Origin of the sequence: Halorubrum ezzemoulense DSM 17463 (assembly GCF_002114285.1) — an archaeon.
GTDB lineage: Archaea > Halobacteriota > Halobacteria > Halobacteriales > Haloferacaceae > Halorubrum > Halorubrum ezzemoulense.
This window is the reverse complement of the sequence record NZ_NEDJ01000005.1, coordinates 1-55,241: the sequence shown is the minus strand read 5'-3', so window position 1 is coordinate 55,241 and position 55,241 is coordinate 1. Positions and strand designations below refer to the sequence as shown.

Annotated in this window: 50 protein-coding genes, 1 tRNA gene, 1 rRNA gene and 1 pseudogene; 28 read left to right on the top strand and 25 right to left on the bottom strand. The window is 70.4% G+C overall.

Going from position 1 to position 55,241, the window contains the following annotated elements; all coding sequences use genetic code 11:
* Nucleotides 1-66 precede the first annotated feature (66 nt).
* Both B9H04_RS02860 and B9H04_RS02855 read left to right on the top strand, forming a co-directional pair.
* A complete protein-coding gene (locus B9H04_RS02860; protein WP_049929359.1) occupies nucleotides 67-450 on the top strand; it encodes a 2Fe-2S iron-sulfur cluster-binding protein in 384 nt (127 codons plus the stop codon).
* Between the two features lie 138 nt (nucleotides 451-588).
* On the top strand, nucleotides 589-1,152 hold the full coding sequence (locus tag B9H04_RS02855) for a hypothetical protein (protein ID WP_085682431.1): 564 nt from the start codon (nucleotides 589-591) through the stop codon (nucleotides 1,150-1,152).
* 60 nt (nucleotides 1,153-1,212) lie between these two features.
* Here the strand turns inward: B9H04_RS02855 and B9H04_RS02850 are convergent, their stop codons facing one another.
* Nucleotides 1,213-2,148 (bottom strand): DMT family transporter, encoded by a 936-nt coding sequence (locus B9H04_RS02850; protein ID WP_049929356.1) that lies wholly within the window; start codon nucleotides 2,146-2,148, stop codon nucleotides 1,213-1,215.
* A 183-nt stretch (nucleotides 2,149-2,331) separates the two neighbouring features.
* On the opposite strand from B9H04_RS02850, the gene B9H04_RS02845 reads away from it, so the two are divergent.
* Complete coding sequence (locus B9H04_RS02845) at nucleotides 2,332-2,814, top strand: Lrp/AsnC family transcriptional regulator (protein WP_049929354.1); 483 nt, start codon at nucleotides 2,332-2,334, stop codon at nucleotides 2,812-2,814.
* Nucleotides 2,815-2,821: 7 nt separating this feature from the next.
* Here the strand turns inward: B9H04_RS02845 and B9H04_RS02840 are convergent, their stop codons facing one another.
* The 3 genes from B9H04_RS02840 to B9H04_RS02830 form a co-directional block, all read right to left on the bottom strand.
* The gene (locus B9H04_RS02840; protein WP_049929353.1) at nucleotides 2,822-3,346 is read right to left on the bottom strand and encodes a phosphate-starvation-inducible PsiE family protein; all 525 of its coding nucleotides are present in this window, start codon (nucleotides 3,344-3,346) and stop codon (nucleotides 2,822-2,824) included.
* Between the two features lie 78 nt (nucleotides 3,347-3,424).
* The gene (gatE, locus tag B9H04_RS02835) at nucleotides 3,425-5,308 is read right to left on the bottom strand and encodes a Glu-tRNA(Gln) amidotransferase subunit GatE (protein WP_049929352.1); all 1,884 of its coding nucleotides are present in this window, start codon (nucleotides 5,306-5,308) and stop codon (nucleotides 3,425-3,427) included.
* 560 nt (nucleotides 5,309-5,868) lie between these two features.
* Nucleotides 5,869-5,953 (bottom strand) — tRNA-Leu (locus B9H04_RS02830).
* A gap of 184 nt (nucleotides 5,954-6,137) precedes the next feature.
* On the opposite strand from B9H04_RS02830, the gene B9H04_RS02825 reads away from it, so the two are divergent.
* Nucleotides 6,138-6,698 (top strand): DUF420 domain-containing protein, encoded by a 561-nt coding sequence (locus B9H04_RS02825; protein WP_049929351.1) that lies wholly within the window; start codon nucleotides 6,138-6,140, stop codon nucleotides 6,696-6,698.
* 20 nt (nucleotides 6,699-6,718) lie between these two features.
* On the opposite strand, the gene B9H04_RS02820 is transcribed toward B9H04_RS02825, so the two are convergent.
* From B9H04_RS02820 to B9H04_RS02795, 6 genes and pseudogenes are all read right to left on the bottom strand, one after another.
* On the bottom strand, nucleotides 6,719-7,414 hold the full coding sequence (locus B9H04_RS02820; RefSeq protein ID WP_049929349.1) for a halocyanin domain-containing protein: 696 nt from the start codon (nucleotides 7,412-7,414) through the stop codon (nucleotides 6,719-6,721).
* 99 nt (nucleotides 7,415-7,513) lie between these two features.
* Nucleotides 7,514-9,013 (bottom strand): amidophosphoribosyltransferase, encoded by a 1,500-nt coding sequence (gene purF, locus B9H04_RS02815; protein WP_049929348.1) that lies wholly within the window; start codon nucleotides 9,011-9,013, stop codon nucleotides 7,514-7,516.
* A 115-nt stretch (nucleotides 9,014-9,128) separates the two neighbouring features.
* On the bottom strand, nucleotides 9,129-9,521 hold the full coding sequence (locus tag B9H04_RS02810) for a DUF5820 family protein (protein ID WP_085682430.1): 393 nt from the start codon (nucleotides 9,519-9,521) through the stop codon (nucleotides 9,129-9,131).
* 75 nt (nucleotides 9,522-9,596) lie between these two features.
* Complete coding sequence (gene rqcH / locus B9H04_RS02805; protein ID WP_049929346.1) at nucleotides 9,597-11,783, bottom strand: ribosome rescue protein RqcH; 2,187 nt, start codon at nucleotides 11,781-11,783, stop codon at nucleotides 9,597-9,599.
* Between the two features lie 74 nt (nucleotides 11,784-11,857).
* Nucleotides 11,858-12,049, bottom strand: a pseudogene (locus B9H04_RS02800) (S8 family peptidase); the annotation flags it as partial.
* Nucleotides 12,050-12,278: 229 nt separating this feature from the next.
* Nucleotides 12,279-14,009, bottom strand: a complete 1,731-nt coding sequence (locus B9H04_RS02795) for a tRNA uridine(34) 5-carboxymethylaminomethyl modification radical SAM/GNAT enzyme Elp3 (protein WP_049929344.1) — start codon at nucleotides 14,007-14,009, stop codon at nucleotides 12,279-12,281.
* 126 nt (nucleotides 14,010-14,135) lie between these two features.
* On the opposite strand from B9H04_RS02795, the gene thiC reads away from it, so the two are divergent.
* The 4 genes from thiC (at nucleotide 14,136) to B9H04_RS02775 (ending at nucleotide 18,082) form a co-directional block, all read left to right on the top strand.
* Nucleotides 14,136-15,572: a phosphomethylpyrimidine synthase ThiC gene (thiC, locus tag B9H04_RS02790; protein WP_080508526.1), complete on the top strand. Its 1,437-nt coding sequence runs from the start codon at nucleotides 14,136-14,138 to the stop codon at nucleotides 15,570-15,572.
* Between the two features lie 105 nt (nucleotides 15,573-15,677).
* Entirely contained in the window at nucleotides 15,678-17,141 is a 1,464-nt protein-coding gene (locus tag B9H04_RS02785; protein WP_085682429.1) for a DUF790 family protein, read from the top strand.
* Between the two features lie 135 nt (nucleotides 17,142-17,276).
* Nucleotides 17,277-17,810, top strand: coding sequence for a DoxX family protein (locus tag B9H04_RS02780; RefSeq protein ID WP_049929340.1), 534 nt, complete (start codon nucleotides 17,277-17,279; stop codon nucleotides 17,808-17,810).
* 14 nt (nucleotides 17,811-17,824) lie between these two features.
* A complete protein-coding gene (locus B9H04_RS02775; RefSeq protein ID WP_233125157.1) occupies nucleotides 17,825-18,082 on the top strand; it encodes a hypothetical protein in 258 nt (85 codons plus the stop codon).
* A gap of 77 nt (nucleotides 18,083-18,159) precedes the next feature.
* Here the strand turns inward: B9H04_RS02775 and B9H04_RS02770 are convergent, their stop codons facing one another.
* Both B9H04_RS02770 and B9H04_RS02765 read right to left on the bottom strand, forming a co-directional pair.
* Nucleotides 18,160-18,711, bottom strand: coding sequence for a DUF7122 family protein (locus tag B9H04_RS02770; protein ID WP_049929338.1), 552 nt, complete (start codon nucleotides 18,709-18,711; stop codon nucleotides 18,160-18,162).
* Complete coding sequence (locus B9H04_RS02765) at nucleotides 18,708-19,670, bottom strand: RsmB/NOP family class I SAM-dependent RNA methyltransferase (RefSeq protein ID WP_049929337.1); 963 nt, start codon at nucleotides 19,668-19,670, stop codon at nucleotides 18,708-18,710. The genes B9H04_RS02770 and B9H04_RS02765 overlap by 4 nt, the downstream gene beginning before the upstream one ends.
* A gap of 97 nt (nucleotides 19,671-19,767) precedes the next feature.
* On the opposite strand from B9H04_RS02765, the gene B9H04_RS02760 reads away from it, so the two are divergent.
* Complete coding sequence (locus B9H04_RS02760; protein WP_049929336.1) at nucleotides 19,768-20,508, top strand: proteasome assembly chaperone family protein; 741 nt, start codon at nucleotides 19,768-19,770, stop codon at nucleotides 20,506-20,508.
* A 6-nt stretch (nucleotides 20,509-20,514) separates the two neighbouring features.
* Here the strand turns inward: B9H04_RS02760 and B9H04_RS02755 are convergent, their stop codons facing one another.
* Nucleotides 20,515-21,885: an isochorismate synthase gene (locus B9H04_RS02755; protein ID WP_049929335.1), complete on the bottom strand. Its 1,371-nt coding sequence runs from the start codon at nucleotides 21,883-21,885 to the stop codon at nucleotides 20,515-20,517.
* 106 nt (nucleotides 21,886-21,991) lie between these two features.
* Nucleotides 21,992-22,606: a sulfite oxidase-like oxidoreductase gene (locus B9H04_RS02750; protein WP_049929334.1), complete on the bottom strand. Its 615-nt coding sequence runs from the start codon at nucleotides 22,604-22,606 to the stop codon at nucleotides 21,992-21,994.
* 254 nt (nucleotides 22,607-22,860) lie between these two features.
* Here B9H04_RS02750 and B9H04_RS02745 point away from each other — a divergent pair, with 254 nt between their 5' ends.
* From B9H04_RS02745 to B9H04_RS02735, 3 genes are all read left to right on the top strand, one after another.
* The gene (locus B9H04_RS02745) at nucleotides 22,861-23,076 is read left to right on the top strand and encodes a DUF7120 family protein (RefSeq protein WP_049929331.1); all 216 of its coding nucleotides are present in this window, start codon (nucleotides 22,861-22,863) and stop codon (nucleotides 23,074-23,076) included.
* 94 nt (nucleotides 23,077-23,170) lie between these two features.
* The gene (locus B9H04_RS02740; protein ID WP_008442749.1) at nucleotides 23,171-23,449 is read left to right on the top strand and encodes a UPF0058 family protein; all 279 of its coding nucleotides are present in this window, start codon (nucleotides 23,171-23,173) and stop codon (nucleotides 23,447-23,449) included.
* A gap of 104 nt (nucleotides 23,450-23,553) precedes the next feature.
* A complete protein-coding gene (locus B9H04_RS02735) occupies nucleotides 23,554-25,473 on the top strand; it encodes a rhomboid family intramembrane serine protease (RefSeq protein WP_049929330.1) in 1,920 nt (639 codons plus the stop codon).
* A 37-nt stretch (nucleotides 25,474-25,510) separates the two neighbouring features.
* On the opposite strand, the gene B9H04_RS02730 is transcribed toward B9H04_RS02735, so the two are convergent.
* Both B9H04_RS02730 and B9H04_RS02725 read right to left on the bottom strand, forming a co-directional pair.
* Nucleotides 25,511-26,134: an METTL5 family protein gene (locus tag B9H04_RS02730; protein WP_049929329.1), complete on the bottom strand. Its 624-nt coding sequence runs from the start codon at nucleotides 26,132-26,134 to the stop codon at nucleotides 25,511-25,513.
* A gap of 3 nt (nucleotides 26,135-26,137) precedes the next feature.
* Entirely contained in the window at nucleotides 26,138-26,536 is a 399-nt protein-coding gene (locus B9H04_RS02725; protein ID WP_049929328.1) for an apurinic/apyrimidinic endonuclease family protein, read from the bottom strand.
* Nucleotides 26,537-26,871: 335 nt separating this feature from the next.
* Between B9H04_RS02725 and B9H04_RS02720 the strand changes: the two genes are divergently transcribed.
* From B9H04_RS02720 to B9H04_RS02705, 4 genes are all read left to right on the top strand, one after another.
* A complete protein-coding gene (locus B9H04_RS02720) occupies nucleotides 26,872-27,825 on the top strand; it encodes a transcription initiation factor IIB (protein ID WP_006113981.1) in 954 nt (317 codons plus the stop codon).
* Nucleotides 27,826-27,921: 96 nt separating this feature from the next.
* Nucleotides 27,922-28,356: a universal stress protein gene (locus B9H04_RS02715; RefSeq protein ID WP_049930070.1), complete on the top strand. Its 435-nt coding sequence runs from the start codon at nucleotides 27,922-27,924 to the stop codon at nucleotides 28,354-28,356.
* Nucleotides 28,357-28,389: 33 nt separating this feature from the next.
* The gene (locus B9H04_RS02710; protein WP_049929327.1) at nucleotides 28,390-30,540 is read left to right on the top strand and encodes an AMP-binding protein; all 2,151 of its coding nucleotides are present in this window, start codon (nucleotides 28,390-28,392) and stop codon (nucleotides 30,538-30,540) included.
* A gap of 61 nt (nucleotides 30,541-30,601) precedes the next feature.
* Nucleotides 30,602-31,750, top strand: a complete 1,149-nt coding sequence (locus tag B9H04_RS02705; protein ID WP_085682428.1) for an acyl-CoA dehydrogenase family protein — start codon at nucleotides 30,602-30,604, stop codon at nucleotides 31,748-31,750.
* 7 nt (nucleotides 31,751-31,757) lie between these two features.
* Here the strand turns inward: B9H04_RS02705 and B9H04_RS02700 are convergent, their stop codons facing one another.
* On the bottom strand, nucleotides 31,758-32,432 hold the full coding sequence (locus tag B9H04_RS02700; RefSeq protein ID WP_085682427.1) for an MBL fold metallo-hydrolase: 675 nt from the start codon (nucleotides 32,430-32,432) through the stop codon (nucleotides 31,758-31,760).
* Between the two features lie 147 nt (nucleotides 32,433-32,579).
* Between B9H04_RS02700 and B9H04_RS02695 the strand changes: the two genes are divergently transcribed.
* A complete protein-coding gene (locus B9H04_RS02695) occupies nucleotides 32,580-34,436 on the top strand; it encodes a MutS-related protein (protein WP_085682426.1) in 1,857 nt (618 codons plus the stop codon).
* Entirely contained in the window at nucleotides 34,429-34,884 is a 456-nt protein-coding gene (locus B9H04_RS02690; RefSeq protein ID WP_049929323.1) for a hypothetical protein, read from the top strand. Before B9H04_RS02695 ends, B9H04_RS02690 begins: the two co-directional genes overlap by 8 nt.
* Nucleotides 34,885-34,912: 28 nt before the next feature.
* Here the strand turns inward: B9H04_RS02690 and B9H04_RS02685 are convergent, their stop codons facing one another.
* On the bottom strand, nucleotides 34,913-39,625 hold the full coding sequence (locus tag B9H04_RS02685; protein WP_211216848.1) for a glycoside hydrolase family 15 protein: 4,713 nt from the start codon (nucleotides 39,623-39,625) through the stop codon (nucleotides 34,913-34,915).
* Nucleotides 39,626-39,752: 127 nt separating this feature from the next.
* Between B9H04_RS02685 and malA the strand changes: the two genes are divergently transcribed.
* The 3 genes from malA to B9H04_RS02670 all read left to right on the top strand — a co-directional run bounded on the left by malA (nucleotide 39,753) and on the right by B9H04_RS02670 (nucleotide 44,530).
* Entirely contained in the window at nucleotides 39,753-41,882 is a 2,130-nt protein-coding gene (gene malA, locus B9H04_RS02680; RefSeq protein ID WP_085682425.1) for an alpha-amylase MalA, read from the top strand.
* Nucleotides 41,883-42,006: 124 nt separating this feature from the next.
* Complete coding sequence (gene malQ / locus B9H04_RS02675) at nucleotides 42,007-43,497, top strand: 4-alpha-glucanotransferase (protein WP_085682424.1); 1,491 nt, start codon at nucleotides 42,007-42,009, stop codon at nucleotides 43,495-43,497.
* A 4-nt stretch (nucleotides 43,498-43,501) separates the two neighbouring features.
* Nucleotides 43,502-44,530, top strand: a complete 1,029-nt coding sequence (locus tag B9H04_RS02670; protein WP_049929319.1) for a sodium:calcium antiporter — start codon at nucleotides 43,502-43,504, stop codon at nucleotides 44,528-44,530.
* A 60-nt stretch (nucleotides 44,531-44,590) separates the two neighbouring features.
* On the opposite strand, the gene B9H04_RS02665 is transcribed toward B9H04_RS02670, so the two are convergent.
* Entirely contained in the window at nucleotides 44,591-44,803 is a 213-nt protein-coding gene (locus B9H04_RS02665; RefSeq protein WP_085682423.1) for a PLDc N-terminal domain-containing protein, read from the bottom strand.
* A gap of 95 nt (nucleotides 44,804-44,898) precedes the next feature.
* On the opposite strand from B9H04_RS02665, the gene B9H04_RS02660 reads away from it, so the two are divergent.
* From B9H04_RS02660 to B9H04_RS02640, 5 genes are all read left to right on the top strand, one after another.
* A complete protein-coding gene (locus B9H04_RS02660) occupies nucleotides 44,899-45,231 on the top strand; it encodes a hypothetical protein (RefSeq protein ID WP_085682422.1) in 333 nt (110 codons plus the stop codon).
* Between the two features lie 90 nt (nucleotides 45,232-45,321).
* Complete coding sequence (locus B9H04_RS02655; protein ID WP_049929316.1) at nucleotides 45,322-46,635, top strand: Zn-dependent hydrolase; 1,314 nt, start codon at nucleotides 45,322-45,324, stop codon at nucleotides 46,633-46,635.
* Between the two features lie 357 nt (nucleotides 46,636-46,992).
* Nucleotides 46,993-48,039, top strand: coding sequence for a transcription initiation factor IIB (locus B9H04_RS02650; RefSeq protein ID WP_049929315.1), 1,047 nt, complete (start codon nucleotides 46,993-46,995; stop codon nucleotides 48,037-48,039).
* 101 nt (nucleotides 48,040-48,140) lie between these two features.
* On the top strand, nucleotides 48,141-48,320 hold the full coding sequence (locus B9H04_RS02645; RefSeq protein WP_049929314.1) for a DUF7836 family putative zinc-binding protein: 180 nt from the start codon (nucleotides 48,141-48,143) through the stop codon (nucleotides 48,318-48,320).
* A 243-nt stretch (nucleotides 48,321-48,563) separates the two neighbouring features.
* A complete protein-coding gene (locus tag B9H04_RS02640) occupies nucleotides 48,564-48,797 on the top strand; it encodes a UPF0058 family protein (RefSeq protein WP_004598519.1) in 234 nt (77 codons plus the stop codon).
* Between the two features lie 96 nt (nucleotides 48,798-48,893).
* On the opposite strand, the gene B9H04_RS02635 is transcribed toward B9H04_RS02640, so the two are convergent.
* Both B9H04_RS02635 and B9H04_RS02630 read right to left on the bottom strand, forming a co-directional pair.
* On the bottom strand, nucleotides 48,894-49,352 hold the full coding sequence (locus B9H04_RS02635) for a DUF555 domain-containing protein (protein ID WP_049929313.1): 459 nt from the start codon (nucleotides 49,350-49,352) through the stop codon (nucleotides 48,894-48,896).
* A gap of 68 nt (nucleotides 49,353-49,420) precedes the next feature.
* Nucleotides 49,421-50,347: a DNA-3-methyladenine glycosylase family protein gene (locus tag B9H04_RS02630; RefSeq protein WP_049929312.1), complete on the bottom strand. Its 927-nt coding sequence runs from the start codon at nucleotides 50,345-50,347 to the stop codon at nucleotides 49,421-49,423.
* Nucleotides 50,348-50,436: 89 nt separating this feature from the next.
* Between B9H04_RS02630 and B9H04_RS02625 the strand changes: the two genes are divergently transcribed.
* The gene (locus B9H04_RS02625; RefSeq protein WP_049929311.1) at nucleotides 50,437-50,937 is read left to right on the top strand and encodes an SRPBCC family protein; all 501 of its coding nucleotides are present in this window, start codon (nucleotides 50,437-50,439) and stop codon (nucleotides 50,935-50,937) included.
* A gap of 38 nt (nucleotides 50,938-50,975) precedes the next feature.
* Here the strand turns inward: B9H04_RS02625 and B9H04_RS02620 are convergent, their stop codons facing one another.
* Together B9H04_RS02620 and B9H04_RS02615 are read right to left on the bottom strand one after the other, a co-directional pair.
* Entirely contained in the window at nucleotides 50,976-52,553 is a 1,578-nt protein-coding gene (locus B9H04_RS02620) for a sensor histidine kinase (protein ID WP_049929310.1), read from the bottom strand.
* 63 nt (nucleotides 52,554-52,616) lie between these two features.
* Entirely contained in the window at nucleotides 52,617-53,501 is an 885-nt protein-coding gene (locus tag B9H04_RS02615) for a DMT family transporter (protein WP_049929309.1), read from the bottom strand.
* A 139-nt stretch (nucleotides 53,502-53,640) separates the two neighbouring features.
* Between B9H04_RS02615 and B9H04_RS02610 the strand changes: the two genes are divergently transcribed.
* Nucleotides 53,641-53,943 (top strand): hypothetical protein, encoded by a 303-nt coding sequence (locus B9H04_RS02610; protein ID WP_049929308.1) that lies wholly within the window; start codon nucleotides 53,641-53,643, stop codon nucleotides 53,941-53,943.
* 27 nt (nucleotides 53,944-53,970) lie between these two features.
* Here B9H04_RS02610 and B9H04_RS02605 read toward each other — a convergent pair whose 3' ends face one another.
* Both B9H04_RS02605 and rrf read right to left on the bottom strand, forming a co-directional pair.
* Nucleotides 53,971-54,816 (bottom strand): hypothetical protein, encoded by an 846-nt coding sequence (locus B9H04_RS02605; protein WP_249025088.1) that lies wholly within the window; start codon nucleotides 54,814-54,816, stop codon nucleotides 53,971-53,973.
* A gap of 323 nt (nucleotides 54,817-55,139) precedes the next feature.
* Nucleotides 55,140-55,241: ribosomal RNA gene (gene rrf, locus B9H04_RS02600) — 5S ribosomal RNA — on the bottom strand; the annotation flags it as partial.

The window sequence follows — 55,241 nt, the reverse complement described above, 5'->3', positions numbered from 1 at the left end:
CGACGCCCGGGCCGAAAGCCGTTCCGGGTCCGGGACGCTTTGTGTGCGGCGCGCGAAGGGACGCCGATGACCGAGGACGAACCCGACGAGGACGCCGGCGGACGGTCAGGGAGCGGGTCCGAGACGGTCCCGCTCGTCGTCGTCGACGGCGACGACCGCGTCGAACTCGCCGTGGAGCGCGGTCGCAACCTCCGGCGGGTCATGCTCGACGCCGGCCTGTCGCCGTACGCGTCCGCGACGCGCCGGCTCAACTGCGGGGGGCGGGGGATCTGCGCCACCTGCGGCGTCCGCGTCCGAGAGGGGCCGCCGGCCGACCAGTGGCACGACCGCCTCGCCGACCGGTTCGGCTACCCGCGGCTCTCCTGTCAGATCGCGGTCGACCGCCCGATGACGGTCGCGCTCGTCGACAAGCGCGTGTGGGGCGGGCGGCGGTCGGGCGGCGACGGGTAGCGGCCGCGACCGCGCCGGGCCACACCGCGTTTCCGGTGAAACGGCGAACGGTAGCGCGTGGCACGCGACCGCGCGCGGAAAGCGTGACGACACCGCTCGCGGCACAAAAGCCAAGTCCGCGGGCCCGAACGGTCCGGTATGCAACCCTCCAAGGAGCGCGAGTCGTCCGACGACCCGATGGACGACCTCGACGACCTCCTCGACGACGACCTCGCGGGCGGCGAGGGAGAGTCAGAGGCCGACGCCGGCGGGGCCGCGGGCGCCGGGCCGACGGCGGGGAGCGAGGCCGGCTCCGGGGACGCCGGCCGGGTCGGCGTCTCGGGGCGGTGGTTCTCGGCGAAGGCGTTCGGTCTCGCGCTCGTCGCGGTCGCGGTCGGCGTGTTCGTCGGCGGCCTGATCCCGCTCATCGGCGGGACGGTCGGGACCGCGGGCGGCGTGTTCGTCGCCGCGTTCCTGCTCGGCCTTGTGCTGTCGGCGCGCCGCTACGTCGAGACCGGGACCGCCGGCGCCGCCGCGGGCGCGGCGAGCGCGGTGACGAGCGTCCTCGGCGTTGGCTTCCTCCCGATCGGGATCGACTACCTCTCGCAGTGGGGGCTCCCGCTCGTCGCGGTCGGCGGGGGCGTCGGGCTGGTGCTCGCGCTGCTCGGCCACTACTTCGGCCGCGACCTCCGCGCGGGGCTGAGCCGAGACGTGGAGGGGTGAGTCGCCGAAATCCGCGAGGGGTGAACGACCGGAACCCGCGAGAGGCGTCTCCGTGAGCCGCTACTCTCGCAACCGGTCGACGCCGACGTAGTCGGCAATCTCGCGGCGCTCTAAGACGAGGAAGCCGGCGAGGATCGCGACGAACCCGATCAGCGCCTCGGCGTCGACGAGGTGACCGAGCAGGGCCCAGCTACCGACCGCGGCGACGACGGGCTCGGCGTAGCCGACGAGGTGGAGCTGCGACGGGCCGACCGCGTCGAGCAGCGCGAAGTACAGGAGGAACGCGACCACGCCGGAGAGCAGCGTCAGATACGCGAGCGAGGCGATCGCCGTCTGGTTCCAGGCGATCGCGGCGGGCGACTCGCCGATCGCGGCGGCCGCGACGAGCAGCTGCCCGGCTCCGATCACCATCGCCCAGCCCTGAAGCGCGGCGATCGGGAGGTCGGTGCGGAGCGGGCGCAGCAGGACGGCGCCCAGAGAGAAGGCGGCCGCGCCGGCGAACGCGAGCGCGACGCCGACGACCGCCGCGCTGCCCAGCCCGGCCGCGGCCGGGTCGGCGATCACGGCCACGCCGATGACGCCGAGCGCGAACCCGCCGATTTCGACGGGGCCGAGGCGTTCGTTCGGGAGGAGCGCGGCCGCGAAGACGGCAGTCAACACCGGCGAGAGGCTCACGACGACCGCGGCGACCGCGCCGGAGATCCGGATCTCGCCGAGGTAGAGGAACCCGTGATACGCCGCGATCACGAACGTGCCCGCGACGGCGACGCCGAGCCACTCGTCGCGGCCCCGCGGGATCCACCGGTCCGCGGCGACCGCGGCGTAGCCCAGCACGACCGCGCCGGCGACGACGTACCTGACGCCGGCGAACAACAGCGGCGGGAAGTAGTGGAGGCCGGCCTCGATCGCGACGAAGGACGTGCCCCAGAGCGTTGCGAGCAGCAGGAACGCGGCGACGACCGCTTCCGGAGTAGAGAGGAGGTTTCTGAGATTCACTGGTTATGAATTCGAAAGACGTAGACGTAGTTAAACTATTCTCTCGGATAGTGCGTTATTCGAAACGAAGAATCAGACATACGAATTAGATCCGATTCGAGCCCCGAACGGCGCCGACATCTTGGAGTATCCTCCAACCCTGTCGGTCGACATATACAACCGGTCGGGGGTCGATCCGGGGGTATGGACGAGCGCGACGTGCGGCTGTTGAAGGCGATATCCGATCTCGGTACCGGGAGCCCGGAGCGGCTCCACGAGGAGACCGGGATTCCGGTGTCGACGATCCACTACCGACTGAACAACCTCCGGGAGGACGGCGTCATCGAGAACGACCTGTACGACCTCGACCACGAGGCGCTCGGGCTCGGCGTCACCGTCATCGTCGAGGTGCTCGCGAGCTACGAGGGTCCGTACGAGGAGTTCGCGGACGAGCTGCTGGCGGTGGAGGGCGTCACGGAGGCGTTCTTCACGATGGGCGAGACGGACTTCGTCGTCCTCGCGCGACTCTCCTCGTCGGACACCGTCGAGCGGCTCATCAGCGACTTCGAGGCGATCCCCGAGGTCGAGCGCACGAACTCGACGTTCACCATCGCGGCGCTGCGCGACGAGCCGCGCGCGCCGGCGACGTACGACCTCGACACGTTGATCGAGGAGCTGACCGAGTGACGGCGGCTCACTCGGGCGTCAGCGAGGCGCCGACAGAGCGCTCGACGTACAACAGCAGCACGAGCCCGAGCATTACGGTCCCGTAGGAGACGGCGGCGAACAGCGCGTCCTGCGTCGAGGGGTACTCGGTGGTGCGGAAGATGATCACCTTCCGGACCATCGCGATGACGCCGGTGTAGATCACCAGCCTGACGATCCGCCTGGTGTCGCTCTGTTCGATGTACGCGACGACCGTCTGGTACACCTCGACGATGATGAGCAGCAGGAGGCCCGTCTCGATGAAGCCGATGACCACTTCCGGGTTCGTGATCTCTCCCGTCGGGACGGACTCAACGATCTGGATCGCGAGGTCGACGACGCCGATACCGAACAGGAGCGCGAACAGCGCCGCGGCGGCGAGTTCGACGGCGTGAACGAAGCGGTTCGTCACCTCCGAGACGCGGCCGCTGACCGTCTGCGTCTCGGCCGGGTCGGGCGCGCGGTCCGACGCGGACGAATCGTCCGACTGGTCGACCACAGGCGAGTCTGCCATCAAATGACCCTCAATTCCGATAACGGACTCGCGCCACGTAAAGAGGGGGCCTAACCGGTGTGGGACGCGCGGAACGCGTTACGAGCGCTTGCCGATCTCCTCGCGAAGCACGTCGGAGACGACCTCCCCGTCGGCCTTCCCGCGGAGCGCGCCCATCGCCTCGCCCATCAGCCCGGAGAACGCCCCCATCCCCTCGGCCTCGATCTGGTCCGCATTGCGCTCGACGACCTCAACGACCGCCTCGCGGACCTCCGCCTCGCTCACGCCCGAGAGGCCCGCCGCCTCGACGGCCTCGCTCGCCGTCAGATCGGGGTCCTCGGCGAGCGTCGTCAGCACCTCGGGGACGCCCTCCTTCGCGAGGTCGCCCGACTCGACGAGGTCGAACAGCGCGAGGAAGTGGTCGTCGGTGAGGTGCTCGACGGGCGCGCCGTCGCGCCGGATCTCCGTCGTCGTCGACTCCAGCGTCGTCGCAGCGAAGGTGGGGTCGACGCCGCGGTCGACCGCCGCCTCGAACAGCGGGAACCGCTGGCCGAACGCGACCTGCTCGGCGAGCCCGGCGTCGAGGCCGAACTCGTCGGCGTACCGTTCGGCCTTCTCGTCGAGGAGTTCCGGCGTCTCCACGTCCGAGGGGTCCGGTTCCACCGGCGGCACGTCCGTCTCGGGGTACATCCGCGCGGCGCCCGGGAGGGGGCGGAGGTAGCGGGTCGTGCCGTCGTCGTTCGCGCCGCGGGTCTCCTCGGGGACGCCCTCCATCGCGGCCTCGGCGCGCTCCGCAGCCGCCTCGATCGCGAGGTCGGCGGTCTCCGGGTCGGCCGCGACGATGGCGACCGCGTCCGCCTCGCCCGCGCCGACCGCATCGCGTAGCGCGTCGACCTCCGCCTCGGTGACGCCGTACGCCGGCAGTTCGTCGGTGTGGAAGATGCCGCCCGCGCCGTGGCGCTTCGCGTGGTCCGACAGCTCCGTGCCGAGCCGGCGGTCGGGCTGGAGTTCGCGGCCAACGAGGCCGTCGAACCCGAACAGCGGGACCGCGGTGACCTTCCCGCCAGAGTCGAGCGCGCCGCGGATGACGCCCGACTCGGTGTCGGCGAAGACGTCGGTCGCGTCCGTCACGTCGCCGACGCTCGCGTCGCGTTCGCGGAGTTCGTCGCGGATTTCGAGCAGCTCCGCCTGTCGGCCCACCTCGCCGCGGACGATGTCCTCGATCCCTTGGAGGTCCTGAACGCCCTTCACCTCGACGCGCGCGCCGTCGGCGATGGAGACGTTCACGTCCTGCCGGATGGTGCCGAGCCCGCGCTTGACCGCACCCGTCGAGCGAAGCAGCATCCCGATGCGCTCGGCGGCCTGCCGCGCGCCCTCCGGGCTGCGGATGTCCGGGCCCGTCCCGATCTCGACGAGGGGGACGCCGAGCCGGTCGAGCGAGTAGACGACGCCGTCGTCCGTCTCTTCGACGCGCTTCGCGGACTCCTCTTCGAGCATGAGGTCGACGACCGACACCGACCCGGACTCCGTCTCGATCTCGCCGTCCTGCCCGAGGAGGATCGAGCGCTGGAAGCCGGAGGTGTTCGAGCCGTCGATGACGAGCTTCCGCATGACGTGCGCCTGGTCGACGACCGAGAGGTCGAGCAGGTCGGCGATCTGGAGCGCCACGGAGAGCGCCTCGCCGTCGACGCGGCGGGGCGGTTCGTCGTCCTCCTCGACGAGGCAGGTCGTGTCGTACGCGAGATAGGTGAACTCGCGGTCGACGCGGCTCTCTTCCATCGCGGCGTCGTCCAGCTCGCCCAGTTCGCTCTTCGTCGGGTGGAGCTGTCGGGTGATCGACCGGTCGGACTCGTCGGGGTCGCGCTCGACGGTCGGGGAGTCGCAGAACAGCTTGGTCTCGGTGTCGAGCTGCTGGTGGATCTCCAGCCCGGCGACGAGCCCCAGTTCCTCGTAGTCGTACTCGGGGGTCGCGTCCGTACTCATTACGCCACACTCCGACGGCGCGCGACTAAAAGGGTGGCAGTTCGCGCGGGCGAGGCGACAATCAGCAACAAACAGCCGATGCGGTGGCGCGTGCCTGCGATCGACCGCCCCCGGCGGCCGCGAAGCCAGCACACGCGAGGGAGTCGGTGGTCCTCCGCTTCGCTCCGGACCACCGACAGGGCGAGAGCCCCGCTCTCGCTTACAACCGGGCGTCGTCCGGTGACGAGGCTGGGGAGGCGTGAGGCGCGGTGCTGTGCTGGGCGGGACTCAAACGGGCAGTCGCGAGGGCGGCGCACGCTCGCTGCGCTCCTCGTTCGTTCGCTTCGCTCACTCACAACGGTGCTTACGTCGCCTGCGCCGCCCTCGCGACTGGGGCTTTGGAGGTGGTCGCCGCCGGTCCACGAGTAACGATTTATAACCGAGCGGCCGGGGCTGTGGGGCAGTTCACCACCGTAGCATTCCGATCGTAGTCGTCACTTCTTACGTAGCATCGAAAGGAATTGTGCGTGGGTGCTGTCGTAGAGACAACACCGGCATCGGTGGGGGTGTGCCCCGAGCGATGCGTGGGACCGGATTTGAACCGGCGGACCTCTACAGGACAGCGCCCTCAACGCTGCGCCGTTGGCCTGGCTTGGCTACCCACGCTCGCGGTGTTCTGTCGCGTCTCCACGTACCCTGTCCCCAATTAAAAGCCCTTCCATTCGAGGGAGCCGTGCCGGGGTTTCGCAGACCGGCGGGCGGCGCGCCGCCGTCCCGATCCGGCGACCGCGACCGGAACGCGTCGACCGCAACCGGCACGCGTTTGGGGGTCGCGTCCCTCCGTCCTGGCATGTCCGACTGGGCCCGCGAGAACGTCTCCGTGTTGACCGCCGTCGCCTCCGGCGTCGCGCTCGCGCTCGTCTTCGGCGCGGTGGGCGGCGTGATCCCGAGTTCGCTGCTCCCGCGCGCGAGCGACGCCGTCCTCGCCGCGATCCCGCACTTCAACGCCGCCGTCTCCGCGACGGCGATCGCAACGATCCTGCTCGGCTGGCGGGCGATCTCCCGCGGGAACGTGACGCGTCATCGGAACTTCATGGTGACCTCGTTCGCGCTGTTCGCCGCGTTCCTCGGGGCGTACCTCTACCGACTGATCCACGTCGGCACCACCGAGTTCCCCGGGCCGGAGCTCGTCTACTCGTACGTGTACCTCCCCTTCCTCGCGATCCACATCCTGCTCGCGATCGTCTGCGTCCCCTTCGTCTTCCACGCGCTGTTCCTCTCGGCGACGCGCCCGTACGCGGACCTCTATCAGACGCGGCACTCGCAGGTCGGGTTCGTCGGCGCCGTCCTCTGGCTGATCTCCTTCACGATGGGGATCGGCGTGTACCTGCTGCTGTACCACATCTACTGAGGAAAGACGCGAGAAGAGGACTACGCGTTCCGCTCTGCCTTCTTGTGTGCCGCGTAGAACAGCGGGACGAGCAGCGCGCCGGCGAAGCCGAACCCGAGCGCCAGCGTTCCGATGTCGCTCGCGGAGAGACCGCCGTCGGACCCGCCCGAGTCGCCGCTCCTGGAGCCACCGTCGCCGCCAGAGCCACCGCCGCTGCCGGAGCCGCCCTCGGCCTGCGGGTCGACGAGGTCGTCGTCGACGGACCCGACAGCCACGACGCCCTTCATTCCGACCGCCCGGTGGGGTTCACAGAGGTAATTGAACGTGTCGCCGTCGCTCGCGTCCTCGAAGGTGTACTCGAAGGTCGTGCCCTCCTCCGAGACGGGCGAGCCGCTGTCGAACGTGCCATCGTCCGCGACGACGTTGTGACCGCCGCCCTGTCCGGTCCACTCCCAGACGACGGTCGCGCCCGGGTCGATGAGGATGGCGGCGGGGCCGAAGCGGAGCCCGTTCTCGCCCGCGCCGACCGAGACGGTGACCTCGTCCTGCCCGCGGTAGTCGTGAGTACCGTCGTAGTTGCTGACGCCCTCGAGCCACCCGTCGTACTGGGCGGCGGCGGTCCCGCTTCCGGCCGCGACCCCCGCCGCGACCGCCGCTCCGGCGGCCCCGGCGCGGAAGAATCCGCGGCGGCTCATCGACGCGGCGTCGTCCTCGGCGGCGTCGGTGTTCCCTGTCATGCTCGCACCTCTGACCGTGATCGTATTTAAGCCCCCGATACGTTCCGAGCGGGCGGCCCGGCGGCGAACGTGTGCGGGGCCGGCGCCGAGTCGGAAGGGTCAGTCGTCCGCCGGCGTCGGGTCCGACACCGGCGCGTCGACATCGCGGTCGGTCGCCTCGCCCTCGACGTCGAAGGGGTACTCGCCGGTGACGCAGCCGAGACAGAGGTCCGCGCGGCTCTCGCCGAGCGCCTCCGCGACCGCGTCGATGGAGAGGTACGAGAGCGAGTCGGCGCCCACCTCCTCGCGGATCTCCTCGGTCGAGGCGTCGGCGGCGATGAGTTCGTCGCGCGTGGCCATGTCGATGCCGAAGTAGCAGGGGGCGAGGATCGGCGGCGCGCCGATCCGGAGGTGGACCTCCTCGGCGCCGGCCTCGCGGACCAGCTCGACGAGCTGCGTCGATGTCGTCCCGCGGACGATGGAGTCGTCGATGATGGTGACCGACTTCCCCTCCACGGTCGACCGGATCGGGTTCAGCTTCAGCCGGACGGCGCGCTCGCGCTCGTCCTGCGTCGGCATGATGAACGTCCGGCCCACGTACCGGTTCTTCATCAGCCCCTCGGCGAACTCCACGCCGCCGTCGTCCGCCGGCCGCGGTTCGCCGGCGGCCGTGGTCTCGCCCGCCGCGTCCGCGTAGCCGGAGGCGAAGGCGCGCCCGGAGTCGGGGACGGGCATCACCACGTCGGACTCGACGCCGGACTCCTCCCAGAGCTTCCGGCCGAGCTTCCGGCGCACCTCGTACACGAGGCTCTCGTCGATGACGGAGTCGGGGCGCGCGAAGTAGACGTGTTCGAAGAAACAGTGGGCGGTCGCGTCGCGCTCGACCAACTGATACGTGTCGTAGCCGGTGCCGTCGGGGTCGAGGACGACGAGCTCGCCGGGCCGGACGTCGCGGATTAGCTCCCCGTCGAGCGTGTCGATGGCGGCCGACTCGCTGGCGAGGACGTAGCCGCCGTCGATCTTCCCGAGACACAGCGGGCGGTTGCCAAGCGGGTCGCGGACGCCCAGCACGGTGTCGTCGTGGGTGATCGCCAGCGAGTAGGAGCCGTGGATGCGGTTCATCGTGTGTTTGACCGCCCGCACGAGGTCCTCTTCGAGGAGGTTCCGCGCGAGGTCGTGGGCGATCACCTCGGTGTCGCCGTCGGAGGTGAACGCGTGGCCCGCGGCCGCGAGCTCCTCGCGCACTTCGTCGGCGTTGACGAGGTTCCCGTTGTGGGAGAGCCCGAGTGAGCCGGACTTGAACGACACCGAGAAGGGCTGCGCGCAGCTCTTGTCGAGGCTCCCGGCGGTCGGGTAGCGGACGTGGCCGATGCCCGTGCCGCCCGACAGCGACGCGAGGTCGCCCTCCTCGAAGGCGTCGCCGACGAGGCCGCGCTCGACGTGGCTGTGCTGCTGGAACCCGTCGTGCGTGACGATGCCGGCCGACTCCTGGCCGCGGTGTTGGAGCGCGTACAGCGCGTAGTACAGCGGTCGCGCGGCCTCCCGGTCCTCGAGCGAGACGCCGACGACGCCGCACTTCTCTCGCGGTTCGTCGCCGCCGTAGTCCCCACCGGCGTTCATGTACGCGAGGGTGAGGCGGGCGGCGATAAAAATCCTCGTGTTCGTGGCGTATCGCTCCGCTAATCGTGCGATGATATACGCGATCGTGGATAAAGCTCGGCTCGCCGGCGCGTCGTTACGCCCCCTCTTCAGCACCGACGAACTCGTCGAGGCGCGCGAAGTACGCCTCGCGGGGCACCTGATACGCGTCCCGGTAATCGATCTCGCCCGCGACGAACCGTTCCGCGACATCGACCGCGCTGGCCGCGCCCGCCTCGCGGCTCTCGTGCGTCTCCGCGACCGCCTCGATTTCGGGCTCCAAGAAGAGGACGACGTGCCACTCGTCAGTCGCGTACTGGCCCGAGCCGGGCCGCGCGTTGCGGGAGCCGTTCGTCAGGTAGATCGTCGGGAGACACTCGTCCGGGCGGTCGCCGCTCCCGAAGACGTCGGGGCGGTAGACGAGGATCGCCCGGCCGCTGGGCTCCTCGTTCCACACCCGCCACCCCTCCGGCAGCGATTCGAAGGTCATAGCCTCGCCTCGGTCGCGGAGGCTTGAAAACGTCGCGCTCGGGGAGAAGAATCGTTCCGCGGTCGACGGGGGGCCTCAGTCGACGATGTCCGATCCGCCCGGCGGGAGGAACTCCTGTAGCTGGTCCGCGCTCGCGACCTTCCGCACGAACGACTGGTCCGCGAACCGCTCTTTCAGATTCCGGTACGCCATCATCGCGGCGTCGTTCTGCGCGTACATCCCCGGTTCGAAGGTGAGGTGCGCGGCCGCGCGGTCGACGACGGCCGACGGCGGGCCGCCGATGGCGCGGGTGACCGGCTCGCACTGGACGCCGACGGCGATCCGGCAGGGGACGTCCTCGAAGTACGTCCGGTCGCCGCGGATCACGAAGCTCCCCTTCTCGATGTACTCGCCGCTCTCGGGGGTCTTCGACACCTGGTCGGGGTCGACCATGTACGCGTCGCCCGCGCCGCGGCCGTCCTTCCAGTCAGACGAGTAGGAGACGGCGAACTGCGCGGCCTCCCGCAGGGTCTCCTCCGAGAAGTCGACCGGATCGGCCGACTCCGACGGGCCCGAGGCCTTGAGGATCGTCACCGGCCCCCCGTGCGCCTGCGTGTGGAAGAACCGATCGTGTTTACCCATGTACTTCTTCACCAACTCCTCGTTCTGGTCGGCGTTGCGCCCGCCGATGACGAGGTAGCCGGTCGAGGTGCGGAACCAGCGGAACCGCTCGAACCAGTCGTCCGGGCTGCGGATCGGGATCGAAGAGCGGGAGAGCCAGTCGGTCTCGTACGCCTCGTCGTCGTCCTCGTCGTCGCCCTCTTCCTCGCCGCCGTCGTCGGCCGCCTGCTGTTCCTCCCACTCCGCCTTCCGTTCCTTGACCGCCTCCAGCTCCTCGCGGGTGGACTCGATCGCCGCCATCGCCCCCTCCTTCTTCTCCTCGACGCGTTTCGCCTCCCGGTAGAGGCGGTCGGCGTTGACCTCGACGCCCTCGCTCGCGTCGACCTCGACGCGGACGGGGTCGCCGTCATCGTCCTCGAGTTCCACCGTTACCGTCCCCTCGCCGCCGTCGACGTCGACGACGGCCTCCGCGGCCGGAATCCCCCGCTCCGCGCCGGCGTCGAGCGTCTCCGCGATCTCGTCCCACGGCACCTCGTTCTCGCGGGCCTCCCGCACCGTCGAGATCACCTCGTCGACGAGGTCGTAGTTCGCGTACAGCAGCTCCGCGCGCTCGCGCTCCGCCTGCGCCTGTTCCTCGAACCCCTCGATCGCGCCGCGCTGCTGTTCGATGATCCGCTCCTGTTTGGCGATCTCCTCCTCGAAGTCCGGGCGGGAGGCGCTCGCGTCGGCGGGGGCCTCGCCGTCGCCAGTCTCCTCGCTCCCCAGCCGGTGGAAGTACTCGTCGACGGCGGCGTTGAAGGAGTCGAACCCCACGCTCGGCAGGTCCTCGTGCTCCGCGAGCGGGAAGGGGGTCACGTCGACCACGCGGGGGTCGGCGTCATCGGCGCCGCCGTCGCTCCCGTCGCCGTCGATCGATTCCTCGTACACTCGGGGGTCGATGTCGCCCGAGCGAAGCCGTTCGTCGATCCGGGAGAGGGCGTCGTGGAGCGCCCCGAGTTGGTCGTCCGTCGCCTCCTCGATGGGCGTCTCCTTCGGCACGCCGGCGCGGGTACACACCTCCTCGGCGTAGAGGCCGCCGAGGTTCAACTGGGTGGCGAGGGTGCGCACCACGTCGCTGTCCGACTCGCGCATGTGCCGGTCGAACCCGCCGCGGCTCACGTCAAGGGGGTTGAGCCGCGAGGCAGGGTACTCGTACTGCGAGCCGGGCGCCACCGTCCGGGACTTCAGCCGGACCGTCGACAGCGCCCCGATCACCTCGCCCGTCTCGTCGAGCGCGGCGACGTTGCCCTGCCCGAACAGCTCGGCGACGAGCGTCGTGTTCTGGTCCTCGCGCTCAAACTCGAAGGTGAGGATGCGGTCGAACTCGTACTGCTCGACGCCCGCGAAGTCCGCGCCGGACAGCCGGTTCCGGAGCATCTTCGCGAAGTTCGGCGGGCGGCCCGGCGCGTCCGCGACGTGGTCTGGGTCGGCGGCGTGCGCGCGTTTGATCTCTCCGACCTCGATCATGAGCTCGACGCGACCGCGGTCGAAGTCGCGCAGCTTCAGCCGGAGCAGGTCGTCGTCGTAGAGGTACGCCTTGTCGACCTTCGCGCCCTCGTACCGATTCAGCTCGGTGACGAGGGCCGCGAGGTCGATGCTCGACAGCTCCCGCTTCTGGTCCATACGTGATAGAGACCGCCGGGGCGGAAAAAGGCGTGTCGTTGTGGGATTCAGCGCGACGGTCGGCTCCCCGCGCGTCAGTTACCGTTGCCTTTCCCCTTGCCGCTGCCGAGGCGCTCGACGGTGTTGAGCGCGTTGATGATCCCGGCACCGAACTCCGAGTCGCTCTTGCCGTTCGCCCCCTCGGCGCCCTTCTGGATCGCCTGCTCGATCCGGCTCGCATTCGCGTTCGGTTCGAGTTCGCGGACGAGTGCAGCGAGGCCGGCGACCCCCTTCACGAAAGTTCGTCGTTCGAAGTTCATGTGAGTAGTCCTCATGTGACGAGGTACCGATATTGTATCCTGATAGAGTATAAATTTTCATCAATGAATGACTCTGTACTAATCTAAATCCAAGTAAACAGAAAGGCGGTGGTCGCCAGAAACGTCAGTCGACGACGGTACGCGACGGGGGAGCGACTCCCGACGGAAGCGGGCGTGGGTTCGGTCGGCCGAGGGCCTACAGCCGCTTCGACACGTACGGCCCGTCCTGCCGGTAACCGAGCTTGTTGCGGTAGTACTCGCGGGCGCCGATGCCGGAGATGACCGCGACCTTGTCGTAGCCCGCGTCGCGAGAGAGCTCCTCGGCGCGTTCGAGCAGCTTCGTCCCGTACCCCTTATGCTGCCAGTCGCCGTCGCCGCCGATGCCGACCTCGGTGCCGTACACGTGGAGCTCGCGGATCAGCGCGGCGTCTTCGAGCTCCGGCCGGATCGGGTCGCTCTCGGTTCCCGGCGCGCCCGGCTGGTCGGGGGCGAACGAGGGGAACCGAAGCCGACAGAAGCCGACGAGCAGGTCGCGCACGGGGTCCTCGAAGGCGATGAAGTGTTCCGTGCCGCCGCCGGCCTCGTAGGTGGTGACCGAGAGTTCCACGTCGTCCGGGTCCGGGTCGGCGTCGTTGTGGCCGACTTCGCGGGCGCGGATGTCGCGCTGGACGATCCCCTTCTCCTCGGCGCGCTGGGCGGCGAGCTGTCGGAGGTTCGACTTCTGGACGCCCGCGTCGATGAAGTCGGCCGGGATGTCGCGCTGGACGCGCTGGAGCCGCGTGTACTTCGGGATCAGGTCCATCACGTCGGCGACGAGGTCGGCCGCCTCCTCGCTCGTGAGCGGGTCGAAGTCGTCGCGCCGCCACCGGTCGTACACCCGCGTCCCCTCGACGACGAGCGTGGGGTAGATCTTCAGGTAGTCGGGGCGCCAGTCGGGGTTCTCGAACAGCTGCCGGAAGTCCTCCAGACACATCTCGCGGGTCATCCCGGGCTGGCCCGGCATCATGTGGAAGCCGATTTTGAACGCGGCGTCGCGCAGGCGGCGGTTGGCGTTCCGGCTCGCCTCGTTGCCGTGGCCGCGGTGCATCTCGCGGTTGATCCGCTCGTAGGTGGTCTGGACGCCGACCTCGACCTTCGTGCCGCCGAGGTCGAGCATCCGGTCGATCTGCTCCGGGTCGCACCAGTCGGGCTTCGTCTCGAAGGTGGTGCCGATGTTGCGGATCGGATTCGTCTCGTTCTCGGCGATCACGTCTTCGAGGTACTCGAACTCGGTCTCCTCGGGCGCGGGCGCGAACGACTCGCCCTCCGCGGGCTCCGGCTCCTTGTCGAGGTCGTAGTCGTTCATCGCCTGGAGCGCGCGCTTGACGAACCACTCCTGGTAGTCGTGCGAGCGCGCGGTCATCGTCCCGCCCATGAGGATGAGCTCCACCTTGTCGACGGGGTGGCCGATCTTGCGGAGCTGTTCGAGCCGGAGCGTGACCTGCCCGTACGGGTCGTAGTCGTTCTGCTCGCCGCGGGCCGCCGCGGGCTCGTGGCCCGTGTACGACTGCGCGGAGGAGAACTCTGAGGCCGGGCCGCCCGGGCAGTAGAGGCACTTCCCGTGCGGGCACAGTTCGGGGGAAGTCATGATCGCCACGGGGGAGACCCCGGACGCGGTCCGGACGGGCTTGCGCTGGACCACCTCGATCACGTCGTCGCGGTGCTCCGTCGGTGCGTGGTCGAGGATCTCGGTGTTCTTCGGCACCTTGGGGGAGCCGAACTCCGAGCAGGCGTCGAGCTTGGCGCGTTCGAGGTCGTCGCGCTCGATCTCGCCGTCGAGGATCCTGTCGACGAGGTGTTCGCAGGTGCGGACGAACGCCTCGGAGTCGGTGGGGTCCCCGGAAGCGGCGTCGTCGGACTCGGCGTCGCCCGCCGCGTCGGTACTCATTACTCTCCGATCCGCGGGTTTCGGGGTTAAGCGTGTCGCACCCGGGCGCCGACTCGGTGCGCCGAGCCGTTTACCACAGAATATATTAGTTAGTGGTATTACCGGGTAATTATGCCAGCGACACAGATGGAGCGGGCGCGACGCGGCGAGGTCACCTCCGCGATCGAACGCGCGGCGGCGCGCGAGAACCGCGACCCGGAGTTCGTTCGCGAGGCGGTCGCCGAGGGGCGCGCGGTGATTCCGAACAACCACGCGCACGACGCGCTCGACCCGATGGTCATCGGCCGGGCGTTCGCCACGAAGGTCAACGCGAACATCGGGAACAGCGAGACGACGAGCGGCCGGGAGGAGGAGCTCGAAAAGCTCCACGCGGCGGTCCACTACGGCGCCGACACGGTGATGGACCTCTCGACGGGCGACGAGCTGGACGCGACCCGCGAGGCCAACGTCGCGCACTCGCCGGTGCCGGTCGGGACGGTCCCGATCTACGAGGCGGTCAAGCGGGCCGAGTCCGCCGAGGCGATCACCCGCGAGCTCCTGCTCGACGTCATCGAGAAACAGGCGCGGCAGGGCGTCGACTACATGACGGTCCACGCGGGGATACTGATGGGACACCTCCCGCTGACCGACGGCCGGAAGACGGGGATCGTCTCGCGAGGGGGGTCGATCCTCGCGCAGTGGATGGAGGAGAACGGGTCGCAGAACCCGCTGTACGCGAATTTCGAGGCAATATGTGAGACATTCGCCGAACACGACGTGACGGTCTCTCTCGGGGACGGCCTCCGGCCGGGCTGTGTGGCCGACGCGAGCGACGAGGCGCAGTTCGCCGAGCTCGACACCCTCGGAGACCTCACGCGGACCGCGTGGGACCACGGCGTCCAGGTAATGGTGGAGGGCCCCGGCCACGTCCCGCTGGACGATATCGCGGAGAACGTCGAGCGGCAGCAGGCGGTGTGCGACGGAGCGCCGTTCTACGTCCTCGGCCCGCTGGTGACGGACGTGGCGCCGGGGTACGACCACATCACGAGCGCGATCGGCGCGACCGAGGCCGCGCGGGCCGGCGCGGCCATGCTGTGCTATGTGACGCCGAAGGAGCACCTCGGACTGCCGGAGCCCGAGGACGTGCGGGACGGTCTCGCCGCGTATCGGATCGCGGCGCACGCGGCCGACGTGGCGAACGACCTCCCCGGCGCGCGCGACTGGGACGACGCGCTCTCTGAGGCGCGGTACGAGTTCGACTGGCGGCGCCAGTTCGACCTCGCGCTCGACCCCGAGCGCGCGCGGTCGTACCATGACCAGACGCTTCCGGGAGACAACTACAAGGAGGCCCGCTTCTGCTCGATGTGCGGCGCGGAGTTCTGCTCGATGCGGATCGATCAGGACGCCCGAGACGCGGACGGCGACATGGCGTCGATAGCGGGATCGGAGGGGACGGACCTCGACGCGTCGCCGGCCGCGAACGTGAACCTCCCGCCGGTCGGGACCCACGACACGAGCCGCGTGCCGGAGCGGATCGAGGTCGAGGGAGTGACGTTCACCCCGGAGACCACGGACGACGACTGATGCGGGCGGAGGGGCCGATGCGGGCGAGCCGCGGCCGGAAGCGCGCGTCGGCGCGGGAGCGTCGAACCCGGCCGGTTTTAGGCCGCCACGCCCGTAGCCGCCGCCGTGCTACGGAAGGACCTCCTGCGCGTCTCCCGGGCGGGCGGCGGCTACCGCCCGCAGTTCACCGGGCGGGAACATCGGCCGCTCGCGGCGCGCGTCTTCGGGGCGTTCGAGTCGCACGTCGGCGAGCGCCGCGGCGACCTCGACGACGCGCTGGCGGACTTGGAGGCCGACGCGGCCGCGCGGAACGGCGACTTCAAGCTCGTCCGCGGGCTGGCGGCGCTCGTCGAGCGCGAGTGCGAGTTCGAGACGCGCGCGGCCGTCCCGCCGCGTCGCGTCCGGCGGGCCGCGTTCGAGGCCGCGGAGGCGGTCGGCGTCGCGAGCGAGGCGGATCGAGAGACCGCGATAGATCGAGCGGCCGACGCGGTTGGGATCGACTCGAGGGACGTGTCGGCGTCGCTGTACGCCGACCGCGACGTGAATCGGGTACTCGTCGACGCCGACGTGCGCTGGGACCCCGACACGCTGCTGGAGCAGTACGACCTCTCTCTGGCCCAGACTACGCTGTTCGACGCCACCGAGGTCAGAGTGCGGTCGAACGACCCGAAGCGGCTCGTCTCGGCGGTGAAGCGCCTGCGGCTGATGTACGAACTGGAGCAGACTCCCGAGGGCCGGGAGCTCGTCGTCACCGGGCCTGACGCGCTGTTCTCGCGCACCCGACGGTACGGGACCGCCTTCGCGAGACTGCTCCGGACCGCCGCGGAGTCCGCCGAGTGGTCGCTGGAGGCGACGATCGACGACCGCGGCCGCGAGCGAACGATGCGGCTCTCGGACGGCGACGTGACCGTGCCCGACGTGGAGCCGGTGGCGGAGCCCGACTTCGACAGCGGGGTCGAAGCGGACTTCGCCGGTCGGTTCCGCGGGCTCGACCTCGACTGGACCCTCGTCCGCGAGCCGGAACCCCTCGAAACCGGCGCGAGCGTCATGATCCCGGACTTCGCGTTCGACTACGACCACGCCGACTTCCGGCTGTTCTTCGAGGTCATGGGCTTCTGGACCCCCGAGTACGTCGAGAAGAAGCTCGGCCAACTCGCTGACGTGGAGGACGTGGACCTGCTCGTCGCGGTCGACGAGAGCCTTGGCGTCGGCGAGGAGGTAGCCGCACGCGACCACCGCGTCGTCACCTACTCGGGCGCGGTCCGCGTGAAGGACGTGGTCGACGTGCTCCGCGAGTACGAGGCCGAGTTCGTCGCGGACGCCGCCGCCGCCCTCCCGGACGCCTTCGAACCGGCGGACGACGTGCTCCCCCTGCGGGACCTCGCCGACCGACACGGCGTGAGCGAGGCGGCGGTGGAGGGCGGGCCGTTCCCCGCCCACGAGCTCGTCGGCCGCACGCTGGTCAGACCGGCGGTGTTGGAGCGAATCGACGACGATATCGACGACGGGGCGGCGCTGTCCACGGTGGAGGCGACGCTGGACGAGTACGGCGTCGACGACGCGAGCGCAACCCTCTCGACGCTCGGCTAGCGAGTTGAGTGGGAGGGGCTCGGCGGCGGAACGGTGAGACGGAAGGAGTAGTCCGCGGTTCGCGAATTACTCGTCGGTGACATTGGAGATAGGTTTATATATCCTAACCGAACATTTTCGCAACCGAGGTTACGCATGGTCACGAACATCCAAACGCAGCTGCTGGGCAGAGACGTATCGTTCCCGGTCGAGGAGTCGCGCTTCGCCTACTGGCTCGTCGTCTTGCGTCTGATCGTCGGGTGGTGGTTCCTCCACGCGGGACTCGACAAGTTCCTCGCGTGGCCGTTCGACGCGAGCTGGTTCGTCGGCGGCGCGGCGGCGCAGACGAGCCTCGGCCCGGTGGTCACGCTGTTCTCCGACGGGATCCTGTTGTCGTTCACGAACATCATGGTCCCCTTGGGACAGACGCTGATCGGGTTGGGGCTGATCGTCGGCGCGCTGACGCGGCTGGCGGCGTTCTTCGGCGCGTTCCTGATGACGTTCTTCTACTTCATCAACGGCGAGACCGGCGGCTGGGCCCACGGCGTGATCACCGGCGACCTGCTCGGGCTGCTGATCTTCGCGATGATCGCCACGCTCGGGGCCGGGCGCGTGCTCGGCGTCGACGCCTACCTCGCGAAGACGTCGTTCGTCAGGGACCACCCGCGGCTGCGGTACTTAATCGGCTAACGAGGTGACGACGCATGAGCCAACTCACTACCATGGAACGAGTCGGACTGTACGGCGGCGGCGCGCTCATCCTGATCGGCACGGTCGGGATGGGGCTGCTCGAGATAATCGCGGGGGCGCCGCACCCGGTGTCGGGAGAGGGACAGGTCGTCCACGAGACGCTGATAAGCCTCAGCGTCCGGTCGTACACCATCCTGCTGGGGCTGCTGCTACTGGCGGCGTACGGAATCACCAACCTCGCCACCAAACCGCCGGAGGACACGTCGATCTGACCCGCACGACCCGCTGGAGCGCCGTCGAACCGCGGCGCTCCGACGACTGACTTTTTACCGAACGCCGGGAGGGCCGCTCACTCCACGACCGGCAGGTCCGCCCGGCTCCCCTTCGGGACCACGGAGCGCAGCTCGTCGTAGAGGTACAGCCCAACCCCGATCGGGACCGACTCGCCCGCGACCTCGTGGGTCGCGATCAGGTAGCCCCAGTCGCCGTCCCACTCGGGGAGGTCTTGGTCGTCACCCGCCGCGAACCGGGACGCCTGCGCCGGGTCCAGTTCGATCGCGTTCTTGGTCGCGAGGCGACCGAACCGCGAGACCGCCCGGCCGGTCGGCTTCCAGTGGTCCTGTCGCGTGCGCAGGAAGGTCATCCCGATCGCCTCGACCTCGCTGGGGTCGGTCGCCTCGCCGTTGAAGATCCAGATCTTCCCCGCGCCCTTCTCCCAGAAGGAGTACTCCGCGAACACCTCGGGGTCGATCCCGAACCGCTCCTCCCACCAGTCGAGGACCTCCGCGCGGCTCGCACGGCCCTCGACCTCGCGGTCCGCAGGGGTCGCGGGGAGCCGGTCGAACCGCTGGCCGTCGTTGGTGGGGGCGTCGCCTGCCTCTCCGCCGGTCTCGTCGCTCACGCGTCCACCACCCCGTCGGCGGCGGCCGCGCTATCGGTCTCATCGCCCGCCGCGCCGCCGACTCGAAGCTTCGCGCAGAAGAAGCCGCCCGTGTCGTTGCGGTGGGGGTAGATCCGTTGCGCGCGCGTCACCGACTCGTCGTACGTCTCCCCCTCCCACTCGGTCACGCCGGGGTCGGCGTCGAGCGGCAGGTCGAACTCGACCAGTTCGCAGTCCTCGTTCGCGAGGACGTGGTCGAGGACGGCCTCGTTCTCCTCGGGCGCGAACGTACACGTGGAGTAGACGACGACGCCGCCGGGGCGGGTCGCCTGGACGGCCCTCGCCAGGACGCCCTTCTGGATGCCGGCGACCGCGTGGACGTGGTCGAGCGTCCACTGGTCGAGGACGTCCGGGTTCTTCCGGCACGTACCCTCACAGGAGCAGGGCGCGTCGACCAACGCGCGGTCGAACTCGTCGAACGCCAGCGGCTTCGTCGAGAAGTTGCGGGCGTCCTGGTTCGTGACGATCGCGTTCGTGATCCCGAGGCGCTCGGCGTTGTGCCGGAGCGCGGAGAGGCGCCCGAGGTTGTTGTCGTTGGCGACGACGGTCCCCTCGTCGTCCATCGCGTCGGCGATCTGGGTGGTCTTGCTGCCGGGCGCCGCGCAGGCGTCCCAGACGCGCTCGCCGGGTCGCGGGTCGAGGGCGAGCGTCGGCAGCACGGACACCTCCTCCTGCCCGTGAGTCCAGCCGTGGACGTACGGCCAGTTGCCGCCGGGGTTGCCGTCGGGGAGCCGGAAGAGGCCGTCGTGCCAGTCGACGGGCTCGTAAGCGACGCCCGACTCGTCGAACGCCTCGCGGACGCGGGCCGGCGTCGCCGCGATCCCGTTCGTGCGCACGACCGAGGGGAGGGGCCGGTCGCACGCCGCCCGGAACGCGTCGACGTCGTCGACGAGCGACTCGTATCGGTCGAGCGGATTCATGGCCCCCCTTTCGCGTCGGGCCGTTAGACCGTTTCGGGACGCGCGAGGTGCCTCCCGCCGCCGCACCTTTAGGTCGACCCCGGGCGTACGGCCGCACATGGCACGCATCTCCGTCCTCGACGACGGCGTCTCGCTGGACGAGCCGACGCTGATAGAGGGGTTCCCCGGCGTCGGGCTCGTCGGGAAAATCGCGACGGACCACCTGATCGACGCCCACGGGATGACCCACTACGCGAACGTCCACTGCGACGGGCTCCCGCCGGTGACCGTCTACCGCGAGTCCGAGACGGCCGCGACGACCCCGGTCCGGCTGTACGCCGACTCCGAGCTGGATCTCGTCGCGCTGCGCAGCGACGTCCCCGTGAACCCGGGGGCGGCGACGGAGGTCGCGGCCTGCCTCGGCTCGTGGTTCGACGAGATCGACCTGTTCCCGGTGTTCCTCTCCGGCCTCGGCCGCGAGAAGGACGAGGAGCCCCCGGAGCTGTACGGGATCGCGACCGGGAACGGCGCCGAGGCGCTGGACCGCGCCGATGTGTCGGAGCCGTCGGAGTCCGGGCTCGTCTCCGGGCCAACGGGCGCGATGCTGGCGGCCGCGCTGGAGGACGACCGCGACGCGGTCGGGCTCGTCGTCGAGTCCGACCCGCAGTTCCCCGACCCCGAGGCGGCGCGGGCGCTCATCGTCGACGGCATCGACCCGATCGCGGGGATCGAGACGCCGACCGACGGGCTCGTGGAGCAGGCGACGGAGATCCGGAACGCGAAGCGCCAGCTCGCAGAGCAGATGCGACAGGCGACCGAGGAAAGCACGCAGGCCGAGCCGCTGAAGATGTTCCAGTAGGCGGGGTCAATCCGCTGCGTCGCCCTCCAGCTCGTCGAGGATCGGCCGGTACTTCAGCTGGACCTCGTCCCACTCGCGGTCGGGGTCGGAGTCGGAGACGACGCCGACGCCGGCGAACAGCGTGGCTCGACGGCGGGTTCCGACCGCGGACCGGATCGCGACCGCGAACGCGCCGTTGCCGGCGGCGTCGATCCAGCCCACCGGCGCGGCGTACCAGCCGCGGTCGAACGGCTCTGTCTCGCGGATCGTCGCCAGCGCGCGGTCCGGCGGGAGCCCGCCGACCGCCGGGGTGGGGTGGAGCGCCTCGACGAGTTCGAGGACGTGTCGGTCCGCGTCGAGCTCGGCGGTGATCGGCGTGTGGAGGTGTTGGACGGTCGCGAGTCGTCGAACCCGACGCTCGCCCGCGGAGACCGACGCGGCGAACGGCTCAAGCTGGTCGCGGACCGTCTCCGCGACCAGCTCGTGCTCGTGAACGTTCTTCTCGTCGTCGAGGAGCTCGCGCGCGAGCCACTCGTCCTCGCTCGGCGTCTCGCCGCGGCCGGTCGTCCCGGCGAGCGCGTCGGTCTCGACGGTCCGCCCCCGCAGCGAGACGAGTCGCTCCGGCGTGGCGCCGAAGAAGGCGCTCTCCCCCGCGGCGGGCTCGAACCAGTAGCGGTGGCAGTCGGGGTACTTCTCGGCGAGGCGTTCGAGGGTGGCCGCCCGCGGGAAGTCGGCCGCGAGGTCGGCCTCCAGCGCCTGCGCCAACACCACCTTCTGAAGGTCGCCGTCGGCGATCCTGTCGACCGCGGCGCCGACGCTCTCGCGCCACGCGTCGCGGCTCGTCGTCCGGCGGCTCTCGCGGATCCCCGGGCGAGGGGGCCGGGAGCCGGCGGCCGCGGTCGGCGACCCGGCGTCGACGGCGTCGAGGGCGGCGAACCGGTCGACCTCGCGGGCGAGCCGGTCCTCGACGGCGTCGACGCCGGCGTCCGGCCCGACCGCGTTGACCGTGAGCCACGCGCCGTTGTCGGCGTAGGTCAGCTGGACCCGCGGCAGGACGAACCGGGCCTCCGGAAACGGCGCCCACGGCTCGCCGTCGCAGGCGCCCTCGTGGAAGGCGAACCCGCCGAACACGCGGGGGCGGGCCGCCTCGGTGCCGGCGTGGACGTCGCCGGACTCGAACAGCTCCGTCGCCGACTCGCGGATCGCCGCGAACCGGTCGCCCCCGGACGCGGTCAGCGTCGCGGCCTCGCCGCCGCCGATCACCAGCGCGTCGTCCGGCGCGCTCCACGTCGTGCGCGGGGTGGGAAGCGCCTCGAACGCCGCCGCGAACGCCGGCTCGACGACCTCGGTGGTCCGGCTGACCAGCGGCGACGACGACCGCGAACGCGCCTGTTCCATGCGTATCGAGTCGGGGACGTGGACCCTTTATCCTGACTATCGGGGCGGAGGACCGGGGGAACTCGGGCGACGACGCGGACGGGCCGAGCGCGACCCCGGGGGGCGCTCAGCTGTAGCGCTCCTCGTTCCAAGGGTTCGCCGTGTCGCTGTACCCCCGCTTCTCCCAGTAGCCGAGTTCGGGCTCGGTGAGGAACTCGACGCCCGAGACCCACTTCGCGCCCTTGTACGCGTACTTGTGCGGCGTGACGACGCGGATGGGGCCGCCGTGGTCGGCCGGGAGGTCGTCGCCGTCGTAGCCGTAGGTGAGCTGGACGCCCGGCTTCGTACACTCGTCGAGCGGGAGGTCGGTCGTGTAGCCGTCGAGCGCGTGGAACATGACGTGTTCGGCGTCGTCGCGGACGCCGGCGCGCTCGGCGAGGTCGGCGAAGGAGACGCCCGTGAACTCGCAGTCGAACTTACTCCAGCCGGTCACGCAGTGGAAGTCCTGTCGCTGGGTGACCGACGGGAGGTCGCGGAACTCGTCGAGCGAGAGGGAGAGCGGCTCCTCGACTGCGCCCCACACCTCGAACTCGAACGTCTCCGGGTCCCACGAGGGCGTCCCGCTCTTCGAGAGGACCGGGAAGCCGTCCGTCTCGCGCTGGCCCGGAGGGAGTCTGTCGTCGCCGTACTCGCGGTAGAGGTCGGTGAGGTCCTCGGCCGCGTCGACGCCGGAATCGGTCATGAACCGCCGTTCGGCCCGGACCGACGTATGAATGTCGCTCTCAGAGGACGCGCTGGGGACCCGCGAGTGTCGCCCTCGAACGGCACGGACGCCCGGCGGCGAGACACCGGTACCGCTCGGCGGGGGATTCGCACAAACCTAACCGACCTTCAGCAGATAAAAAATGAGCTTTCGAGTCTCTGCTTTGAGTTTTCATATCTCCGGATCTGCGACGCCAATTTTATATACGCCATGCCACAAGACCCGGACAGCAAATGCCACAAGTGAAGATAACCGTGCCGGAGCATCTGGAGATGCAGATCGCCCAGATGGTCGAGGAAGGAGAGTTCCTCAACCGCGAGGAGGCGGTCGAGGAGCTGTTGTCGACCGGCATCAAGGCGTACAAGACGAGCGGCCCGCGAGACGACGACGACTCCAACGGGTTCGAGGACGAGGGGATGATGGGCCACGAAGACGAGTACGTCTTCTGACCGCGCGGCTCCCTCGGTCAAGGTCTCCGGGGCGCAGAACCGTGCGTACCGCCCTCAACAACGCTTAAAGGGCCTACGACCCGTATCCGTGGGTATGCACAAGGACGAGCTGCTTGAGCTTCACGAACAGATGGTGACGATCATGGAGCACTTCCGCGCGCAGGAGACGGTCGACGGGTCGCTGTTCGACCCCTACGACGAGCTCGAAGTCGACCCCTCCCACGTCCACAAATCGAAGAGCGAACACAAACACGCCGTGTTCGTCCTCGGTAACGCCTTAGCGAACGCGATGAGCGAAGACGAGTTCTCGCCCGCCGGCCGCGTCGGCAAGCGGATGGAGGAGCTGGCCGACGACGCCGAGAACAAGATCTGACCCGTCGGACGCTTTCGCCCGCCCGCTCGACCTCGCATTACGCCCGACCCCGTACCGCGCTCGACCCCCGTTATTGATGTGTGCGCGGCCCCGTCGAACCTGACATGGTCGCGGACGCGCTGGCGTCGGACGCCGTCCACCTCGCCGCCGGCGGCGTCGCCGTCGCCGTCGCGCTCGCCGCGGTGTTCCTCGCGGATCGACGAGGGGCCGACTGGACGCGGACGCTCCGCTCGCGGCTCCTGCTCGGTGTCCCGTGGGGGACGCTCCTCGTTGTCGCCGGCGTGATCGGAGTGTACCTGTTCGTCCAGTCCGGAATCGACGACCCGAACCGACCGGTCGTGATCCCGTTCCGGTCGTGGTCGTACTTCTACCCGGAGGGGCTCGTCTGGTCCAGCTTCGCGCACGCGGGCCGCGGACACATCACCGGGAACCTCCTCTCCGCGCTCGTCGCGGGGAGCCTCGCGGAGTACGCGTACGGCCACTTCCCCGAGGGACGCGAGGTCGGCGACCGGGAGCGGGCCGCCGTCCGGTCCCGCCGACTCCCGGATCGCCTGCGAGGTCTCCCGGGTCGAGTCCGTGAGATGCCGAGTCGGGCCCGACGGCTACCGAGCCGGATCCGCGCCGTCGAATCCCCCGGCGAGAACCCCTACGTCCGTGCGTTCCTGATCGTCCCCGGCGCGGCGGTCGCGTTCGGCCTCGTCTCCGCGCTGTTCGCGTTGGGGCCCGTGATCGGCTTCTCCGTCGTCGTGTTCGCGTACTGGGGGTTCGCGCTCGTCACGCGTCCCGTCGCCGCGGTCGTCGCCACGACGGGAACGGCGCTCGTCGGCGTCGTCTACGACGCCCTCCGGACGCCGGTGGCGTTCGCCGAGGCGTCCCCATCCTACGGCGCCCCGGGGTGGGCGAACGTCGCGATCCAAGGGCATGCGCTCGGGCTCATCGGCGGCGCCCTCGTCGCCGTCGTACTCCTGCGGCGGCGGCGGACTCGAGGGGGGGACGACGGAAAACGCAGCGAGGACCGCGACGCGGGCGCGACCCCCGGTCGGTGGCGGTTCCATCCGAATACCGCGCCGGACCACGACGGGTCGCGCGCGGACGCGTCGGAGCGCACCGCGCTCGTCGTCTTCGGGGCGCTCCTGCTGTTCGGCGCCTCGCGTCGGCTGTGGGCGGTGTACTGGTACCTCGGCAACGAGCGGTACGAGCTGTACCGCGCGGTCGGCGTTGGGCTGCTCGCCCTGCTGGCCGCGATCGTCGCCGTCGCGGCCGCCTCGCGCGACGACCCGCTCTGGCCGTCCCGAGCGGTGCCGAAGCCCGAGACGCTCAGAGACGGGATCCGGTCGTCGACGCCGGCGGCGGTCGGACTGGTCCTGCTCACGGCGGCGCTGGCGGCCGTCGCGGGGCCGGCCGTCGTGCCGAACCTCGTCACGGTCGAGGACGGCGACCTCCCGGGCAACCCGATCGAGGTCGAGGGGTATCAGGTGACCTACGCGGAGAACGTCGAGGACCGACTCGTGGGCGTCGTCGACGTGGAAGCGTTCGGGCGCTCGACGTCGGTCAACACGTCGGGGGTGATCGTCAGCGACCCCGACCGCGAGATATGGACGACCGCCGTCTCGAAGGGGAACCTCGCGTTCTGGGGGTACCGCGCGGTCGACGTGGGGGGCACCGGCTGGCGGGAGACCGTCTGGGTTCAGCGGGTCGGCTGGGTCGCCGCGAACGGCGGTCCGGCGTACCGGGTCGACGTGGTCAGGAACGAGACGAGACGGACGCTGTTCACGAGCGACCCCGCCCGGGCTGAGCCCCGGATCGACGGGCGGAACGTCGTCATCGCGGCCACGCCCGACGGGTTCGAACTGACGGTTGCCGGCGGCAGCGGGAACAACGTCACGGCGCCGCTCCCGGCCGCGAACGAGACCGAGACCGTCCGCGGGATCACGTTCGTTCGCGAGGGCAACGCCGTGTTCGCGCAGCGCGGCGAGACGCGAGTGCGGGTCGCACAGCGGGAGCGGTACGAGGGACGGCGGTAGCCCGCGCCGGCGGGCCGGGAAGAGAGCGTCCGGCCCCCTACGACCACTCGATCCGGTACACTTCGGTGTCGATGTCGCGCGCCTCGTCGGTGTGGTGATCAAACTGTGCGTCGATCCGGAACTCGGCCGCGAACGCGTGCGTCACCTCGCCGCCCTCGTCGGCGGCGAACGCCTCGACGAACTTCCGGCTACCGGCGTTGTGGACCGAGTAAGAGACTTCGGCGAGGTCGCTCGCGACCGCGAGGAACTCCCGATCGGCGTTGCGGTTTCCGTCCTGTGCGCCGAACGGCGGGTTCATGACGACGGTCGCGGGCTCGGAGACCGCGAGCGGCGGGCGGGTCGCGTCGCCGCGAACCCAGTGGACCGGCGCGCTGGCGGCGACGCGGCGCTCGTTCCCTCGGGCGGTCGCGAGCGCGCCCCCGTCGAGTTCGAGGCCGACGACGCGGGCGGGGCCGCGAAGCGCCGCCGCCAGCGCGAGCATCCCCGTGCCGGCGCCGAGGTCGAGCACGGTCCGCCCCTCGACGTCGCCGTGGAGGTCCGCCAGGTGGACGACGTGGGCGGCCAGCTCCGGCGGCGTCGGGTACTGTTCGAGGGCGGCGTCGGGGCGCTCGAAGCCGGCGACGACGCCGAGCTTGGTCGCGAGCGAGCGCTTCGTCGCCATCGGTCAGGCGCCGCCGGCGTCCGCGCCCACCCGGACGAGTTCGACGCCCTCGCGGTCGGCCCGCTCGGCGAGCGCCGCGAGCGCCGTGCGGGCCTCTTCGCGAACTTCGCCGGTGACGCTGACCTCGATCCGGCCGGCGCCGAGGAACGCCGCGGCGCGGAGGAGCCCGCGCAGTCGGTCGACCTCGCGCTGTCGCTCGAGGGTGCTCTCGGTGTCGAACTCGGCTTCGGCGGCGACCGCGGCGGGCTGGTAGCCGCGGGCCGCGAGCCCCCGCTTGAGGTCGCGGAGGTGCTCGGGCGCGGTGCTGTCGAGGTCCGCCGCGTCGATGACGACGGGATCGACGTCGGCCGGGCGACAGCCGCGAAGCGTGCGTTCGACGCCGGGCGGGGAAGTCGTACTCATACACGCCTATTGGTATAGGTTATACAAAAATCTTCTTGAATGTTTAAGAGTAATAAACTTGGGCACCGGGGGTAAGACCGACGGAGCTGGCGAGAGGTGGGCGTCAAACGACGCCCGAGGCTCGACCGGGGCTCCGTCCACGGTCACGTTTCGTGCGTCTCGGTGCGGGTGGCCGGGCGACGGTAGGGCAGCCATCGATGTGTATTCTGTTCGCTAATCTGCTATTAATCCCTCTCTAACGTCCGAAAACGCGATTTTACGTCGGTTCGAGAACCGTCAGGATCGATGATAGGGGTGGACAAGGCTTAAATGCGCGACTGACCAGAAACCTTTTAATGGAACGTCCGAGTCGCCAGCGGCAACAGGAGCGGGACACGGAGCAGGAAACGGACGAATCGACGGTCTCCTGTCCGGAGTGTGACTCGGAGAACATCGTCACCGACGCCGATCAAGAGCTCGTCTGCGAGGACTGCGGGCTCGTCTTGGACGAGCGGAACATCGACCGCGGGCCGGAGTGGCGCGCGTTCAACCACAACGAGCGGCAGTCGAAATCCCGGGTCGGCGCGCCGATCACGGAGACGATGCACGATAAGGGACTGACGACGACGATCGACTGGAAGGACAAGGACGCGTACGGGCGGTCGCTCTCCTCCGAGAAGCGCTCGCAGATGCACCGACTGCGGAAGTGGCAGGAGCGGATCCGGACCAAGGACGCGGGCGAGCGCAACCTCCAGTTCGCGCTCTCTGAGATCGACCGCATGGCGAGCGCGCTCGGCGTTCCCCGGTCGGTACGGGAGGTCGCCTCGGTCATCTATCGACGCGCGCTCAACGAGGACCTCATCCGCGGCCGCTCCATCGAGGGCGTCTCCACCGCCGCCCTCTACGCCGCCTGCCGGCAGGAGGGCATCCCCCGGAGCCTCGACGAGGTCGCAGACGTGTCGCGGGTTCCGCAGAAGGAGATCGGCCGGACGTACCGCTACATCTCCCAGGAGCTCGGCCTAGAGCTGAAGCCGGTCGATCCCAAACAGTTCGTCCCCCGGTTCGCGTCCGCGCTCCAGCTCTCCGAGGAGGTCCAGTCGAAGGCGACCGAGATCATCGATGTCTCAGCCGAGCAGGGGCTGCTCTCCGGGAAGTCCCCCACCGGTTTCGCGGCCGCCGCCATCTACGCCGCCTCGCTGCTCTGTAACGAGAAGAAGACCCAGCGCGAGGTCGCCGACGTGGCGCAGGTCACCGAGGTCACCATCCGGAACCGGTACCAAGAGCAGATCGAAGCGATGGGCTTCCGTTAGGCGGTCGGCCGGTCGAGACCCCGGAGTTCGTCCCGTCTCGGGATCTGAACAGTTGGATCGGGTTTTTAATCGCTACCCGCTGTAGCGGGGAGTGTGATGTACTCGGATGTCCTCGTTCCGACCGACGGCAGCCCGGCGTCGGACGCCGCGATCGAACACGCGATCGACCTCGCAGATCGGTACGACGCTCGCCTCCACGCGCTGTACGTCGTCGACGGCGCGGCGTACTCCAGCCTGGAAGCGGGCGCGGAGATCGTCGTCGAGGCGCTCGAATCGGAGGGCGAGGAGGCGACGGGACGCGTGGCGGACGCCGCCGCGGACGCGGGCGTGGAGTGCGTCACCACCGTCGCGTCCGGCACCGCCTACCAGTCGATCCACGACTACGTCGACGAGAACGACATCGACGTGGTGGTGATGGGGACCCACGGCCGGAAGGGGCTCGACCGTTACCTGCTCGGGAGCGTCACCGAGCGGGTCGTCCGCACCTCGGACGTTCCGGTGTTGACCGTGCGACAGCCGGCGGATGAGTAGCCGCACGGCCTCGGGCGAACGGGGGTGACACCGATGCGCGACTGGCTCTCTCACCGCGTGGTCTCGTCGCCGGACGGGACCGCCCTCGTCCGCGCCGAGGACGGCGAGGCGTGGAGCTACACAGACCTCGACCGGCTCGTCGCCGAGACGGCGGGGCGACTCGTCGCGCACGGACTGGGCGAGGGCGACCGGGTCGGCGTGCTCACGCCCCCGTACGTGGGCACCGTCGGCCTCGTCCACGCGACGATGCGGATCGGCGCCACGTTCGTCCCGCTCGGCGAGGAGCTGACCGCCCGCGAGATCGCCGCGCGGATCGACCGGACCGACCTCGACGCCGTCGTCTGCGCCGAGCCGACCGAATCGACCGCGACCGCCGCGGTGTCCGAGATCGAGGGCGTCCCCGTTTACTCCGTGGACGACCCGGCGGACGCGGACGTAACTGGGATCCACGACGTCGATCCGGCGTCGCTCGATCCCCCGGAGTGGTCGTTCGAGGACCCGCTCTGCGTGCTGTTCACCTCGGGGACCACCGGCGAACCCAAGCCCGTCCCCCTGACCGCGGGCAACGTGTACAGCTCCGCGGTCGCCTCCGCGTTCCGCCTCGGGGTCGAGGCCGACGACCGCTGGCTGGTGTCGCTGTCGCTCCACCACATGGGCGGGCTCGCGCCGGTGTACCGGTCGGTGCTGTACGGGACGACCCTCGTGTTACGCGAGGGGTTCGACGCGGGCGGCACCGCCGACGACATCGACGCCTACGACGTGACCGGCGTCTCGCTCGTCCCGACGATGCTCCGGCGGATGCTCAACCGGCGGGGGACGCTGTCGGACTCGCTTCGGGTGGTCCTGCTCGGGGGCGCGCCAGCGCCGGCGGAGCTGTTGGAACGGTGCCGCGACTACTCGATCCCCGTTTACCCGACGTACGGAATGACGGAGGCCGCGTCGCAGATCACGACCGCGACGCCCCGACAGACCAGAGACCGGATCGGCACGGTGGGAAAACCCCTGTTCGGCACCGACGTGACCGTCGTCGACGGCGGCGACCCGGTCGACCCCGGCGAGACCGGCGAGATCGTCGTCAGCGGGCCGACGATCACTCCGGGGTACCTCGTCGAGGACGGCGGCGACCCGGACGCGGTCGACGGTGCGGGCGCGTCGACCGCCGATGCGGTCGAGGGGGGCGACGCGTCCTCCACCGGGTCGGTCGGCGTGAACGGGATCGAAACAGCGGACCTCGACCGCTCCGATTTCGGCCCGTACGGACTCCGAACCGGCGACGTCGGGCGGTTCGACGAGGACGGCTACCTCCACGTGCTCAACCGCGTCGACGACCGGATCATCAGCGGCGGCGAGAACGTCGAACCCGGGGAGGTCGCGGACGTGCTCCGGGAGTACGACGACGTCGACGACGTGGCGGTGGTCGGGCTCGACGACGAGGTGTGGGGCGAGCGCGTCGCCGCGCTCGTCGCCGTCGGCGACCAGTTCCGGTCGGCGGCCGCCGACCCGGCCGTCGACGACGCGGTCCCAGAGATCGATCCCTCGGTGACCGACGGGGAAGGCGACGGCGCGGACGGGGGCGACGCGGAGAGCGAGGCCGCGATATCGGCCACCGGGGCCGGATCCGTCGGTCCCGCGCCGATCGACGAGGCGGCGTTCGTCGAGTTCGCCCGCGAGCGGTTGGCGCGGTTCAAGATCCCCAAGACGATCGCGTACACTGCGGAGCTGCCGCGGACGGTCTCGGGGACGGTCGACAGGGAGGCGACGCGCGCGCTCCTCCACGAACACGGGGCGGACCCGCGCGGGAACCCCGACCTCGAGACCGCGGGGTTCGAGCCAGCCGACCCCGCGGAACCGCCCGCGGAGTCGGACGCGGCGGGGAACGAGTCGGACGCCGCGGAGCCTGACTCGGACGACCGGCCAGCGGGGGGCGGCGAGGCGGACGACGCTGCGGGAGGAGTGAACGACGCGGGCGCGCTCGAAGGCGGCACGGTGGCCGACGGAGAGCCTTCGTCGGATGCGACCGAGGGAGACGAGGTCGCGGCCGGATCGGAGGGAGTCACGCGACGCGACGCGGAGGTGGGCGGCGACGAGGACGGCGACGTGGAGACAAGCGGCGACGAGGACGGCGACGCGAGGGCGGGCGCTGACGGAGAACGCAGCGACACGGACGCGGTCGACGACGCGTGAACTCGCCCGGAGTTCTTCGTTGTTCCACGAAGGTTTTGTCCACGGGGTCCACAGGGTCGGGATGGAGTTGCTCGACGACAGCATCGTGCCGGAGCGCGCGCGAGACGTCAAACAGGAGGCCCGCGAGTTCGCCGACGAGTACATCGCACCGAACGCCGAGTCGTACTACGACACCGGCGAGTACCCGTGGGAGGTGCTCGAAGCCGGGATGGACGCCGGGCTCGTCGCGCAGGACATCGGCGAGGAGTACGGCGGGAAAGGGTTCGACCTCGCGCAGGTGCTCGCCATCGCGGAGGAGTTCTACCGCGCGGACGCGGGCATCGCGCTCACCCTCCAGCTCGCCAGCTTCGGCGCGGAGATGGTCGAGGACTACGGCACGGAGGAGCAGAAGGAGAAGTACCTCCGGCCGGTGGCCGAGAACGAACAGCTCTCGGGGCTCGCGGTGGCGGAGCCGCAGACCGGCTCCGACCTGGCGGGCATGACGACGAAGGCCGAGAAGGTCGAGGGGGGCTACGAGCTCACCGGCGAGAAGTACTGGGTCGGCAACGCGGTCGAGGCCGACTGGCTCACCGTCTACGCCAAGACCGGCGAGAGCGACGACCGTTACTCGAACTACACGCTGTTCATCGTCGAGACGGACTCCGACGGCTACGAGGCCGAGCACATCCCCGAGAAGATGGGGATGCGCGCGTCGAAGCAGGGCCACATCGTCTTCGAGGACTGCTTCGTCCCCGAGGAGAACGTCGTCGGCAGCGAGGGCGGCGGGTTCTACGCCCTCGCGGACTTCTTCAACCACGGCCGCGTCATCGTCGGGGGCCACGGACTGGGCCTCGCGGCCGCGGCCATCGAGGAGGCCGAGGCGTTCATCGACGAGCGCGAGGCGTTCGGCCGCACCATCGACGACTTCCAGGCCGTCCAGCACACGGTCTCGGACATGCGGATCGGCTTCGAGTCGGCGCGCGCGCTCAACTGGCGCGCCTGCGAGAAGGTCGCGAACAGCGAGGACGCCGGCTACTGGGCCGCGCTGGCGAAGACCAAGTCCACCGAGGTCGCCACCGACTGCGCCGAGAAGGGGATGAAGCTCCACGGCGGCCGGTCGAACCTCACCGAGCGCCGGATCGCCCGCGTCTACCGCGACGTGCGCATCCCGGTGATCTACGAGGGCGCCAACGACATCCAGCGCAACCTCATCTACCGGCAGTCGCGCTAGGCGGCGTTCAGAGCGTCGCCGCTAGCCGGCGCAGCGCCTCGTCACCCCCCGAGGCGAGCGGGTCGCCGTGCCCGACGCAGGCGACGTCGAACGCGGGGGCGCGCTCCGCGAGCGACCGGACGCTCGCCGCGACCGCGCCCGTGTCGTAGCTTATCACCCAGCCGGACTCCGTCAACTCGCCGTCGGACTCCGAGACGAGGTCGCCGAGCAGCGCGACGCCCAGTCCCTCGCTGACGTAGGCGACGTGGCCGGGCGTGTGGCCCGGCGTGTGGTACGCCGTGAACGAGCCGATCGCGTCGCCGTCGCGGACGCCGACGATTTCGAGTTCCGGGAGATCGGTGACGAGTCCGCCGAGCCGCTGTATCAGCCCTTTATGATTCCCGAGAGGGGGGGTCCGATAGCCCCGCAGCAGTTGCGCGTCGAAGCCGTAGGCGTGGACCGGCGCGTCGAGCTCCGGCGTCAGCGCCGCCAGCGTCCCGACGTGATCGAGGTCGTAGTGGGTGAGGAGGACGCGCCCGATCGCCGAGAGATCGACGCCGGCGTCGCCGAGGCCCTCTCGGATCGCGCCCTCGTCCCACGGCGTCCCGGCGTCGACGAGCGTCGGCACGTCGTCGAAGACGAGGTACGCGTTGACTCCGCCGCAGTCGAGTCGCCAGACGCCGTCCGCGATCTCCGTGGCCATGGCCGCGAGTAGGAGTCAGCGCGGTATGAACGCTGCCGTGGCGGAACCGACGGCGAGGGGACGGAACTCGCGCCGACGCTCTCGCGGGGTCGCCGTCGGCGACGCGAGCGACGAAAGCGCCAAGATGCCGGGGCCACACCACGGGGTATGCGACTCCAGGACTACTGGGGGATCGGGCCGAAGACGAGCGAGCGGCTCGCCGAGGCCCGCGGGACCGAGCGGGCGGTTGAGGCGATCGAGTCGGCCGATGTCCGCGCGCTCGTCGACGCCGGGCTCCACCGCGGCCGCGCGACCCGCATCCTCCGCCGGGCGAACGGGGAGGCCGGGATGGACGTGCTCGCGACTGGCGACGCGCGCTCGGTGTACGACGACCTCCTCGGGCTCGCGGCCGACGCGGCGTTGACCGCGCACGCGGCGGACCGCATTCGGGTGTTGACCCCGCTCCTCGACCGCGACGCCGTCGAGGCACGATTAGATCGGGTCGTCGCCGCCCGCGACGCGTGGACCGACCTCGACGAGGCGGACCGGGAGTCGGTCGCGGACGCGTTCGACGCGTACGACGAGGCCGCCGGCTCCGACCTGGCCGCGGTCGAGACCGCCGTCGCGCTCCGCGAGGCGGGGTTGACGGCGGGACCGTTCGCCGACATCGGCGCGCTGGACGGGGACCGCCTGCGCGACGCGGCCGACGCGCTCGCCGACGTCCGGGGGTCGATCGACCCCGCCGGCGGGCTCGACGGTGACGATATCGAGATCGCGGCGGGCGCGGACGCGGAGCTGGACCGGCTCCGCGAGCAGCTGTCCGCGGCGCGCGACCTCGCCGACTCCGCGTTCGACGTGCTGGAATCGGTCCGCGACGGGAGCCTCCGCGACTTCGAGGCGCTGGAGGCGGCGACGATCGACCACGTCGCGAGCGAGACGGGCGTCGAGCCCGCGACGGTCCGGGCCGCGTCGCCCGACGAGGCGCTCGACGCCGCCGACTTCGTCTCCGGGACGCTGCGGGACCTCGTCGTCGAACTCGAAGCGGCCGTCGAGGAGCGTGAGGCCGCCGTCGCGGCCGACATCCGCGAGCGGCTGGGCGACGAGTCCGCAGGGAGAGACGACGCGACCGCCGGCGGCGGCGACGGAGCGGACGACGGCGGCGACACCGCCGTCGCCCGCGCCGCGTCCGCCGTGTCGGACGCCGCCTTCCTGCTGTCGCTCGGGCGGTTCGCGGCGGAGAACGGGCACGTCCGCCCGACGCTCGTCGACGACGGCATCGCCGTGCGCGGCGCGCGGAACCCGTTCCTCGGGGGCGACGTCCAGCCGGTTTCGTACGGCGTCGGCTCGCACTCGCTCGCTGACGCGTCGGGCGTCGCGAGCGCCGACGCGCCGCCGACCGGCGACCGCGTGAGCGTCCTCACCGGGGCGAACTCCGGCGGGAAGACGACCCTCCTCGAAACGCTGTGCGCGGTGGCGCTGCTCGCATCGATGGGGCTGCCCGTGCCCGCCGACGCGGCCGAGGTCGGGACGTTCGACCGGATCGTCTTCCACCGCCGACACGCGTCGTTCAACGCCGGCGTGCTGGAGTCGACGTTGAAGTCGGTCGTGCCGCCGCTGGTCGCGGACGGTCGGACGCTCATGCTCGTCGACGAGTTCGAGGCGATCACGGAGCCGGGCCGGGCCGCCGACCTGCTGAACGGGCTGGTGACGCTCACGGTCGACCGCGGCGCGCTCGGCGTCTACGTCACGCACCTCGCCGAGGACCTGAGTCCGCTGCCCGAGGCCGCACGGATCGACGGCATCTTCGCGGAGGGGCTGACGAACGACCTGGAGCTCCGCGTCGACTACCAGCCGCGGTTCGAGACGGTCGGGAAGTCCACGCCGGAGTTCATCGTCTCGCGGCTGGTCGCGAACGCGGGCGACCGCGGCGTCCGCGCCGGCTTCGAGCACCTCGCGGGCGCGGTCGGCGAAGAGGCCGTCCAGCGAACGCTCTCGGACGCCGAGTGGGCGGCGAACGATGACTGAAGAGTCGGCGGACGACGCGGCCGGTCCCGACCGGATCCGGTCGATCGCGGTTCACCGCGAGGACGTGGCGAACGCGCTCGAGGCCACGCTCCGGAGCGACCGCGAGGTCGTCCTCCGCGCGACGCCGCCGTTCTCCGGGCGGATGCGCGCACGGCTCCACGCGCTCGACGCCGGCGGGAATGGAGGCCATAACGGGAACGGTGGTTCCGACGACGCACCCGCGCCGCTCCACATCGACCCCAGGGACCTCGTCGCGGACGTGCCCCCGTACCCCGAAGTCGACGACACGGCCGCCGAACTCCCTGACGCCGACCTCGAAACGCGTCGCGAGCGACACGCCGAGAGCGTCGAGGCGTGGCGCGAGACCGTGCGCGAGCGCGTCGGTTCGACGGTCGAGATCGAGGTCGACGGCGGGGTCCGCAGCGTCGACGTGAACGCGCTCGGGTGAGCCGAGCCGGAGACCGGAACCGCCCGACCTAGAGCCGAAGCCGTTCCACCGACGTGCCGGCCGCCTCGAACGCCTCGTCCGTCGCGGCCGCGACCACGACGGTGTCCGCGTCGGTCGCGGCGTCGAGGTCGACCTCGAAGGCACCGTCGTCGTCGGGCGTCACGAGCCGCGAGGTCTTTCGGGTGTGGACGGCGACGGACTCGGCGTCCGTCTCGCCCGCGACGACGACCGCGTCCTCGGCGAACTCGGCCGTGGCGGTCAGGTCGGGGCCTGCGGGGCGGTCGCGCTCGACGTACCGATCCCGGACGACCGCCGGCGTCTCGACCGGTTCGTCCGCGTCGACGCCGTGCGCCAACCGGACGAAGCCGGCCATCGACCACGCGAGGGGGGTCGCCCCCCCGGTGCCCTCGCCGAACTCCCAGCCGTACTTCGTCGGGTGTTCGCGGTCCCACACCTGCTCGGGGAGCATCAGCCCGGAGTTGCCGAACCCGGCCATCGTCTCGAGCAGGGCCTCGGGTTCGAGCGCATCCTCGTCGGTCCCGCCGAAGGCGTCGGGGCCGTCGGCGCGGGCGCGCAGCTCGTACTCGCCGCGCTCGCCGGTGAAGATCGGCCAGAGACGCCCGCGGCCGTCGCCGGTCCCGGCCCACGGCGCGCCGGGGTCACCGACCGCGATCTCGCCGTACGCGTCGCCGACGTAGCGGTACCAGGCGGCGCCGTGCGGCGTGTCCACCCGGATCGAGTCGTCGACGACCGAGACGGAGTTGCGGACGACCGGGTCGTCGGCGGGCTTGATCCCCAGCCGGACGAGTTCGAGGAAGCCGCCGTCGATTATCTCCCGCTCGTCGTACGTCGGCCCGTCGTTGGCGATGGTGCGCGGTCGGCCGGAGTCGGGGTTCCCGTCGGCCGTGATCCGGATGTAGTACGGGGTCCGATCGTGGCGGTCGGTCCCCGTCGAGGTCGCGCACCACTCCTCGACGCGCGCGGTCCAGTCGTCGGCGAGCGCGAGCCACGCCAGCGCGTCCGCACGGAGGGAGTCGGGCGATTCGGCGCCGTCGCCGTCCGCCTCCTCGCGCCGGTCGGCCTCGGCGAGCGCGAGCGCCGCGCCGCAGACGAGGCCCGCTATCTCGGCCGCGATGCTCGACGGCGAGTAGCCGGCCTCCTCTTCCCAGCGCTCCTGTGCCGTCTCGGGGCCGTTCTCGGCGATGTAATCGAGCGAGCGGGCGACCTGGTCGTACGTGTAGCCGGCGTCGTCAAGCGTCACGCCGCGCTCGTACAGCTGCCACGCCATCACCGAGGGGAACCCGATGTTGTCCATCTGCTCGCCGCCCCACCGGGTCCGGCCGTCGATGTAGGTGTTCTGCGGGAGGAACCCGTCGTCGTCCTGCTGGGTGTTGTAGAGGTAGGCCAAGGCGTCCGCGCCGCGTTCGAGCTCGTCCATCTCGATCAAGGCCGTGAACACCTGATAGAGGTCGCGCGACCAGACGAAGTTGTAGCCGTAGCCGCGGTTCTCGGCGGCGTACTCGGTCTCGCCCCACGGCACCGACGGGCTGGCGATCCCCGCGCCGTCGTGGGCCTTGTCCTCGACGGCCGCCAGCGTCATCAGCGCGAACCGATACTGCGCCGCGAGGCCGGGGTCGCCGGCGACCGAGTCGGGAAGCTCACGGTCGGCGAGCCACGCGCGCCACGTCTGCGCGTACGCCGCCGCGGCGTCGTCGAACCCGCGAGCGAGCGCGCCCTCCGCCTCGCCGAGCGCGCCCGCCGTGTCCGAGTCCTCGGCGAACCCGAGCGCGACCGTGTCTCGCAGCGACTCGCCGCTGCCGACGAGACCGGCGAGCACGACGTTGCCGACCGCCTCGGGCGATTCCTCGACGCGCTCGCCGTCGCCGAACAGCGCGTCGGTGGCGTCGCCGTCGGCCGCGAGCGCGCTCGCCCAGTCGAACCCGTCGCCGCTCGCCAGCGCGAGCGCGGGGGCGAACGGCTCGCCCTCGTCGTCGACGAGCTTCCCGGGGTCGCGGTCCGGGTCGTCCTTGCGCGCGAGGAGGTGCGCCCCCGCGTCGCCCGCGACCCGCTCGGCGCGGTCGTCGGTGCCGACGTTCGCGATGGTGGCGTCGACGAGAGCGTACACGTCGTACTCGCGGGACCCCTCGAACCGGACGTCGGCGAGGATCGCGGTGCCGTCGGTGTCGACCGCGTACTCGACGGTGAGCGTCCAGCCGTGGCCGTGGCCGTCGCCGGTCTCGCGGATCGTCTGGACGTACGCCAGCGCGTCGTCGGCCGCCGGCTCGGTCGTCCGCTCGATCGTCTCCGTCGCCGAGACGTGGCCCGTCTCGGCGAAGGTCCGTATCGCGTACTCGGAGTCGGGGTCGGCCACGAGGAAGTCGAACGTCCGGACGTTCATCACGTCGATCCGGGGGAACCGCGCCTCGGTGAGGGCCCCCTCGGTGAGCGTGAACCACACCGGGACCGGATCGTCGGCGTCGTAGTCGGCGGGCGTACCGACGCCGAACTTGCGGCCCGTGGTCCAGTGCGGCGCCGCCTCCGGGCCGGTCTCGCGGTCGTGCGGGACCGGGAGTTCGCCGCGGCTCGCCAGCGTCACCGTGGCGTCGATGCGGAGCGCGTGGGACCACGCGATCGGCGTCGCGCTGTCGAGGTCCCCGTCGTCGAACACCTGCTCCGCGAACAGCCCGGCCTCGTTGACGAAGGGACCGTCCGGCTCGCAGAGGGCGTAGAGGTCGCGCGCGTCGGCGAACAGCGGCTCCGCGGTCCCGCCGCGGTCCTCGACGACGCCCGCGAGCGTCGCCGCCGCGGTCGCGCCCCACAGCGTCGCGATCGACCACACCTTCGCGGCGCCCTGCTCGGCGGTGCGCCAGTCGTCGCCGGTGAACCGCACGAGCCCCTCCACGGCGGACGTCTCGCGCCGGAGCGCGTCGATCGACTGCCGGACGTGGGTGTTGACGCGGTCGAGGAAGCGGTCGAACTCGCTCGCCGCGACGGTGTCGACCGAGCCGGAGCCGTCGGTGGCCGCGGCGTCGTCGGGCGCGTCGTCGTCGGCCGCCGGCGTCTCGTCGAGCAGGGCGGCGTACTCGGCGGCCGCGGTCGCGAGCGCGAAGGTGCTGGCGTCGGCGCGGCTGTCTTGGTCCTCCTCGCTCGCGCGCTGGAGGAACCGCTCCGTGTCGGGGTTCCAGCGCGCGTCGAGCCCGGAGAGCGCGGTGTCAGCGGCGTCGGCCGCGTCGGCCCGGAGTGCCTCGTCGACCGGCGCGCGCGCCACCGCGGCGAACGCCCGGAGGTACTCGGCGCCGGTGTGGGTGAACCGGCCGAGCGCGTTCTCCCAGCAGTTCTGACAGCGGCGGGGGAGCCCGTCGTCCTCGGTCGTCTCGAAGAGGAAGTCGACGGCGTCGGCGATCGTCTCGTCGATCCGGTCGCGCCACTCTTCGGGGAGGTCGGCCTCGCGGCGGAGGGTCGCGAGGAACGCGACGACCGTGGCGGGCTGGTCGAGCTGATCGTTCGGGCCGGGGGTCGCGTTCGCGCCCTCGATCCGGGCGTTCGCCCAGCCGGGGGCCACCTTCCCGGAGTCGGCCCACACGCGGTGGGGCCACGAGCCGTCGGCGTCCTGCGTCCGACAGAAGAAGCTCGCGGCCGCGAGCAGCTCCTCGTCGGCGTCGAGGCCGAGCTCCTCGCTCGCGTCGAGCAGCGCGGTCGAGACGGTCGCCTCGTCGCGGAACCACGTGTAGCCGTAGCCGCCGGAGGTGGAGTAAAACGGGTCGAACTCGGGGGCGGCGATCCGGCCCCCGGACTCCGCGGTGAGCAGGTCGAGCGCGCGGAGGTCGCTCGCGATCACCGACCGTCGCGGGGCGTCGGCGGGCACGTCCGGTCCGCGCCCGTCCGCGGCCTCGCGGAGGTCGTCCGCGTCGGGGTACGCGGTGGCGATGTTCGAGACCGTCTCGATGCGGCGCTGGCGGTCGACCCCGTCGGTGAGCGCGTCCTTCGCGTCGTCACCGGTGTCGCGGGCGGCCCGGCGGTCGACGACCGCTCGCCCGGCGAGCGTGACGCGCTCCGTGCGGCCGTCGCGCTCGAAGGGGGCGCGGACGACCACGTCGGGAGTGAGCCGCGAGTCCTCTCGTCGGTCGATCTCGCCGCGGTGCGGGAAGCCGTCGTCGGCCTCGCCGAGCAGCTCCGGAATCGTCCGCAGGCGCTGGCCGTGGGCGTTCGAGAGCCCGGTCGAGGCGGTGAGGAAGTCGTGCTCGGTGCGGTGGTACACCTCGACGACGCCGCCGTCCTCGGGGCCGGCCCCGTCGTGGACCATGTTACCGACGCGGCCCTCGACCATGTCCGGCGAGAACGCGTAGGCGGCGACGACCTCGGCGTCGGCGGGCGGTGATCCCCGGAGTTCGACGTGCGTGAGGTGCGTGTCGCTCACGACGAGGTCGAACTGGTGGATGGTGTAGCGGCCGGCGTCGTACTCCGTCTCGACGAGCGGCGTGTCGCCGTCGTAGTGCTGGCGGGTCGTCTCGAGGTCGTCGAACCAGCGGACCCCGCGCCCGGCGGTGATCCCCATCCGCAGGCGGTCGGCCCCGCCGACCTCGGAGAGGGAGTACGAACAGTCGTGGACGGTCCCGTCCGGTCCGACGTGGACCAGTCGGCCGTCGTCGCCGGTGAACGCGCCGGCGGTCATCGAGTGTTCCGCCGGGTAGCGCTCCCCGCGCCGACGTTCGTGCTCCGTAAGGGCGGTACGCAGTCGCATACCCGCTCTGCGACTGCCGGAGTAAAAGCCTTGACGACCGCGGCCGGTATCCGAACGGACGCTGCGCGGCGCAGATCTCACCGAAACAAGAGCAACACCGAAGGCCCCGGGCGTTAATTGGCGTCACATGTACCACCCCGGACCCCCGCGCTTCCTCGCGACCGGCGAGCAGACCGAACTGGCTCCGCGAGACCCGAACCCCGACGCGACGTACGTCTGGCGCGTCGCCGACGCCCCGCCCGGCAGCGAGGCGACCGTCGGCGACGACGCCGTAACGGCGTTCACGCCCGACGTTCCGGGCCGTTACCTGCTCGGGCTCGACGCGCCGGACGGCGACCACCTGCTCACGGTCCGCGCGTTCCCCGCGAGCTACGAGGGCGTCGACGTCGCCGGCGGCAGCGGGACCGCGATACGGGACCGCGACGCGGACGACGCGCCGGTGGACTACGCCGCGCGGGAGCGGCACGAGGGCGTGGGTCGGCCGCGGGTCAGGGTGGACGCGAGCGTCGCGTTCGGCGGCGACGCCGAGTCGACCGGCGGCGAGACCGGAGGGGAGGAGGCGCGCTCGGGCGCCGGAGAGGCGGTGTTCACCGCGACGCCGACGCCGAACCCGGAGTCCGCGTTCGACGCCGACGACCTCTCGGTGACCTTCGTCGTCGACGACCGGGACGTCGAGACCGCGGTGGCCGACGGCCGCACGAGCCCGCGAGACGCGCTCCGGGTGAGCGACGGCGGCCGCGAACTCCGCGTCCCCCTCGACGCGGTTCCTGACCGCCTCCGCGTTCACGCCGTCGCGGTCGCGTGGGACTCGGGAGAGGATCCGCGCGTGAGCGTCGCCGACGCGGCCGCGGTCGAGCGCGCCGGGGACGGTCCGCCGGGAGCGACCGACGCCGGCGGCGAGGCCATGCTGACCCCTGACGCGCCCGACTTCGAGACGCTCCGACTCAACGACCCGCCGGCGTGGACTCGCAGCGCCTCCGTCTACGAGGTGTTCGTCCGCACCTTCGCGGACGCCGACGAGGGCGCGGCGTTCGACGCCATCGCGGAGCGGATCCCCCGGATCGCGGAGCTCGGCGCCGACACGCTCTGGCTCACGCCGGTCCTCGGGCACGACGGGAAGCCACACGGCTACAACATCGTCGACTTCTTCGACACCGCCGACGACCTCGGCGAGCGCGAGGACTTCGAAGCGCTCGTCGAGACGGCCCACGACCACGGGATGCGCGTGCTGTTCGACTTCGTCGCCAACCACACGGCCCGCGACCACGAGTGGTTCCGCGACGCCTACCAGAATCCGGAGTCGCCGTACCGCGACGGCTACGCGTGGCAGGAGTCCGGCGAGCCGGGGACCTACTTCGACTGGGAGCTTATCGCGAACCTGAACCACGCGAACCTCGACGTGCGGCGGTTCCTCCTCGACGTGATCGACGAGTGGGCCCCGCTGGTCGACGGGTTCCGCTGCGACATGGCGTGGGCGGTCCCGGACTCGTTCTGGCGCGAACTCCGCGACCGCGTGAAGGACATCGACCGCGAGTTCCTCCTGATGGACGAGACGATCCCGTACATCCCCGGCTTCCACGAGGGGATGTTCGACGTCCACTTCGACGCGACGCTGTACTTCCAGCTCCGCCAGGTCGGTCGCGGCGCGGAACCCGCTTCGAGCGTCCTCGACGCGGTCGACCAGCGCGCGGAGATCGGGTTCCCCGACCACGCCGAGTTCCTCCAGTACATCGAGAACCACGACGAGACGCGCTACCGCGTCGAGTGCGGCGACGCCGCCGCGGCGGCCGCGGGCGCGGCGATCATGACGCTGCCCGGCGTCCCGATGGTGTACGCCGGCCAGGAGATCGGTCAGCGCGGCCGGCGCGACGCGATCGCGTGGGACCACGCGCGCGAGGAGGTCCGCGACCGCTACGAGCGACTGCTCGCGACCCGACGGGACCACCCGGCGCTCGGGCCGGAGGGCGACGTGTCGCGCGTCGGCTACCACGTCGCGAGCGGCGACCTCTCCGAGCGGCCGATTGTCGCGAGCGGCGACGTCCACCCGGACGACGTGGTCGCGTTCCGCCGGCACGACGGCGACGAGGACCTGATCGTCGTTCTCAACTTCGCGCCCGCGGACGCGAGCGTCGCGATCGATGTCGCTCACGGCGAGCGCGACCTGGTCACGGGCGAGCGGTGCGTGGTCGAAGACGGCGAGGGCACCGAGCGGGTCCGCGTCGACGACGTGGCGGTGGTGCCGGTCGCAGAGGAGTGAACGGCGGGCCGGAGAGTGGCCGTCCGGTCGCGGACGAGTGAGCGGCCAGTCGTGACGATCTCCGCCGCCACGACGCGATCCCCGGACGCAACGTTTGAAGTCAGTGGGGGGCGCAGGGTGGCCTATGCGATTCGACCGCTCCGACGGCGTCTTCTGTCACGTCACCTCGCTACCGGGGGCGTACGGGATCGGCGACCTCGGCGAGGGCGCGCGCGACTTCCTCTCGTTCCTCGGCGACGCCGACGTCGACCACTGGCAGATCTGTCCGATCGGGCCGACGCTCTCCGTGGCCGGGGAGTCGCCGTACCAGTCGCCGTCCGCGTTCGCCGGCAACCCGCTGTTCGTCGACCCCGAGGGGCTCGTCGACGACGGCTGGCCCGACGAGGGGGACCTGCGGCCAGTCCCCGACTTCCCGACCGACCGCGTCGACTACGACGCGGTCCGCGAGTACAAGCTCCCGCTGTTGCGGACCGCGTTCGAGCAGTTCGAGGAGCGGGCGACCGAGGAGGACCGCGCCGCGCTGGGCGCGTTTCGCGAGCGCGAGCCGTGGCTGGCCGACTACGCGCTGTTCGGGGCGCTCGCCGACGCCCGCCCTGAGGACGTGTGGACGGAGTGGCCCGCGCCGCTGCGCACGCGAGACCCGGACGCGCTGGCCGAGGCGCGCGAGGAACACGCCGCGGAGGTCCGGTTCCGCGCGTTCGTCCAGTGGACGTTCGACCGCCAGTGGCACGACCTGCGCGCGGTCGCCGCCGATGAGGGCGTATCGATCGTCGGCGACGTGCCCATCTACGTCGCGCTCGACTCCGCCGACGTGTGGGCGAGCCCGGAGGCGTTCCGGCTCGACGAGGGGAACCGTCCGACTGCGGTCGCGGGCGTGCCGCCGAACGCCGGCGATTCCGGCCAACGGTGGGGGAACCCGCTGTACGACTGGGAGCGGCTCGCCGAGTCGGGGTACGACTGGTGGCTCGACCGGTTCCGTCGGCTGTTCGACCTCGCGGACGTGGCGCGGCTCGACCACTTCCTCGGCTTCGTGAAGTACTGGGCGATCCCCGCCGACAGCGACGACCCCGCGGACGGCGAGTGGCGCGACGGGCCGGGCCGCGACCTGTTCGAGGCCGTCGAGCGCGAGCTCGGCGCGGCCCCGTTCATCGCCGAGGACCTCGGCTTCGAGGACCCGGCGATGGACGAGCTGATGGCCGAGTTCGGCTTCCCGGGGATGCGCGTCCCGCAGTACGCCGACTGGTGCGCGGAGGGGAACGAGTACCAGCCGATGCACTACGGCGAGGGGGTCGTCGGCTACACCTCGACGCACGACACCGACACGTGGGCCGGCTACTTCGAGGACCTCCCCGCCGAGCAGCGCGACTGCTTCCGGTACAACGTCGGGAGCGACCCCGACGAGCCGCCCGAGTGGGCGATCATCGACGAGGTGTGGAGTTCGGACGCGATCCTCGCCGTGGCGACGATTCAGGACCTGCTCGGGCTCGGCAGCGAGTCCCGGTTCAACGAGCCCGGGACGCTGGACGGCAACTGGGAGTGGCGCGTCGCCCGCGACGACCTCGACGACGCGATCGCGGACCGGCTGTGGGAGCTGGCCGGGAAGCACGTGCGCTAGCGCCGTGACGGGCGCCCTCCCCGACTCGTCACTCGTCCACGTCCTCGTGATCGCCGCGGCGACCGCGTTCATCTGGCTCGGGAGCGGCTGGTTAGAGGAGGCCGCCGAGACGCTGTCCGGGTACTACGGGCTCCCGGAGGTGGTTCAAGGGTCGATCGTCGTCGCGGTCGGATCGAGCTTCCCGGAGCTCGTGAGCGTGCTGGTCACCGCTCTCACCGGCGTCTTCGACATGGGCGTGGGCGCGCTCGTCGGGTCGGCCATCTTCAACGTTCTCGTGATTCCCGCGGCCGCCGGACTCGGAGGCGAGGACGAGCTGGAAGCCAACCGGGCGATCGTGTACAAGGAGGCGCAGTTCTACATGCTGGCGGTCTCCGCGCTGGTCGTGACGTTCGCGCTCGCGGTCATCTACTTCCCGGTGTCGACGGACCCGATCGTCGGGACGTTGCCGCGCTCGCTCGCGGTCATCCCGCTCGCGCTGTACGGTCTCTACCTCTTCATCCAGTATCAGGACGTCGACGACGCGGCGATGGACCGCGTGCGCGAGGGGATCGACATTCGGCGCGAGTGGGCGAAGCTCGGCGGCGGGCTCGCGGTCATCGTCGTCACCGTCGAGCGGCTCGTGGCGTCGGTGGAGTCGCTCGGCGTCACTTTCGGAGTCCCGGAGTTCCTCGCCGGCGTCACGGTCGTCGCGGCAGCGACGAGCCTCCCGGACACGCTGGTCAGCGTCCGGACGGCGCGCGAGAACCGGGGGACGACGAGCCTCGGAAACGTCCTCGGATCGAACACGTTCGACCTGCTCGTCGCTATCCCGCTCGGCGTGCTGATCGTCGGCGAGGTCGCCGTCAACTTCTCGACGGCGGTGCCGATGCTCGGCGTGTTGACGGTCGCGACCGTCCTGCTGTTCGTGACGCTCCGGACGAGCCTCGCGCTCAACGAGCGCGAGTCGTACGCGCTGCTCGCGGCCTACGGGCTGTTCGTCGCGTGGGTCGTCGCCGAGAGCGTCGGCGTGACGAGCGTGCTCAAGGGCGTGTGAGTCCTCCGGCGGGATCGGCGCCGGGAACCACTCGTCGGCCCCGGTGCGTGAGACGGCGGCTCAGTAGGAGTCCCGCCCGATGATGAGGTACAGCAGGATCCCGAGAAGCGGCGCGAAGAACACGACGAGCGCCCACAGGATCGGCGGGTGCTCGCTGCGGCTCTGCGCGTCAGAGGACGTCCACACGATCATCGCGAGGTGGACGACGAGGAACCCGAGACTGACTAAGAGGGCGATACCGGCCGCCGCGCCTTGGAGGAGCAACGGGGACATGTCGGCTGACACCACAACGCCGCGCGCAAAGTGTCTTCGGGATCAGAAGGCGCTCCCGGCGAAACGGCTATGAGTGACGGATGTGAACGGTACGCATGGTTGGTGTCGTGCGCGCAGCGGGTGCCACGACCGAGCTCTGCTGCGGCCTCGCGCTGCTCGCGCTGTCGCGGACCGACACCGAGGGGGTTCCGGCGGCACCGTTCGCGACCGGCTTCGCGGTCGGCTACCTCTACCGTCCCGCGCGGGCGACCGCGGGCTGTCGGCGGTTCCGCGGCGGCCCGGCACGAAGCCTCGGGATCGCGCTGGCGTGGGCGGCGCTCGGCGTCGCCGCCGAGCGGTCGATCGACGGGAAGGCGGCGAGCCGCGCGTTCGCGGCCGGACTCGGGCTGGGCTCGGCCGGCTACTGGCTCGCGCGGCGCGGGGAGTGAAGGCCACTCGGGAGGTGACCGCCCAGACACCCGCCTCGACGCGACCGCCGGAGCCCGAACCGTTTTGATCGCGGAGCGCCCGGCTCAGGTATGACGCTCCCAGTCGACGCGGACCGGCTCCGCGCGGACATCGAGGCGAATGCGGCGTTCGGCCGCGTCGAAACGGGCGATCCGGACGCGCACGCGCGAACGAATCGCACTGGATCCGAGGCGAACCGTCGCGCCAGGGACCGGCTGGTCGAACGGCTTCGAGCCGCCGGTCTCGACGTCGCGGTCGACGCGGTCGGAAACGTCCTCGGGACGTGGGTCCCGGCGAGCGCCGATCCCGAGGCGGCTCCGGTCGTTTCGGGGAGCCACCTCGACAGCGTGCCGGAGGGCGGGATCTTCGACGGCCCGCTCGGGGTGTACGCCGCGTTGGAGGCGGTCCGCGCGATGCGCGACGCAGGGGCCGAGCCGGACCGACCGGTCGCCGTCGTCAGCTTCACCGAGGAGGAGGGAGGCAGCTTCGGCAACGGGCTCCTCGGTTCGTCGGTCGCGACCAGCGAGACGGCGCTCGACGACGCGCTCGCGCTGTCGAACGCTGGCGGAGAGACGCTCGGCGAGGCGCTCGACCGGATCGGCTACCGCGGGGGCGACGCCGTCGACGCCGCCACGCCGACCGACGACGACGGCGACCCGACAACGCTCGATCCCGCGTCGTGGGCGGCGTTCTACGAGCTCCACATCGAGCAGGACACGACGCTGGAGGAAGCGGGCGCGGCGGTCGGTGTCGTGACGACGATCACCGGGATCACCCATTGCGAGGCAGCGATCGAAGGCGAGGCGAACCACGCGGGCGCGACCCCGATGGACGAGCGGACCGACGCGCTCGCGGCCGCGAGCGAGTTCGTGTTGGACGTCGAAGCCGCCGCGAACGAGGTCGTGGCGTCCTCGTCGCCCTCGGCGGTGGGCACCGTCGGGTCGCTGTCGGTCGCGCCGAACGCGACGAACGTGGTTCCCGGCCGCGTCGAGGCCGGCGTGGATATCCGCGACGTCGAGGCCGGATCCATGGAGGCGATCGTCGAGGCCGCGCGCGACTCGCTCGCGCGGCTGGAGCGCGAGCGGGGCGTCGAGACCGCGTTCGAGCGACCGTTCGACGTTGCGCCCACGCCGATGAGCGACCGGCTCCGCGGGGCCGCACACGGCGCCGCCGACGCCGCCGGGCGGGAGGCGATCGACCTCCACTCGGGCGCGGCGCACGACACGATGCGGGTCGCGCGCGTCACGGACGCGTCGCTGCTGTTCGCTCCGTCCCGCGACGGGATTTCGCACAACCCCCGAGAGTGGACCGACTGGGACGACTGCGCCGCGGCGACCGAGGTGCTGGCGGGCGCGCTCGCGCGCACCGCGGTCGACGAGCGGTGACGGTCGACGGTGCGAGCGAGGTCGGCGCTGTACCCGGTGGCCTCTCAGGCACACGGACCTCGGGTGGGGCGCCGACCGATCCCTTGAGTCGAGGACCGGCCTCGCTGCGTGGGGGCGGTCACTGAGAGTGAAGTATAAATACGGTCGCACGACTCCGCTCCGGGACATCACCGATCGCGGATAGGACGAGGTCGAGGTCACATATCCGCGTACACCGACGTATGAAGCCGCTTCCGGTCGCAACGCCGCGCTCAATTATAGATATATTTATATACTTTCGCGACTAACTATACGTTAACGAGCTGGCGATTCGCGGACCTCGCTGTATTTTCGTCGGGGGATCGTCGGAGCACACCCATGACGGAGACACATACCTACAGCGACGGCGGCACGGAACGGGAAGGACGGGCGGACTCCGCGGACGCGTCCGCGGGCGGCGAGCGCACGCGAACGAGGGCGTCGGAGTCGGCGGCCGTCGCGGAGCCGACGGAGAGCGAGCGCGAGCGCACCACGACCTGCCCCGAGTGCGGCGGTCGGCTCGCGACCGACACGGAGCACGGCGAGACGGTGTGTGACGACTGCGGGCTCGTCGTCGAGGCGGACTCGGTCGACCGCGGGCCGGAGTGGCGCGCGTTCAACTCGAACGAGCGGGACAGCAAGTCGCGGGTCGGCGCTCCGACGACGAACATGATGCACGACAAGGGGCTCTCGACGAACATCGGCTGGCAGGATAAGGACGCCTACGGCAAGTCGCTCTCGGGCCGACAGCGACGCCGCATGCAACGGCTGCGGACGTGGAACGAACGGTTCCGCACCCGCGACTCCAAGGAGCGCAACCTGAAGCAGGCGCTCGGCGAGATCGACCGCATGGCCAGCGCCCTCGGCCTCCCCGACAACGTCCGCGAGACCGCGAGCGTCATCTACCGCCGCGCGCTCGACGAGGACCTGCTTCCCGGCCGCTCCATCGAGGGCGTCGCGACGGCCTCGCTGTACGCCGCAGCCCGGCAGGTGGGGAACCCGCGGAGCCTCGACGAGTTCACGACGGTCTCCCGCGTCGAGAAGATGGAGCTCACGCGAACGTACCGGTACGTCATCCGCGAGCTCGGACTGCGCGTCCAGCCGGCGGACCCGACGAGCTACGTCCCGCGGTTCGTCTCGCGGCTCGGCCTCTCGGAGGAGACGGAGCGGCGCGCACGCGAACTGCTCGACGACGCCGCGAACGCCGGGATCACGAGCGGTAAGTCGCCGGTCGGACTGGCCGCCGCCGCCGTCTACGCCGCCGCGCTCCTGTCGAACGAGAAGGTGACGCAGAGTCAGGTCTCGGAGGTCGCCGACATCAGCGAGGTCACCATCCGGAATCGATACAAGGAGCTCCTCGACGCGAGCGGCGCCGCGAGCGCCTGAGGCGCCGTCAGGAACTCGGTTCGATGTCGGTCTCGTCGGGCTCGACACTCGACCCCCGATCGCCACCCACGTTTTTAACGCGGCCGACTGTACAGGGTGACATGGTTGATGCGTTCGTCAGACTCGTCTGTCCGGAGTGCGGCAAGGAGTGGCAGGACAACCCGGCCGAGCTTCAGGACCTGCGGTCTAACTTCAGTTGTCCGGCGTGTCACGCGACGCGGCGCCTGACCGAGTTCATGCGAACCGAGCGCGACCTCGAAGCCGTCAGACAGTTCCAGTAGCGCCGTGCCGGGTCGGGGGCTCGACCACCCCTGAGACCGGAGCCCCGACCGCACACGGTCGGCGTCTCGCGAACGACTTTTTTATCGTCGTCGACCTCGGGTAGCGACGGATCGCGGGAAACGATCCTGAACGATCTATCGAGAACCCACTTCTCCGCGTTGCTACTCGCGAAATACGCGGATAGTGTGGTAACGTTACTCAAGATAATAATATAAACCTCCGGTAGCAAAGGACTGGTACTCATGAAGAAGCAGGAGCTCATCCATCTTCACGGTCTCCTCGCGGAGGTACGAAAACAGTGCGAGTTCTGGGACGACGACGTTGATCTCGAAGCCTACGAGGAACTGGGCGTGAAACCGACGTCGATCCACAAATCGAAGACCGACCACAAGGCGGCCGTTTTCAAGCTGACAGAGGGAATCACTGAGCCGATGGAGTCGTCCGAATCGGAGCCGCTGGCCCCGACGGCCGACTGAGACGTTTACCGCGTACCGCTCCTCGCCGACCGCACCAAACGCCGACCAGCGTCGCGGCCGCTCCCGTCGAGAGCCGGCAGCACGGAGGCGACCGGCTCAGAACTCCTCGTGCTCCTCGCCGCCGCTGAGTGCCGATCCGTCGCTGCGGCTCGACTCCTCGTCGCCCGACACTGACTTTCCTGTCGCGGTCGACGCGTCGTCGGCGCGGTCGCTCTCTTCGGGACCGATCTCGGTGACGGTAAGGACCTTCAGCGGGATGTTGCGAAGTCGCTTCCCGATCTCCTTTCGCGCGACGCGGCTGGCGTGTTCGCCGCGGTCGACGTTGAACACGTCCATCCGGAGCTCCAAGGCGACGAGCGCCTCGTCGGCCGCGACGAACGCCGGATCGAGCGGTTCGCCGCTCGGCGACGTCCGGGTCCCGGTGTCGATCTCGACGTAGTTGAGGTCCGGGTTGAGCATCTCACCGGTCTTCGAGATGGCGATCCGGACCGCCTCGTCGGCGGTCTTCACGTCGTACACCGGGACCGCGGCCTCGACGACGACTCGACAGTCCATCACGATTGTGCGTACCACGCGAACGAGTATCAAACTTCGGCCGCGCCGGACTCCGGGCGCCGCGCCGGTCACTCGCCGCCGGCGCGGAGGTAGTAGAACACGTACGTCTGGGCGTAGCCGGCGAACTCGCCCCCGAAGCGCTCGCGGATCGCGCGGGAGGTCGCGGCGTAGCTCCCGCGGTCGCAGTCGGGGTAATACTCCTCGATGGTGGTGCGGATCCACGTGTCCAACGGCACCGCCTCCAGGAATCCCAGCGAGAACAGCAGTACGCAGTCGGCGACCTTGTCACCGACGCCGACGAACCGCGTGAGCGACTCGCGGGCCTCTTCGTAGGGGAGATCGGCCGCTTCCGAGAGGTCGGCCTCGCCCGTCGCGACCATCTCCGCGGTCCGCTGGACGTACGGCGCGCGGTAGCCCAAGGAGAGATCACGGAGTTCGTCCTCCGTCCGCGCCGCCAGCTGCTCGGGCGTCGGGAACGCCCGATACGTCTCGTCGTCGAGTCGAACTGCGTCCCCGTACGTCTCTCGGAGCCGGCGCTGCATCCCGTGGATCCGGGCAACCCGCATCTGGGCCGAACAGATGAACGAGATCAGACACGGGAAGACCGGGTCGCGGGTCAGTCGCATTCCCTCGTAGGCGTCGTACGCGCGCTCCAGCAGGGGCAGATCTGGCGTGGCGTCGAGGATCGCGTTGAGGTCGTCGTCGAGCCGGAGCAGGTGCGTCAACAGCGGCTCAACGTCCGTCGACGCCTCCCAGCGGAGGGTGCCGTCGTGGACGCCTCCCTCCTGTCGGACCCGCACCGCGACGCGCTCGTCAGTCACCCCGGGGATCGGATCGACGACGGTTTCGTACCACGCGTCGCCGCCGTGCGCGTGAAGTTCGTCATACGTGTCGCCGTCGGACCGGTTCCAGAGGTAACTCTGGCCGCTTTCGAGGGTCGCCTGAAGGTCGAACGGTCCAGCCAGATCGCCGACGTCGATCGCCCCGCGTTCCATCGTATTCGATCAGCGCGCGCGCAGGCATGCGAGTTTCGGTCGCGGCCCGCCGTGGACGGCTTTTTGTCCGACCGCACCGTACCGGACGTATGCCGACGTACAGGCGGACGATTCGGGTGCCCGCTCCGGTCGAAGACGTGTGGGCGTTCCACTCCACGGTCGACGGACTGCGCGAACTCACCCCCGACTGGATGCGCCTCCACATCGACGGCGTGGAGGGACCGGACGGCGAGTCCGATCCGGGGGTTCTCGTCGCCGGATCGGCGATCGAGATGTCGGTCCGACCGTTCGGAGCGGGCCCGCGTCAGCGGTGGACTTCGCGCATCGTCGAGCGCGACCCCGACGGGGAGACCCCGCCCGAGCGCTCCGCGCGGTTCGTCGACGAGATGGAGGACGGACCGTTCCGACGGTGGCAGCACACCCACGCGTTCTACGCCGACGGGGACGAGACCCTGCTCGTCGATACGGTCGCGTATCGACTGCCGCTCGGCCCGCTCGGCGACTTCGTCGGACCCGCGGCGAAAATCGGGTTCGAGGGCATGTTCCGAGACCGTCACCGGCGCACCGTCGACCGGTTCTCCGACGCATAACGGCGTCACGGAGCCGCCGCCGACACCGAGCGAATCCGCTACGCCGACGCGACCTGCGTCGCGCTCGCGCCGAACGTGAGCTCGAAGACCGCGCCGTCGTCGTTTCGGGCCTCGATGTCCCACTCGTGGGCCTCCACGATCCGGTCGACGATCGCCAGCCCGATCCCTGAGCTGTCGGCGGACGAGACGCCGGAGTCGAAGACCGTGTCGGCGAGTTCGACCGGTATCCCCGGACCGTCGTCCGCGACGTACATCCCGCGGCGGCCGTCCTCCGTGGTGAGCGGGCCGATCTCTATCGCCACATCCCGGCCCGCGTGATCGATCGCGTTCCGGAAGAGGTTCTCCAGCGCCTGCCGGAGTCGTCCCGGGTCGGCCTCGACCTGACCGACCTCATCCGCGATAGTGAGCGTCGCCTCGGGCGACCGGACGGACGCCCACGCGTCTTTCGCGACGGCCTCGATCGGAACCGACTCCGTCTCGCCGATCGCCTCCCCGCGCCGCGCGAGCATGAGCAAATCGTCGATCAGCGTTTCCATGCGGTCGACCGCGCCGCTCATGGCATCGTATCGCGACGGCGTCAGCTCGTCCTCGGAGAGCGACAGGTACCCCGAGAGCACGTTTAGCGGATTCCGGAGATCGTGTGAGACGACCGCACTGAACTGCTCGAGCTGTTCCGCCTGTCGGCGGAGCGCCGCCCGACGGTCGTTGCGCGCGATCGTGTGCGCGACCAGATCCCCGAGAGTACGGTACAGGTCGACCTCGTCGTCGGTCCACGTCCGGTAGTCGTCGGACTCGAAAGCGACGATTCCGCTCAGCTCCCAGTCGACGACGAGCGGTACGTGAACCGTCGCCGGCGGACCCGCCTCGTCAGTGTCAGCGGTCGAGACGTCTTCACCGCGCGGAGGAGCCGCCCCCCGAGCGACGTTGCCGAACGTCGACAGCTGGTCGGGGTCTGGGAAGTCATCGAACCGCCTCGGGGCGGGGTCGAAGCCGTCGGGACACCAGCTGTACGCCGGCACGAACTGCCCGTCCTCCTCTCGGTAACAGATTATCCGGTCGAGCTCGGCGTGCTCGCCGACGTTCTCCATCGTCCACTCGATCTTCGTTCCGACCTCGTCGGTGCGGGTGCTCATCAGCGTCGTCCCGGCGTCGAGCAAGACCTCAGAGAGGCGAGCGACATCGTCGGTTCCGAGCTGGACGCGGTCGGGCTCTAACAGTCCCGCGAGGCGTTCGGCGAGCGACCGGACGGCGTCGCTCTCGTCGGGGGACAGCGCCCAGTCGTCGACGGTGACCACGTCGTCAACGCCGGCCGCCAGCAGGGCGCGGATCGTCTCCGTCGTCGCGTCCTCGACGAGCGCGATCACCGGCACGTTCGACGGGAGCGCCGCGAGCCGCTCCGTTACCGCGTCGTCGGCCGCCGCCGCGGCGGTGACGACGACACCGCAGGTGTCGTTCAGCGGGCCCTCGTCGTCGCGTTCCTCACCCAGATCGGCCGGGGCGAACGTCCGAACCGTCGGTCCGTCGGGCCCCTTCCAAGCGGCGTCGACTGCGCGCGTTACGCGGTCGCTCGCGCGGGCATTGTCTCCTACAAACGCGACGACCGTTCGCCGGTCCATATCTTAATCAACCGGCCAGACGGTTTCAACGTTTACACCAAAATATCGACGCTGAAAACGCTGTCACCGGTCAGCGGCCGCCGTGACGTATATCCCCAAGAGAACGACGCACCCGCCGACGACCGTCGCCGGCGTCGGAGTCTCCGACAGGAACGCGACGGCGAGCAGCGTCGCCCCGACCGGTTCGCCGAGCAGCGAGACGGAGACGACGCTCGACTCGAGGTGTGCGAGCGCCCAGTTGAGAACGGTGTGGCCGAGTAGCCCCGGACCGGCCGCGAGGCCGACGAACAGGAGCCATTCCCGAGGCGGGTATCCCGTAAGCGGATGTCCCGCCGCGAGGACGAACGAGAGCAAGACGAGCACGCAGACGCCGTACACGACCGTGACGTAGGGGACGAGCGAGATGCGTTGCCGCAGCGACCGCCCGGCCAACACGTAGCCCGCGGCGGCGACCGCCCCGGTCAACGCCAGCGCGTTTCCGTACAGCGGACGGGGGCCGACCGCCACGCCGCTGAGGAAGTCACCGAACGACATCGACACCATCCCGCCCACCGCGACGGCGATACCCGCCGCCATGCGGCGGGTAACGCGCTCGCGCAACAGCAGCCAGGCGCCGAGCGCGACGAACACCGGTTGCGCCTGAACGAGGGTCACACTCGCGGCGACGCTCGTCCACCGGAGGCTCTCGAACCACGCCGCGAAGTGAACCGCGAGCGCGACCCCGGACAGGGCCGCGAACGCGAGATCGCGGGGCCGGATCCGCGCGAGATCCGCTCGATACCGCCACGCAGCGACCGCCCCCAGTGGCACCGTCGTGAACAACACCCGATAGAAGGCGGTGACCGAACTCGGCGCCTCGCTCAGACGGACGAGGATGGCGCCCGCGCTCACGGCTGCGACCGCCGTCGCCAGCGCCGCCTTGGGTGACACCGCCGGGTTCGAGGTCATCGGGTTCCACGACGCTTCGAACGGCGACTGCTTACGGCTTTCGAGAGCCGATCGACCGACGCGACGCAGATACTCCCGTGATCCTCGGTCAGCGACCGACGCCGACGGTGATTTCACTCCGCGACGCGAACCGGCACACATGTGTGCGGACACGTTCGGCGTCGGCATCCGCGTCACCGAAACGGAACTGCGCGTCGTCGTCGGTGTTCCATCAGATATCGACGCCGGATGGACCGACCCAGAGGCGTTCCAGTCGCTCATCGCGGAGGCCGTGTGGGAGCGGCTCGACCGACAAGCGACGCTGGAGGCCGTCGCCGCGCGGTACGACACGGGCGAGACCGCATCGCTCGGGAGCGTGACGCTGGAGCCGAACGGGACTGTGGTGAATGCCGACCTCGAACGCGTCGCGGAGGCGGACGCTCGGGACGGATCAAAAGAGTAGCGCGTCTACTGCGGTACGACCCCGCCTTCAGTCGTCTGAGACGCCCGTCGCGATCGCCGCACCGAGCGCCCACGTCCGTTTCGGCCGGTACGCGGTGAGATCGTACCGGGTCGGGCCGACGGTGTCTCCCCACGTTTCGAGCGCGCCGAGCGTGACCATCCCCGACAGCGTCGCCCCCAGCGTTCGCGGCGTCGTCTCCGGGTCCGCCAGCGCGGCGTGTACCTGCTTCGACTGCGGGTAGTTTCGGTCGCACGTCTCGATGCCGCGTTTGGCCTCCACCCAGTGGCGACGGACGTACCCGAACGTCGTGGGATCCTCGCGGGAGAGCCGCTCGACCGCCGTCACCGCCTCCGCGTCGGGCCCGACGACGACATCGGCGCGGGCGCCGACTCGTGACAGCAACTCCACGGGGATCTCGAACGAGCACCCCATCGAAATCCGACCCACTCTCCCCACAAACCGCTCGAGGAGACGGTCCACGAACGCGACTGCCGAGTCGACGCCTTCCCGGGCGGCGACGGGCGCGAGGTCGTCGACCACCACATCGATCGCGCCATCGGGGACGCCGTCGAAGTGGTCGGCGACGGCGTCAAAAACCCGTTCGCTTTCCACGGTCCGGCCGAGGACCGTGTAAGCGAGGCCGTTGTTCGGTACGACCGGCGTCGACGCGGCGGTCCCGCTCCGAGCGATATCGTTCACGTCCACTACCGCCTCTCTGTCGGGCGGTCTCGCTCGCGCTCGATCCCAGCCGCTCCGCCACCTTTCCACGTCGGTCCCAAACAGGACGGACACGACACGGTCCGAGTCGACTCCGTCGCGGACCGACGGCTGCTCGCCACAGAACAGCCGTACCGTGCCGTTCGGTCCGCCCATTACACTTGGGTTCAGCGACAGAACTGATAAACTTACTGACGAAACTATTAGTACTGATACGACTCGCGCCGAGACGATCACTGTCCGCGCATTCGGTGCGGCGGGCCGATGACCCGCTGCTGTCGATCGGATACCGGTACGAAGCGACCTCTCGCGCTGTCCGGCAGGCGATATCGGCGGTTTCTCGGACTGATCCGGAGCTGTCGCTGTGGAGCGTTTAAGCCTAGCGGTCGCGCGTCAACGCCCTCGCTACTCGCTATACGTCAAAAAAGCCCACGGACATACGTCCGTGGGCTGAGTGGGAGTATTCTCCCGGATGAGTGGGCAGGCGGCGACCCGTGGTTCCCAGAGGATCGCTCACTCCAGTACTTCACGGTACGCTGGTGGGCTTAACTTCCGTGTTCGGAATGGGTACGGGTGTGTCC

Coding starts and splice junctions, on each gene's coding strand:
- purF (WP_049929348.1), bottom strand. CDS start 9,013: ATGAACGCCGGTGGGGACTACGGCGGCGACGAACCGCGAGAGAAGTGC.
- malQ (WP_085682424.1), top strand. CDS start 42,007: ATGCGATTCGACCGCTCCGACGGCGTCTTCTGTCACGTCACCTCGCTA.
- B9H04_RS02825 (WP_049929351.1), top strand. CDS start 6,138: ATGTCCGACTGGGCCCGCGAGAACGTCTCCGTGTTGACCGCCGTCGCC.
- B9H04_RS02605 (WP_249025088.1), bottom strand. CDS start 54,816: ATGGGCGGACCGAACGGCACGGTACGGCTGTTCTGTGGCGAGCAGCCG.
- gatE (WP_049929352.1), bottom strand. CDS start 5,308: ATGAGTACGGACGCGACCCCCGAGTACGACTACGAGGAACTGGGGCTC.
- B9H04_RS02665 (WP_085682423.1), bottom strand. CDS start 44,803: ATGTCCCCGTTGCTCCTCCAAGGCGCGGCGGCCGGTATCGCCCTCTTA.
- B9H04_RS02780 (WP_049929340.1), top strand. CDS start 17,277: ATGGTCACGAACATCCAAACGCAGCTGCTGGGCAGAGACGTATCGTTC.
- B9H04_RS02655 (WP_049929316.1), top strand. CDS start 45,322: ATGACGCTCCCAGTCGACGCGGACCGGCTCCGCGCGGACATCGAGGCG.
- B9H04_RS02775 (WP_233125157.1), top strand. CDS start 17,825: ATGAGCCAACTCACTACCATGGAACGAGTCGGACTGTACGGCGGCGGC.
- B9H04_RS02760 (WP_049929336.1), top strand. CDS start 19,768: ATGGCACGCATCTCCGTCCTCGACGACGGCGTCTCGCTGGACGAGCCG.
- B9H04_RS02730 (WP_049929329.1), bottom strand. CDS start 26,134: ATGGCGACGAAGCGCTCGCTCGCGACCAAGCTCGGCGTCGTCGCCGGC.
- B9H04_RS02630 (WP_049929312.1), bottom strand. CDS start 50,347: ATGGAACGCGGGGCGATCGACGTCGGCGATCTGGCTGGACCGTTCGAC.
- B9H04_RS02715 (WP_049930070.1), top strand. CDS start 27,922: ATGTACTCGGATGTCCTCGTTCCGACCGACGGCAGCCCGGCGTCGGAC.
- B9H04_RS02685 (WP_211216848.1), bottom strand. CDS start 39,625: ATGCGACTGCGTACCGCCCTTACGGAGCACGAACGTCGGCGCGGGGAG.
- B9H04_RS02660 (WP_085682422.1), top strand. CDS start 44,899: ATGGTTGGTGTCGTGCGCGCAGCGGGTGCCACGACCGAGCTCTGCTGC.
- B9H04_RS02640 (WP_004598519.1), top strand. CDS start 48,564: ATGAAGAAGCAGGAGCTCATCCATCTTCACGGTCTCCTCGCGGAGGTA.
- B9H04_RS02700 (WP_085682427.1), bottom strand. CDS start 32,432: ATGGCCACGGAGATCGCGGACGGCGTCTGGCGACTCGACTGCGGCGGA.
- B9H04_RS02615 (WP_049929309.1), bottom strand. CDS start 53,501: ATGACCTCGAACCCGGCGGTGTCACCCAAGGCGGCGCTGGCGACGGCG.
- B9H04_RS02650 (WP_049929315.1), top strand. CDS start 46,993: ATGACGGAGACACATACCTACAGCGACGGCGGCACGGAACGGGAAGGA.
- B9H04_RS02720 (WP_006113981.1), top strand. CDS start 26,872: ATGGAACGTCCGAGTCGCCAGCGGCAACAGGAGCGGGACACGGAGCAG.
- B9H04_RS02695 (WP_085682426.1), top strand. CDS start 32,580: ATGCGACTCCAGGACTACTGGGGGATCGGGCCGAAGACGAGCGAGCGG.
- B9H04_RS02725 (WP_049929328.1), bottom strand. CDS start 26,536: ATGAGTACGACTTCCCCGCCCGGCGTCGAACGCACGCTTCGCGGCTGT.
- B9H04_RS02745 (WP_049929331.1), top strand. CDS start 22,861: ATGCCACAAGTGAAGATAACCGTGCCGGAGCATCTGGAGATGCAGATC.
- B9H04_RS02625 (WP_049929311.1), top strand. CDS start 50,437: ATGCCGACGTACAGGCGGACGATTCGGGTGCCCGCTCCGGTCGAAGAC.
- B9H04_RS02705 (WP_085682428.1), top strand. CDS start 30,602: ATGGAGTTGCTCGACGACAGCATCGTGCCGGAGCGCGCGCGAGACGTC.
- B9H04_RS02855 (WP_085682431.1), top strand. CDS start 589: ATGCAACCCTCCAAGGAGCGCGAGTCGTCCGACGACCCGATGGACGAC.
- rqcH (WP_049929346.1), bottom strand. CDS start 11,783: ATGGACCAGAAGCGGGAGCTGTCGAGCATCGACCTCGCGGCCCTCGTC.
- B9H04_RS02840 (WP_049929353.1), bottom strand. CDS start 3,346: ATGGCAGACTCGCCTGTGGTCGACCAGTCGGACGATTCGTCCGCGTCG.
- malA (WP_085682425.1), top strand. CDS start 39,753: ATGTACCACCCCGGACCCCCGCGCTTCCTCGCGACCGGCGAGCAGACC.
- B9H04_RS02750 (WP_049929334.1), bottom strand. CDS start 22,606: ATGACCGATTCCGGCGTCGACGCGGCCGAGGACCTCACCGACCTCTAC.
- B9H04_RS02610 (WP_049929308.1), top strand. CDS start 53,641: ATGTGTGCGGACACGTTCGGCGTCGGCATCCGCGTCACCGAAACGGAA.
- B9H04_RS02645 (WP_049929314.1), top strand. CDS start 48,141: ATGGTTGATGCGTTCGTCAGACTCGTCTGTCCGGAGTGCGGCAAGGAG.
- B9H04_RS02710 (WP_049929327.1), top strand. CDS start 28,390: ATGCGCGACTGGCTCTCTCACCGCGTGGTCTCGTCGCCGGACGGGACC.
- B9H04_RS02795 (WP_049929344.1), bottom strand. CDS start 14,009: ATGAGTACCGACGCGGCGGGCGACGCCGAGTCCGACGACGCCGCTTCC.
- thiC (WP_080508526.1), top strand. CDS start 14,136: ATGGAGCGGGCGCGACGCGGCGAGGTCACCTCCGCGATCGAACGCGCG.
- B9H04_RS02740 (WP_008442749.1), top strand. CDS start 23,171: ATGCACAAGGACGAGCTGCTTGAGCTTCACGAACAGATGGTGACGATC.
- B9H04_RS02765 (WP_049929337.1), bottom strand. CDS start 19,670: ATGAATCCGCTCGACCGATACGAGTCGCTCGTCGACGACGTCGACGCG.
- B9H04_RS02860 (WP_049929359.1), top strand. CDS start 67: ATGACCGAGGACGAACCCGACGAGGACGCCGGCGGACGGTCAGGGAGC.
- B9H04_RS02845 (WP_049929354.1), top strand. CDS start 2,332: ATGGACGAGCGCGACGTGCGGCTGTTGAAGGCGATATCCGATCTCGGT.
- B9H04_RS02820 (WP_049929349.1), bottom strand. CDS start 7,414: ATGACAGGGAACACCGACGCCGCCGAGGACGACGCCGCGTCGATGAGC.
- B9H04_RS02735 (WP_049929330.1), top strand. CDS start 23,554: ATGGTCGCGGACGCGCTGGCGTCGGACGCCGTCCACCTCGCCGCCGGC.
- B9H04_RS02635 (WP_049929313.1), bottom strand. CDS start 49,352: ATGGACTGTCGAGTCGTCGTCGAGGCCGCGGTCCCGGTGTACGACGTG.
- B9H04_RS02810 (WP_085682430.1), bottom strand. CDS start 9,521: ATGACCTTCGAATCGCTGCCGGAGGGGTGGCGGGTGTGGAACGAGGAG.
- B9H04_RS02690 (WP_049929323.1), top strand. CDS start 34,429: ATGACTGAAGAGTCGGCGGACGACGCGGCCGGTCCCGACCGGATCCGG.
- B9H04_RS02755 (WP_049929335.1), bottom strand. CDS start 21,885: ATGGAACAGGCGCGTTCGCGGTCGTCGTCGCCGCTGGTCAGCCGGACC.
- B9H04_RS02620 (WP_049929310.1), bottom strand. CDS start 52,553: ATGGACCGGCGAACGGTCGTCGCGTTTGTAGGAGACAATGCCCGCGCG.